At 64.5% G+C, this 55,581-nt stretch carries 56 protein-coding genes, 3 tRNA genes and 1 riboswitch (1 of these 60 only partly in view); of the genes, 30 read left to right on the top strand and 29 right to left on the bottom strand.

Translation table 11 applies throughout. The features are described 5' to 3' along the window. A protein-coding gene (locus tag E8F06_RS12920) for a fatty acid--CoA ligase (RefSeq protein WP_280367700.1) crosses the window boundary here: on the bottom strand, positions 1-1,395 show its 5' portion. Its footprint begins 288 nt before the window's first position; 1,395 of the gene's 1,683 nt are visible here — the first part of the coding sequence; it begins with the start codon at positions 1,393-1,395; its stop codon lies beyond the left edge, outside the window. A 180-nt stretch (positions 1,396-1,575) separates the two neighbouring features. On the opposite strand from E8F06_RS12920, the gene E8F06_RS12915 reads away from it, so the two are divergent. After that, complete coding sequence (locus E8F06_RS12915) at positions 1,576-2,751, top strand: acetyl-CoA C-acyltransferase (RefSeq protein WP_280367698.1); 1,176 nt, start codon at positions 1,576-1,578, stop codon at positions 2,749-2,751. 381 nt (positions 2,752-3,132) lie between these two features. Here E8F06_RS12915 and E8F06_RS12910 read toward each other — a convergent pair whose 3' ends face one another. After that, entirely contained in the window at positions 3,133-4,317 is a 1,185-nt protein-coding gene (locus E8F06_RS12910; protein WP_280367696.1) for an MFS transporter, read from the bottom strand. Positions 4,318-4,400: 83 nt separating this feature from the next. Here E8F06_RS12910 and E8F06_RS12905 point away from each other — a divergent pair, with 83 nt between their 5' ends. After that, positions 4,401-5,180, top strand: coding sequence for a helix-turn-helix transcriptional regulator (locus E8F06_RS12905; RefSeq protein ID WP_280367694.1), 780 nt, complete (start codon positions 4,401-4,403; stop codon positions 5,178-5,180). A gap of 134 nt (positions 5,181-5,314) precedes the next feature. Here E8F06_RS12905 and E8F06_RS12900 read toward each other — a convergent pair whose 3' ends face one another. Continuing rightward, positions 5,315-5,944: a LysE family transporter gene (locus E8F06_RS12900; protein WP_280367692.1), complete on the bottom strand. Its 630-nt coding sequence runs from the start codon at positions 5,942-5,944 to the stop codon at positions 5,315-5,317. An 81-nt stretch (positions 5,945-6,025) separates the two neighbouring features. On the opposite strand from E8F06_RS12900, the gene E8F06_RS12895 reads away from it, so the two are divergent. The 5 genes from E8F06_RS12895 to E8F06_RS12875 all read left to right on the top strand — a co-directional run bounded on the left by E8F06_RS12895 (position 6,026) and on the right by E8F06_RS12875 (position 11,056). Beyond that, positions 6,026-6,988 carry a 2-hydroxyacid dehydrogenase gene (locus tag E8F06_RS12895; RefSeq protein ID WP_280367690.1) on the top strand — a complete coding sequence of 321 codons (963 nt, stop codon included), beginning with the start codon at positions 6,026-6,028 and terminating at the stop codon, positions 6,986-6,988. A 51-nt stretch (positions 6,989-7,039) separates the two neighbouring features. After that, entirely contained in the window at positions 7,040-8,038 is a 999-nt protein-coding gene (locus E8F06_RS12890; protein WP_280367688.1) for a class I SAM-dependent methyltransferase, read from the top strand. Between the two features lie 97 nt (positions 8,039-8,135). Continuing rightward, a complete protein-coding gene (locus E8F06_RS12885; RefSeq protein WP_280368563.1) occupies positions 8,136-9,602 on the top strand; it encodes an amino acid permease in 1,467 nt (488 codons plus the stop codon). A 48-nt stretch (positions 9,603-9,650) separates the two neighbouring features. Then, a riboswitch (yybP-ykoY riboswitch) is annotated at positions 9,651-9,833 on the top strand. A gap of 31 nt (positions 9,834-9,864) precedes the next feature. Next, entirely contained in the window at positions 9,865-10,446 is a 582-nt protein-coding gene (locus E8F06_RS12880; RefSeq protein ID WP_280368561.1) for a TMEM165/GDT1 family protein, read from the top strand. A gap of 166 nt (positions 10,447-10,612) precedes the next feature. After that, a complete protein-coding gene (locus E8F06_RS12875; RefSeq protein WP_190830680.1) occupies positions 10,613-11,056 on the top strand; it encodes a ketosteroid isomerase-related protein in 444 nt (147 codons plus the stop codon). A 29-nt stretch (positions 11,057-11,085) separates the two neighbouring features. On the opposite strand, the gene E8F06_RS12870 is transcribed toward E8F06_RS12875, so the two are convergent. Together E8F06_RS12870 and E8F06_RS12865 are read right to left on the bottom strand one after the other, a co-directional pair. Next, entirely contained in the window at positions 11,086-12,069 is a 984-nt protein-coding gene (locus E8F06_RS12870) for an NAD-dependent epimerase/dehydratase family protein (RefSeq protein WP_280367685.1), read from the bottom strand. A 113-nt stretch (positions 12,070-12,182) separates the two neighbouring features. After that, entirely contained in the window at positions 12,183-13,001 is an 819-nt protein-coding gene (locus E8F06_RS12865; RefSeq protein WP_280367683.1) for a M48 family metallopeptidase, read from the bottom strand. Between the two features lie 173 nt (positions 13,002-13,174). Between E8F06_RS12865 and E8F06_RS12860 the strand changes: the two genes are divergently transcribed. Next, positions 13,175-15,310, top strand: a complete 2,136-nt coding sequence (locus tag E8F06_RS12860; RefSeq protein WP_280367681.1) for a methyl-accepting chemotaxis protein — start codon at positions 13,175-13,177, stop codon at positions 15,308-15,310. A gap of 135 nt (positions 15,311-15,445) precedes the next feature. On the opposite strand, the gene E8F06_RS12855 is transcribed toward E8F06_RS12860, so the two are convergent. The 3 genes from E8F06_RS12855 to E8F06_RS12845 are packed head-to-tail and all read right to left on the bottom strand — an operon-like array spanning position 15,446 to position 16,527. Next, on the bottom strand, positions 15,446-16,060 hold the full coding sequence (locus E8F06_RS12855; protein WP_280367679.1) for an SOS response-associated peptidase: 615 nt from the start codon (positions 16,058-16,060) through the stop codon (positions 15,446-15,448). A 24-nt stretch (positions 16,061-16,084) separates the two neighbouring features. Continuing rightward, positions 16,085-16,345 carry a DUF2007 domain-containing protein gene (locus tag E8F06_RS12850; protein ID WP_190830670.1) on the bottom strand — a complete coding sequence of 87 codons (261 nt, stop codon included), beginning with the start codon at positions 16,343-16,345 and terminating at the stop codon, positions 16,085-16,087. After that, complete coding sequence (locus tag E8F06_RS12845; RefSeq protein ID WP_280367676.1) at positions 16,345-16,527, bottom strand: CPXCG motif-containing cysteine-rich protein; 183 nt, start codon at positions 16,525-16,527, stop codon at positions 16,345-16,347. The genes E8F06_RS12850 and E8F06_RS12845 overlap by 1 nt, the downstream gene beginning before the upstream one ends. A 104-nt stretch (positions 16,528-16,631) precedes the next feature. On the opposite strand from E8F06_RS12845, the gene E8F06_RS12840 reads away from it, so the two are divergent. Then, entirely contained in the window at positions 16,632-17,795 is a 1,164-nt protein-coding gene (locus E8F06_RS12840; RefSeq protein WP_280367674.1) for a 1-acyl-sn-glycerol-3-phosphate acyltransferase, read from the top strand. Between the two features lie 64 nt (positions 17,796-17,859). Here E8F06_RS12840 and E8F06_RS12835 read toward each other — a convergent pair whose 3' ends face one another. Next, positions 17,860-18,144, bottom strand: coding sequence for a hypothetical protein (locus tag E8F06_RS12835; protein ID WP_280367671.1), 285 nt, complete (start codon positions 18,142-18,144; stop codon positions 17,860-17,862). A 205-nt stretch (positions 18,145-18,349) separates the two neighbouring features. Further along, positions 18,350-18,934, bottom strand: coding sequence for a YajG family lipoprotein (locus tag E8F06_RS12830; RefSeq protein ID WP_280367668.1), 585 nt, complete (start codon positions 18,932-18,934; stop codon positions 18,350-18,352). Between the two features lie 174 nt (positions 18,935-19,108). Between E8F06_RS12830 and E8F06_RS12825 the strand changes: the two genes are divergently transcribed. Continuing rightward, complete coding sequence (locus tag E8F06_RS12825) at positions 19,109-19,342, top strand: hypothetical protein (protein ID WP_280367667.1); 234 nt, start codon at positions 19,109-19,111, stop codon at positions 19,340-19,342. 352 nt (positions 19,343-19,694) lie between these two features. After that, complete coding sequence (mqo, locus tag E8F06_RS12820; RefSeq protein WP_280367666.1) at positions 19,695-21,212, top strand: malate dehydrogenase (quinone); 1,518 nt, start codon at positions 19,695-19,697, stop codon at positions 21,210-21,212. 330 nt (positions 21,213-21,542) lie between these two features. Here the strand turns inward: mqo and E8F06_RS12815 are convergent, their stop codons facing one another. Both E8F06_RS12815 and E8F06_RS12810 read right to left on the bottom strand, forming a co-directional pair. After that, positions 21,543-21,830 (bottom strand): PA4642 family protein, encoded by a 288-nt coding sequence (locus tag E8F06_RS12815; protein ID WP_280367665.1) that lies wholly within the window; start codon positions 21,828-21,830, stop codon positions 21,543-21,545. Positions 21,831-21,894: 64 nt separating this feature from the next. After that, complete coding sequence (locus tag E8F06_RS12810; protein WP_280367663.1) at positions 21,895-22,383, bottom strand: hypothetical protein; 489 nt, start codon at positions 22,381-22,383, stop codon at positions 21,895-21,897. A gap of 129 nt (positions 22,384-22,512) precedes the next feature. On the opposite strand from E8F06_RS12810, the gene dauA reads away from it, so the two are divergent. After that, on the top strand, positions 22,513-24,267 hold the full coding sequence (gene dauA, locus E8F06_RS12805; protein WP_280367661.1) for a C4-dicarboxylic acid transporter DauA: 1,755 nt from the start codon (positions 22,513-22,515) through the stop codon (positions 24,265-24,267). On the opposite strand, the gene E8F06_RS12800 is transcribed toward dauA, so the two are convergent. Both E8F06_RS12800 and E8F06_RS12795 read right to left on the bottom strand, forming a co-directional pair. Then, on the bottom strand, positions 24,234-24,707 hold the full coding sequence (locus E8F06_RS12800; RefSeq protein WP_280367660.1) for a WbuC family cupin fold metalloprotein: 474 nt from the start codon (positions 24,705-24,707) through the stop codon (positions 24,234-24,236). The two genes, dauA and E8F06_RS12800, sit on opposite strands and share 34 nt — an antisense overlap. A gap of 3 nt (positions 24,708-24,710) precedes the next feature. Beyond that, entirely contained in the window at positions 24,711-25,268 is a 558-nt protein-coding gene (locus tag E8F06_RS12795) for a hypoxanthine-guanine phosphoribosyltransferase (RefSeq protein ID WP_280367658.1), read from the bottom strand. A gap of 279 nt (positions 25,269-25,547) precedes the next feature. Between E8F06_RS12795 and upp the strand changes: the two genes are divergently transcribed. Beyond that, positions 25,548-26,186 (top strand): uracil phosphoribosyltransferase, encoded by a 639-nt coding sequence (gene upp, locus E8F06_RS12790; RefSeq protein ID WP_028629936.1) that lies wholly within the window; start codon positions 25,548-25,550, stop codon positions 26,184-26,186. Between the two features lie 3 nt (positions 26,187-26,189). After that, complete coding sequence (locus tag E8F06_RS12785; protein WP_280367656.1) at positions 26,190-27,467, top strand: uracil-xanthine permease family protein; 1,278 nt, start codon at positions 26,190-26,192, stop codon at positions 27,465-27,467. Positions 27,468-27,613: 146 nt separating this feature from the next. Here E8F06_RS12785 and E8F06_RS12780 read toward each other — a convergent pair whose 3' ends face one another. The 3 genes from E8F06_RS12780 to E8F06_RS12770 form a co-directional block, all read right to left on the bottom strand. Next, positions 27,614-28,981 (bottom strand): MFS transporter, encoded by a 1,368-nt coding sequence (locus E8F06_RS12780; RefSeq protein ID WP_280367653.1) that lies wholly within the window; start codon positions 28,979-28,981, stop codon positions 27,614-27,616. A gap of 211 nt (positions 28,982-29,192) precedes the next feature. Then, positions 29,193-30,221 (bottom strand): ferrochelatase, encoded by a 1,029-nt coding sequence (hemH, locus tag E8F06_RS12775; protein WP_280367650.1) that lies wholly within the window; start codon positions 30,219-30,221, stop codon positions 29,193-29,195. After that, the gene (locus E8F06_RS12770) at positions 30,221-31,129 is read right to left on the bottom strand and encodes a TIGR01777 family oxidoreductase (protein ID WP_280367649.1); all 909 of its coding nucleotides are present in this window, start codon (positions 31,127-31,129) and stop codon (positions 30,221-30,223) included. The genes hemH and E8F06_RS12770 overlap by 1 nt, the downstream gene beginning before the upstream one ends. 197 nt (positions 31,130-31,326) lie before the next feature. On the opposite strand from E8F06_RS12770, the gene E8F06_RS12765 reads away from it, so the two are divergent. The 4 genes from E8F06_RS12765 (at position 31,327) to phrB (ending at position 35,851) form a co-directional block, all read left to right on the top strand. Further along, the gene (locus E8F06_RS12765; protein WP_280367646.1) at positions 31,327-32,310 is read left to right on the top strand and encodes an NAD(P)/FAD-dependent oxidoreductase; all 984 of its coding nucleotides are present in this window, start codon (positions 31,327-31,329) and stop codon (positions 32,308-32,310) included. A gap of 207 nt (positions 32,311-32,517) precedes the next feature. Further along, positions 32,518-33,486, top strand: a complete 969-nt coding sequence (locus tag E8F06_RS12760; protein ID WP_280367644.1) for a DUF523 and DUF1722 domain-containing protein — start codon at positions 32,518-32,520, stop codon at positions 33,484-33,486. A gap of 2 nt (positions 33,487-33,488) precedes the next feature. Further along, positions 33,489-34,409, top strand: a complete 921-nt coding sequence (locus E8F06_RS12755; protein WP_280367642.1) for a MerR family transcriptional regulator — start codon at positions 33,489-33,491, stop codon at positions 34,407-34,409. An 11-nt stretch (positions 34,410-34,420) separates the two neighbouring features. Further along, positions 34,421-35,851 (top strand): deoxyribodipyrimidine photo-lyase, encoded by a 1,431-nt coding sequence (phrB, locus tag E8F06_RS12750; protein WP_280367639.1) that lies wholly within the window; start codon positions 34,421-34,423, stop codon positions 35,849-35,851. An 84-nt stretch (positions 35,852-35,935) separates the two neighbouring features. On the opposite strand, the gene E8F06_RS12745 is transcribed toward phrB, so the two are convergent. From E8F06_RS12745 to hemA, 6 genes are all read right to left on the bottom strand, one after another. Continuing rightward, positions 35,936-36,451, bottom strand: a complete 516-nt coding sequence (locus E8F06_RS12745) for an acyloxyacyl hydrolase (RefSeq protein WP_280367638.1) — start codon at positions 36,449-36,451, stop codon at positions 35,936-35,938. A gap of 102 nt (positions 36,452-36,553) precedes the next feature. Beyond that, complete coding sequence (gene murI, locus E8F06_RS12740; protein WP_280367636.1) at positions 36,554-37,348, bottom strand: glutamate racemase; 795 nt, start codon at positions 37,346-37,348, stop codon at positions 36,554-36,556. Further along, positions 37,341-38,096, bottom strand: coding sequence for a molybdopterin-synthase adenylyltransferase MoeB (locus E8F06_RS12735; protein ID WP_280367633.1), 756 nt, complete (start codon positions 38,094-38,096; stop codon positions 37,341-37,343). Before E8F06_RS12735 ends, murI begins: the two co-directional genes overlap by 8 nt. Further along, positions 38,090-38,920, bottom strand: coding sequence for a peptide chain release factor N(5)-glutamine methyltransferase (prmC, locus tag E8F06_RS12730; RefSeq protein WP_280367631.1), 831 nt, complete (start codon positions 38,918-38,920; stop codon positions 38,090-38,092). Before prmC ends, E8F06_RS12735 begins: the two co-directional genes overlap by 7 nt. Before the next feature lies 1 nt (position 38,921). Continuing rightward, the gene (gene prfA, locus E8F06_RS12725; RefSeq protein ID WP_151136852.1) at positions 38,922-40,004 is read right to left on the bottom strand and encodes a peptide chain release factor 1; all 1,083 of its coding nucleotides are present in this window, start codon (positions 40,002-40,004) and stop codon (positions 38,922-38,924) included. Next, positions 40,001-41,275 (bottom strand): glutamyl-tRNA reductase, encoded by a 1,275-nt coding sequence (gene hemA / locus E8F06_RS12720; protein WP_280367629.1) that lies wholly within the window; start codon positions 41,273-41,275, stop codon positions 40,001-40,003. Before hemA ends, prfA begins: the two co-directional genes overlap by 4 nt. 185 nt (positions 41,276-41,460) lie before the next feature. Between hemA and E8F06_RS12715 the strand changes: the two genes are divergently transcribed. The 12 genes from E8F06_RS12715 (at position 41,461) to E8F06_RS12660 (ending at position 49,665) form a co-directional block, all read left to right on the top strand. Beyond that, complete coding sequence (locus tag E8F06_RS12715; protein ID WP_280367627.1) at positions 41,461-43,191, top strand: tetratricopeptide repeat protein; 1,731 nt, start codon at positions 41,461-41,463, stop codon at positions 43,189-43,191. 3 nt (positions 43,192-43,194) lie between these two features. Beyond that, entirely contained in the window at positions 43,195-43,812 is a 618-nt protein-coding gene (lolB, locus tag E8F06_RS12710; RefSeq protein ID WP_280367625.1) for a lipoprotein insertase outer membrane protein LolB, read from the top strand. Position 43,813: 1 nt separating this feature from the next. Next, positions 43,814-44,665, top strand: coding sequence for a 4-(cytidine 5'-diphospho)-2-C-methyl-D-erythritol kinase (ispE, locus tag E8F06_RS12705; protein WP_280367622.1), 852 nt, complete (start codon positions 43,814-43,816; stop codon positions 44,663-44,665). A gap of 32 nt (positions 44,666-44,697) precedes the next feature. Next, positions 44,698-44,772 (top strand) — tRNA-Gln (locus E8F06_RS12700). 60 nt (positions 44,773-44,832) lie between these two features. After that, a tRNA-Gln gene (locus E8F06_RS12695) sits at positions 44,833-44,907 on the top strand. A gap of 86 nt (positions 44,908-44,993) precedes the next feature. Then, positions 44,994-45,935 carry a ribose-phosphate pyrophosphokinase gene (locus E8F06_RS12690; protein WP_028629917.1) on the top strand — a complete coding sequence of 314 codons (942 nt, stop codon included), beginning with the start codon at positions 44,994-44,996 and terminating at the stop codon, positions 45,933-45,935. A 108-nt stretch (positions 45,936-46,043) separates the two neighbouring features. Beyond that, positions 46,044-46,646: a 50S ribosomal protein L25/general stress protein Ctc gene (locus E8F06_RS12685; protein ID WP_280367619.1), complete on the top strand. Its 603-nt coding sequence runs from the start codon at positions 46,044-46,046 to the stop codon at positions 46,644-46,646. A 38-nt stretch (positions 46,647-46,684) separates the two neighbouring features. Further along, positions 46,685-47,269: an aminoacyl-tRNA hydrolase gene (gene pth, locus E8F06_RS12680; protein ID WP_077524268.1), complete on the top strand. Its 585-nt coding sequence runs from the start codon at positions 46,685-46,687 to the stop codon at positions 47,267-47,269. A 26-nt stretch (positions 47,270-47,295) separates the two neighbouring features. Further along, entirely contained in the window at positions 47,296-48,396 is a 1,101-nt protein-coding gene (gene ychF, locus E8F06_RS12675) for a redox-regulated ATPase YchF (RefSeq protein ID WP_280367617.1), read from the top strand. 213 nt (positions 48,397-48,609) lie between these two features. Next, positions 48,610-48,686, top strand: a tRNA-Met gene (locus tag E8F06_RS12670). Positions 48,687-49,103: 417 nt separating this feature from the next. After that, positions 49,104-49,307, top strand: coding sequence for a hypothetical protein (locus tag E8F06_RS12665; protein WP_190830608.1), 204 nt, complete (start codon positions 49,104-49,106; stop codon positions 49,305-49,307). 130 nt (positions 49,308-49,437) lie between these two features. Next, positions 49,438-49,665 carry a hypothetical protein gene (locus E8F06_RS12660; RefSeq protein ID WP_280367612.1) on the top strand — a complete coding sequence of 76 codons (228 nt, stop codon included), beginning with the start codon at positions 49,438-49,440 and terminating at the stop codon, positions 49,663-49,665. A 105-nt stretch (positions 49,666-49,770) separates the two neighbouring features. Here the strand turns inward: E8F06_RS12660 and E8F06_RS12655 are convergent, their stop codons facing one another. The 6 genes from E8F06_RS12655 to E8F06_RS12630 form a co-directional block, all read right to left on the bottom strand. Further along, complete coding sequence (locus E8F06_RS12655; RefSeq protein ID WP_280367610.1) at positions 49,771-50,769, bottom strand: isocitrate/isopropylmalate family dehydrogenase; 999 nt, start codon at positions 50,767-50,769, stop codon at positions 49,771-49,773. A gap of 4 nt (positions 50,770-50,773) precedes the next feature. After that, entirely contained in the window at positions 50,774-51,685 is a 912-nt protein-coding gene (locus tag E8F06_RS12650; RefSeq protein WP_280367607.1) for a DMT family transporter, read from the bottom strand. A gap of 3 nt (positions 51,686-51,688) precedes the next feature. Further along, complete coding sequence (gene can / locus E8F06_RS12645; RefSeq protein WP_280367605.1) at positions 51,689-52,333, bottom strand: carbonate dehydratase; 645 nt, start codon at positions 52,331-52,333, stop codon at positions 51,689-51,691. Positions 52,334-52,404: 71 nt separating this feature from the next. Next, positions 52,405-52,857, bottom strand: a complete 453-nt coding sequence (gene rimI, locus E8F06_RS12640) for a ribosomal protein S18-alanine N-acetyltransferase (RefSeq protein ID WP_280367603.1) — start codon at positions 52,855-52,857, stop codon at positions 52,405-52,407. Further along, complete coding sequence (locus tag E8F06_RS12635; protein ID WP_280367601.1) at positions 52,854-53,657, bottom strand: energy transducer TonB; 804 nt, start codon at positions 53,655-53,657, stop codon at positions 52,854-52,856. The genes rimI and E8F06_RS12635 overlap by 4 nt, the downstream gene beginning before the upstream one ends. After that, a complete protein-coding gene (locus E8F06_RS12630) occupies positions 53,654-55,204 on the bottom strand; it encodes a 2-isopropylmalate synthase (RefSeq protein ID WP_280367599.1) in 1,551 nt (516 codons plus the stop codon). The genes E8F06_RS12635 and E8F06_RS12630 overlap by 4 nt, the downstream gene beginning before the upstream one ends. Positions 55,205-55,581 lie beyond the last annotated feature (377 nt).

The raw sequence follows: 55,581 nt of genomic DNA, 5'->3' as shown, positions 1-55,581 counted from the left end.
CGGGTGACGGCTGATGAGGTCTTCCAGCTCCAGGGAGGAGATCCACTCGCCGCCGGTCTTGATCACGTCCTTGATGCGGTCGCGGATATCGATGTAGCCCATGCCGTCCAGCGTGGCCACGTCCCCGGTGTGCAGCCAGCCGTGCTCCCAGAGCTCCTCGCTCTTCTGCGCTTCGTTGAAATAGCCGTAGGTCAGCCAGGGGGCGCGCAGAACCAGCTCGCCCTGAGATTCGCCATCCACCGGCTGGAACTGGCCATCTGCGTCCATGATGGCCGCCTCCACCAGCGGCACCGGCACGCCGGCCTTGATGCGGTAGGTAATGCGCTCGTCCTCGCTGCCGGCCAGCAGCTCTTCATTGAGGTGCGCCACCGAGATCAGCGGGCAGGTCTCGGACATGCCGTAGGCGGCGGTGAGCTGGATGCCACGGGACTTGGCGGTTTCGTACAGGCTGCGATTCAGCGCGCTGCCACCGATGATCATCTTCAGGCCGCCGAAGTCGTGGCCCTGGGCGGTAGGCGCATTCATCACCATCTGCAGGATGGTGGGCACGCAGTGGGAGAAGGTCACCTTCTCCTCACGGATCAGCTTGCAGAGCATGTCCGGTTCGTAGCGGCCGGGGTAGACCTGCTTCACCCCGAGCATGGTGGCCACGTAGGGCACGCCCCAGGCATGCACGTGGAACATCGGCGTGATGGGCATGTAGACGTCATCGGTGCCCATCAGGCGGATGCTGTCCAGCGCGCCGATGGTGGAGGCCATGGACAGGGTGTGCAGCACCAGTTGGCGGTGGGTGAAGTAGACGCCCTTGGGATTGCCGGTGGTGCCGGTGGTGTAGAAGGTGGTGGCCACCGAGTTTTCGTCGAAGTCAGGGAAGTCGTACTTCGGGCTGGCGGCGGCCAGCAGGGTCTCGTACTCGCCCACCAGGTTCGGCAGGTCGGCGTCGTGGTCGGTGCCGTCGGTGAGCAGCAGCGTCTTCTCCACCGTGGTCAGTTGGCTGCCGATGGACTTGAAGATCGGCAGGAACTCGCTGTTGACCAGCACGAAGCGGTCGTCGGCGTGGTTCATGGTGTAGAGGATCTGGTCCGGCGAAAGGCGGATGTTGATGGTGTGCAGCACGGCGCCGATCATCGGGATGGCGAACATGCACTCCAGGTAGCGATGACTGTCCCAGTCCATCACGGCGACGGTGTCGCCGGCCTTCACCCCGGCCTCGGTGAGCACGTTGGCCAGGCGCGCGACACGTTCGTTGAAAGTGGCGTAGCTGTAGCGGATGCGGTCGCGGTAGACGATCTCGCGGGTCTTCTCATAGCGGCTGCCGGACATCAGCAGGCGCTTGATCAGCAGCGGGTAGACGTAGGCGTTGTCGGCGGGCTTGATGACGCGGGTCTGAAGCATGAGGCGCACCTGGTGAGGTTGGAGGACTTTTTTGTTGTTCCTGACTTTAGGCGCCCTCGTCCAGGCGCAAATCAGTCAAAAGAGTGATTTGATGAGTGACTCTTTTTAGCTTTTCGGTCACGAGATAGAATCGTTGGCTCCGGCCGGTCGCGGCCAGTTTTCCACATAGGTAGGTTCGAGATGTCCGATATCGTTATCGTCAGTGGCGCCCGTACACCCATGGGCGGCTTCCAGGGCAGCCTGTCCGGCGTTTCCGCCGTGGACCTGGGAGCGCTGGCCATACGCGAGGCCGTCAGCCGCGCCGGCATCCAGCCGGCCGACGTGCAGGAAGTGATCATGGGCAACGTGCTGCCCGCCGGCCTCAAGCAGGGCCCGGCCCGCCAGGCGGCCCTGAACGCCGGCCTGCCTGCCGCCACCGGCTGCACCACCATCAACAAGCTCTGCGGCTCCGGCATGAAGGCCGTGATGCTGGCCCACGACCTGCTCAAGGCCGGCACCAACTCGGTGATGGTGGCCGGCGGCATGGAAAGCATGTCCAACGCCCCCTACGTGCTGGAAAAGGCCCGCACCGGCCTGCGTATGGGCCACGGCGAGATCAAGGACCACATGTTCCTCGATGGCCTGGAAGATGCCCGCACCGGCCGCCTGATGGGCTCCTTCGCCCAGGAAACGTCTGACAAGTACGGTGTCACCCGTGAGGAGATGGACGCCTATGCCATCGAATCCCTAAAGCGCGCCCAGGCCGCCATCGCCGATGGCTCGCTGGCCGCCGAGATCGTCCCGGTCACCGTGACCACCCGTAAGGGTGAGGTGGTGGTGAAGGACGACGAGCAACCGCTGACCGCCAACCTGGACAAGATCCCGGGCCTGAAACCCGCCTTCCGCAAGGACGGCACCATCACCGCGGCCAACGCCAGCTCCATCTCCGACGGCGCCAGCGCGCTGGTCCTGATGACTGCCGAAGAAGCCCAACGCCGTGGCCTCAAGCCCCTGGCGAAGATCGTCGGCCACGCCACCCAGAGCCAGGACCCGGCCGAGTTCACCCTCGCCCCCATCGGCGCCATGACCAACCTGTTCAAGAAAACCGGTTGGAACAAGGACGACGTGGACCTGTTCGAGATCAACGAAGCCTTCGCCATGGTGACCATGCTGGCCATGCGCGAACACGGCCTGGACCACGCCAAGGTCAACGTCTACGGCGGCGCCTGCGCCCAGGGCCACCCGGTGGGCTCCACCGGCTCGCGCATCATCATCACCTTGATCAACGCCCTGCGTAACAAGGGCGGCAAGCGCGGCATCGCCTCGCTGTGCATCGGTGGCGGTGAAGCGACTGCGGTGGCGATCGAGCTGCTGTAAGGGCTGTTGCAGGAAGAAAAAAGCGCAGCTTTGGCTGCGCTTTTTTTATGGACCATCACCGCGCGATGGACACGCAAAGCAGCCATCTCCGGTAGATGCACCGAGCCGCGCAGCTACATCGCCCCCTCACCCCAACCCTCTCCCTCAGGGAGAGGGGGCCGACACTCCGAGCGCGCCTTGGTCCCGTCGCATATCCAGGCCATTGATGAACGGCAGAATCTCTCGAAGTTTCAGGCGCGAGTCACCCCTCTCCTCTTCTGGGGCGAAGAGACACGCTTTTGGAAGCACCGCTTCCTGTGTCGATGAGCGACTGAGCGCGAAGCGATCAGGCTGGGGAGCAGGGCGGGGGCCGGGACGGGCCGCGTTCGGAAGAGGCTAGCCTCAGGCCGCCACCACCTTCGGGATATGCGCCGGCGTTCTCGGAAACACCAGCGCCGCCGCGAAGGTCAGCACGGCAAACGCCGTCAGCACCAGGTACAACCCTGCCAGCCCCTGCCGCGGCTCGATGAACGCGATCATCGGGATCGCCGCCGCGCTGGCGCCAAAGGAAACGAAGTAGCGCAACGCAAATACCCGCGCCTGCCACTGCGGCGCGACGAAGTTGGCCACCATCGAATCGTTCACCGTCACCTGGCCGAACACCGCGAACATGAAGGCCGCGCCCAGCAGGATCACCACCCAGCCATCGGCCCAGGCCATCGACAGCAGCAACGGTGCCTGGAAGAAGGTCAGCAGCACGAACGGCACCTTCAGGCTGACGCGGTCGATCACCCGGCCGATCAGCAACTGCGCGATGGCGCCGAAGGCATAGGCCAGGCTGACCACCAGGCCGAGGGTTTCCGGTGCAGCGAAGAGGTCATGCAGACGCTCCTGGAACAGCTTGGGATAGGTCACGGTGGAGGCGTTGAACACCACGCCACCGGTAGCGGTGACCAGGGCCAGCACACCGAAGACCAGCGGCATCGACACGCGCATGCTGCTCCCGATGCGCTTGGCTCCAGCGGCCAGGGCCGGTGGGGCTTCATCCTTCACGCACCAGGCAAACCAGAGGCCCAGCAGTAAAGCCACGGCGCCCGGCAGGATGAACGCGGCGCGCCAGCCGAAACGTGCGGTGAGAAAACCGGTGAGCAAGGCGGCGAAGGCGACGCCCAGGTTGCCCCACATGCCATTGATGCCGATTTCCCGCCCCCGGTTCTCGGCGTGGGCTACCAACATGGCGGTCCCCACGGGGTGGTAGATGGCGGCGAACACGCCCACCAGGGTCAGGCCAGCCACGAGCGCCGGCACCGACGTACTGAGGCCGGTGAAGATGGCGGCAGCACCAATGCCGACGAAGAACAGCAGTAGCATCTGCCGCCGGCTCCAGCGATCCCCGAGCCAGCCGGCTGGCAGGGAACAGGCGCCGAAGGCGATGAATCCCCCCAGGGACAGACCGATCAGCTCGCCGTAGGACAGGCCGAAATCGCGCCCCATGCCGAGCACGGCGGCCGGGAAGATCAGCATGAACATGTGGTCGATCACATGGGCGGCGTTGATGAAGCGGATGACGGTTCGAGGTCGATTCATGGCAGCGTTGTTCTGGTTGTTGGAAGTGCCATGCTAGGTTGTCCAGAAAGATTCAACCTGCCATAGAAGTCATCGAAACGGACATGCTGATCAGACTCCACCAGCAAGGCCGCATGAGTGCAGTCGCCCGCGACTATCAGGACGGCGCCCATGTCGAACGCCACCGCCACGAGGAAGCGCAATTCCTCTATGCCGCACGCGGCCTGATGCGCCTGGTCACCTCAGCCGGCGCCTGGGTGATTCCGCCGACCCAGGCGGTCTGGATTCCGCCGGGTGTGGAGCATCAGATATTCATGGCCGGTCAGGTGCAGATGCGCACCCTGTTCATCGCCGCCGAGGCCGCCCCCGCGATACTGGACGACTGCTGTGTGCTGGCGGTGTCACCGCTGCTGCGGGAACTGATCTTGCGCGCCATTCAACTGGAAGACCTGGACACCGCGGAACACCGGACCTTGGTACAACGGCTGGTGCTCCTTGAAATTGCCGCCCTGGAACGCATGCCCCTGCACCTGCCATTGCCGGAGGACCGACGGCTGAGGGCCATCTGCCTGGCGCTACTGCAGGCTCCTGAACAGGACCGCACGTTGGAAGACTGGGGATTGGAGGTGGGCGCCAGCAGTCGCACCCTGGCCCGGCTGTTCGCCCGCGAACTGGAGATGAGCTTCAACGACTGGCGCCAACAATTGCGGCTCACCGAGGCCCTGCCCCGCCTGCTGTCCGGACAGAGCGTGCAACAGGTCGCCACCGAGCTTGGTTACGGCAGCGGCCGTGCCTTCAGCGCCATGTTCCGACGCCTGCTGGGGAAAAACCCGAAGGAGTACGTGGCCAGCCTGGGTCAGTTGGCCACGTTGGAGAAGGAATGAACGTCACCCTGGGGCGAATTCATTGGCTATGTCTGCAAGCCTTGTAGGAGCTAGCTTGCTAGCGAAAAGAGGCCATTCGCTGGCAAGCCAGCTCCTACAGGCAATGGCGGACCGGAGGTTCGCTCTGTGCGGAATCACTTCAGCTCGGTAAAAGCGAGCTTCACGCCCAGCCCCACCAGCACCGCGCCCATCAACCGGTCGAACCAGTGCCCCATGCGCGCGAACCCGGCGCGAACCCGGTGCTGGCTGAACAGCATCGCCACCAGGCTGAACCAGGCGGCGGTGGCGAAGGCCAGGTAGACGCCGTAACCAGCCTGGATGGCCAGCGGCGTATGTGGGTTGATGACCACGGTGAACAGCGACAGGAAGAACAAGGTCGCTTTGGGATTCAGGCCGTTGGTGACGAAACCGGTGACGAAGGCTCCGCGCGGGCTGCGCTCGCCGGCCATGAGTGCGGCCTCAGCGGCAACCGGGTCGGCAGGCTTGGCGCGCAGGGCCTTGATGCCGATGTATAGCAGGTAAGCCGCCGCCGCCCATTTCAGTGCGTTGAACAGCATGATCGACTGGGACACGATCAGGCCGATGCCCAGCAGCGAATAGGCCACATGCACGAAAATGCCCGTGCCCACGCCCAGCGCGGTCCAGGTGCCGGCGCGGCGCCCGTGGGCCACGCTCTCGCGCACGACGATGGCGAAGTCAGGTCCGGGACTGGCCACAGCCAGCAGGTGGATCAGGGCAACGGTGAGGAATTCCGTCCAGTACATGCGACCTCCGATGGATGTGACGGGACCTGTTAGGCTGGCAACCTTACGCCTTCCAACGCACCCGCAAAAGGTACAGCCCGCATGAACAGCCGTCGCGCCGTCTTCCTCGATCACGCTTCCCTCGACCTCGGCGATCTCGATCTGGCTCCCCTGCGGCAGGCCTTCGGCGAACTGGAGCTGCACGCGCAGACCGCTACCGACGAAGTCGCCGAACGCTTGCACGGCGCCCAGGTGGCGATCAGCAACAAGGTCCGCATCGACGCCGCCGCCATGGCCGCCAGCCCGGACCTCAAGCTGATCCTGGTAGCCGCCACCGGCGCCAACAACATCGACCTTGATGCGGCACGCGCCCATCGCATCACGGTCTGCAACTGTCAGGCCTACGGCACGCCCTCGGTGGCCCAGCACACCCTGGCGCTGCTGCTGGCCCTGACCACCAGCCTGCCGGACTACCAGGCGGCCGTACGCGCCGGCCGCTGGCAGCAGTCCAGCCAGTTCTGCCTGCTGGATTTCCCGATATTCGAACTGGAAGGCAAGACCCTCGGCCTGCTCGGTCACGGTGAACTGGGAGGAGCGGTGGCACGGCTGGCGGAAGCCTTCGGCATGCGTGTTCTGCTGGGCCAGCTACCGGGGCGCCCGCCTCGTGCGGACCGCCTGCCACTGCATGAACTGCTGCCCCAGGTGGATGCCCTTACCCTGCACTGCCCGCTCAATGAGCAGACCCGCGACATGCTCGGCGCCGCCGAACTGGCCCTGATGAAACCTGGCGCCCTGCTGGTGAACACCGCCCGTGGCGGCCTGGTGAACGAAGAGGCCCTGGCCGCCGCCCTGCGAAGCGGCCACTTGGGGGGCGCCGCCACTGACGTGCTGACTCAGGAACCGCCGCGCGACGGCAACCCGCTGCTGGCCGCCGATATCCCGCGTCTGATCGTCACCCCGCACAGCGCCTGGGGCAGCCGTGAGGCGCGGCAACGCATCGTCCTGCAGCTTGCCGAGAACGCCACGGCCTGGCTCAAGGAATCGCCCGTCAGAGTCATCGGATAATTCCCACAAGACCCTGATAAAATTCGCTGCTTTTATCAGGATCTTCTTCAGATGGACCCACGCAGCGAAGTCCTGCTTCGACAGGCCGAACTGTTCCAACGCCCGCTGTTGCTGGCCGGGCTGCCAGCGGACGACCTGCTCGGCACCCTGCCGCAGGCCAGCGGCTGGAGCTGGCACGCCGGCGACCAGGCCGCCCTCGAAAGCCGCTTCGCCGGGCGCAGCCAGTTCGGCACCACGCCGCCGGAGCGTGCCTTCGAGGCAGCCGTGCTGTTCCTGCCCAAGTCCCGTGAACTGACCGACTACCTGCTGGCCGCCCTCGCCGCCCGCCTACCCGGCGGCGAGCTTTTCCTCGTCGGCGAGAAACGCGGCGGCATCGAGCGTGCCGCCAAACAGCTGGCCGTATTCGGCAAGCCGCGCAAGCTGGACAGCGCCCGTCACTGCCAGCTCTGGCAAGTGACCATCGACCAGGCTCCCGCAGCCCCTGACCTGGAAGCCCTGGCCCAGCGCTACCGCCTGGACCTGGCCGATGGCCCGCTGGACGTGGTCAGCCTGCCCGGCGTGTTCAGCCACGGTCGCCTGGATCGGGGCAGCGCCCTGCTGCTGGCACAACTGGACGGCCTGCCCAGCGGCCACCTGCTGGACTTCGGCTGCGGCGCCGGGGTGCTCGGCGCAGTACTCAAGCGGCGTTATCCACAGAACCGGTTGAGCCTGCTGGACGTGGATGCCTTCGCCGTTGCCAGCAGCCGACTGACCCTGGCCGCAAACGGTCTTGAGGGCGATGTGATCGCCGCCGATGGTATTCACGGTGCTCCCGAAGGGCTTGCCGCTATCGTCAGCAATCCCCCGTTCCACCAGGGCGTGCACACCGACTACCAGGCCAGCGAGGACCTGCTGAGCGAGGCACGGAACCACCTGCTGCCCGGTGGCGAGCTGCGCATCGTGGCCAACAGCTTCCTCAAATACCCGCCGCTTATCGAGTACCATCTCGGCCCTTGCCAGACCCTCGCCGAGGGCGATGGCTTCCGCATCTACCGCGCCCGCCGGGCCTGACCTGGCGGGCCCCGGCCCTTTATCCATACTCAAGCGGCGCCCGATAGCCGCCCTCCCCCGGTTTCGACCGGGGGACCTGGAGATTTTTGTGACTGATCTGAACACTGCCAGCGCCACTCCCGCCAAGGATGGGCTGCACCGCTCCCTCAAACCCCGCCACCTGAACATGATCGCCATTGGCGGCTCCATCGGCACCGGTCTGTTCGTCGCCTCCGGCGCCACCGTGGCCACCGCGGGTCCCGGTGGAGCGCTGCTGGCCTACGCGCTGATCGGCCTGATGGTCTACTTCCTCATGACCAGCCTCGGCGAGATGGCCGCGCACATACCGGCTTCCGGCTCGTTCAGCACCTATGGCAGCCGATTCGTCGACGATGGCTTCGGTTTCGCCCTTGGCTGGAACTACTGGTACAACTGGGCGGTAACCATCGCCGCCGAGCTGGTGGCAGCCCAACTGATCATGAGTTTCTGGCTGCCGGACGTACCGGGCATTTACTGGAGCGCCCTGTTCCTCGGCCTGATGTTCCTGCTCAACTTCGTTTCGGTTAAGGGCTTCGGCGAGAGCGAGTTCTGGTTCGCGCTGATCAAGGTGGTGACGGTCGTGGTGTTCATCGGCATTGGCCTGGCCACCATCTTCGGCATCATGGGCGGCATCGAATCCCCGGGCTTCAGCAACTTCACCCAAGGTGATGCGCCCTTCGTCGGCGGCCTGCAGGCCATGGTCGGGGTGGCGATGATCGCCGGCTTCTCCTTCCAGGGCACCGAGCTGATCGGCATCGCCGCAGGCGAGTCGGAAAACCCGAAGAAGAACATCCCCATCGCCATCCGCCAGGTGTTCTGGCGCATCCTGATGTTCTACATCCTGGCGATCTTCGTGATCGGCATGCTGATCCCCTACACCGAACCGACCCTGCTGAAGAACGATGCCAGCGACATCAGCGTCTCGCCCTTCACCCTGCTCTTCGAGCGTGCCGGCTTCGCTGCTGCCGCCGGCGTGATGAACGCCGTGATCCTCACTGCCATCCTCTCGGCCGGCAACTCGGGCATGTATGCGTCCACCCGCATGCTTTACAACCTGGCACTGCAGGGCAAGGCACCCAAGCTGTTCGCCAGCCTGTCCGCCAACGGCGTGCCGCGCAATGCGCTCTACGCCACCACCCTGGTCGGTGCGCTGTGCTTCTTCACCTCCATCGTCGGGGACAGCACCCTCTATACCTGGCTGCTGAACACCTCAGGCATGTGCGGCTTCATCGCCTGGCTGGGCATCGCCATTTCCCATTACCGCTTCCGCAAGGGCTACCTGACCCAGGGCGGACGCCTGGCCGACCTGCCGTATCGCGCCAAGCTGTTCCCCTTCGGCCCGCTGTTCGCCTTCACCCTGTGCCTGCTGATCACCCTTGGCCAGAACTACCAGGCCTTCTTCGGCGAGAAGATCGACTGGGCTGGCCTCGCCGCCACCTACATCAGCCTGCCGCTGTTCCTCGTCATCTGGCTGGGCTACCGCCTGAAGAAGGGCAGCCGCCTGGTGAGTTACTCGGAGATGGACGTTCGCGGCGGCGACAACTGACCACCCGACAATTCGCGCTTGCCGGGGCAACCCGGCTTGTGCAAAATGCGCCCCGTCCTAGGGGAGTAGTCTCCCGCGAGCGCCCTGCTCGCCCGGCGTGCGTCAACACACTTGGTCCACAGACCATGGCGCATGCGACCCAGAACCTGCCTAGACAGGTCCGCGGTTTGACAAGACCTATGACACACACAACCTGACCCGGGGCGGGCAGATTGCGTGTGTCATGGTGATTAGTCGACCCGCCCCCGTAGGAACCCTGATGCTGGAATCCCTCTTCGTCCCGACCCTGATCGTTGCGCTCGCTGAAATCGGCGACAAGACGCAGCTGCTCGCGCTTCTCCTCGCCGCCCGCTTCCGCAAGCCCTGGCCGATCATCTGGGGCATCGTCGTCGCCACCCTGGCCAACCACTTCGCCGCCGGTGCCGTGGGTTCCTGGGTCGCCAGCTTCTTCTCCGCCGCCACCCTGAGCTGGATCCTCGCCGCCTGCTTCGCCGCCGTCGCCGCCTGGACCCTGGTCCCGGACAAGCTCGATGACGACGAAGAATCCGGCCTGAAGAAATACGGCCCCTTCGTCACCACCCTGATCGCCTTCTTCCTCGCCGAGATGGGCGACAAGACCCAGGTCGCCACGGTGATGTTGGCTGCCCAGTACCCGCATTTCGTCATGGTCGTCATGGGCACCACCCTCGGCATGCTGATTGCCAACGTACCGGTGGTACTGGCCGGTAACTTCGCGGCCGATCGCCTGCCGCTGGCACTGATCCGTCGCCTGGCCGCCGCTGCCTTCGCCGCCCTGGCCGTCTACGCCGTCTACGAAGCCCTGAAGCTCAGCGGAATGCTCTGAGTGATCGCGTGAAACGATGCCCGTCGCCGCATCCAGCGGGCGGGCATCGCAGCGCTCTCCCTTTTTCTGACCGCGAACATGCCGCCAACTGGCGGCATTTCGGCCAATGGCGGCACCGGCCGAATCGGTAAAGTGGCGCACTGGATCAAGCGCAGGGGAGCGCATCGTGTCATTGGACGATATGAAGCGGCTGGTTCGCCAGCACATCGAGCTGTCATGGAACAAGGGTCGCCTGGCCCTGGCCGAGCAGCTGCAAAGCAAGGACTTCCTCTACAAGAGCTCCTTCATCAGCCGTCCCTTCACCAGCAACGGCTATAGCCAGATGGTGGCGAACATTCGCGACGCCATGCCGGACCTGGAAGTGGTGGTCGAGGAATGCATCGCCGAAGGCAACAAGGTGGTGACCTGGTGCACCCTGATCGGCAGCATTCAGAAGCCCGCCCTGGGCTATCCGCCCAGCGACAAGGTGCTGAGCATCTCGGCCATGGCCTTCTGGACCTTCAACAGCCTGGGTGAAGTGCAGGAGATCTGCACCATGTTCGATATGGAAAGCTTCCGCGCCCAGCTCGGTCTTTCGACCCAGCACCTGGCCGAGAAAGCCCTGCCCTGATCAGCGCTCGACGGCTTCTCGCAAGGAACCTAGAGATAGCCGTTGCTGCGGAACCAGGCGATGGTGCGTTCCAGGGTCACCTCCAGCGGCGTTTCGGCGACGAAGCCCAACTCGTGGCGCGCCTTGCTGCCATCGAGGAACTGTCCGCCCGCCATGACCGCGATGGCGGTGTCATTCAGCTTGGGCAGTTCGCCCGACAACCGGAATCTCAAGCGCCCGAGCACCGCCATGCCCTTGGCCAGCGCCAGCGGCATGGGTTCCGGCGGCTGTACGCCGAGCAGGTTGGCAATGCGTTCGGTCAACTCGGCCATCTCGATGTTCCGCCCGGTGAGCAGATAGCGCTCGCCCACCCGCCCCTTCTCCAGCGCCAGCAACAGACCGCGCCCGGCATCAGCGGCATCCACCAGGTTGCGCCGGCCGGGTACGTAGTGGGTCATCCAGCCTTGCGCCATGGCAGTGACGATGCGTCCGGTACTGGGGCCGACGTCGAATTCCCCCAGGCACATGCCGGGAATACCGATGATCACCGGCAGACCGCTGCGCGCCTGTTCGCGGGCCTGTTCATCCAGGGCCCACTTGCTCAGCAGATAGGGGTTCTTCCAGCGTGGCATCCCTTCATAGAACAGCCCTTCGTGGCCGGGCAGGCCTTCGGGGTGGCGCGGCAGGGCAATGGCCGCGCCGGTGTAGAGGATGCGCGGTACGTGGGCGGCGAGGCAGGCGGCATAGAAGTGGTTGGTTTCGTCGAGGGCGCTGGCGACTTCTTCCTGCCAGCGTCGCGGACGCTTCGGGTAGCTGGCAGCGCAGAAGATCACACCGTCCAGCCCACTGAGTGCGCGGGTCAGGCCCGCATGATCGAGCAGTTCGGCGGCCCGGCATTCGGGCTCCAGGTAGGACAGCCTTTCAATCCGTGAGGACGGCCGGTGAATCAGCACCAACTGGTGCCCCGCGGCCTTCACCGCCCGTGCCGTGTGATGGCCGAGCAGCCCTGTTGCTCCAAGTACGGCGATTTTCACTGCAACTCCTCATCCGTTGGAGATTCGCCGCCCCGGAGTGCCCGGGGTGGCGGCAAGCAGTCTAGAACGCGGGTTGCCGGGATGCCAGGCAGGCGCATCCGGCAACCGTGGCCTCAGCGTTGGCCCTTGGCTTGCTGGTACAGCGGCATCACCTTCGGAATGGCCGCCTGCAAGGACGACATGCGCGAGCTGGAGGACGGGTGAGTGCTCATGAACTCCGGCGGCGCGCCGCCGCCTGCCTGCTCCATCTTCTGCCAGAGCGTGATGGCGGCGTTCGGGTCGTAGCCGGCGCGCGCGGACAGTTCCAGACCGATCAGGTCGGCCTCGTTCTCGTTGGAACGGCTGTTGGGCAGGGTCATCAGGTATTCCACGCCCGCATTGGCCATCCCCAGGCCGGCCTGGCCGACGCCCAGCACGGAGCCGATCTGGTTGGCCATCTGCACGCCATAGGCCTTGGACATGGCTTCGCGGCTGTGCTCGCGCAGGGCGTGGGCGATTTCGTGGCCCATCACCGCGGCCAGCTCGTCGTCGGTGAGCTTGAGCTTATCGATCAGGCCGCTGTAGACGATGATCTTGCCGCCCGGGCCGCAGTTGGCATTGAGCTCGTCGCTGTCGATGACGTTGGCTTCCCAGGCCCACTGCGCCGCGTCCGGGCGGAAGGCCGGGGTCTGGGCGATCAGACGCTTGGCGATGGCGTCGACACGGCGGGCGTCGCTGCTGTTCTTGTCCAGCACACCCTTCTGCTGGGCTTCGCTCAAGGTCTGCTGATAGGACTGGGCGTACATCTGGTTGAGCTCGCCGGTCGACAGCATGCTGAACATGTACTGCTTGCGTTCGACGCCAACCGCTCCGCCGCTGGTGGTGTTGACGGCCTGGCATCCTGCCAGGAGAAGGGCCGCAGTCAGCCCGGACAGGTAAAACAGCTTGGCCATGGTGGCTCTCCATCGTTTCGCAAGGTCGGTAATCCTACGGCTGGCCCATGACCCGGGCAACCGCGTCGCATGTAGACAAGCCGGCGACGCTTTTATCTGCATCGGCGACTTAGGAAATTTCACAGTGCGGCCGATATACAGATTCACGGTGAATTTGCTTTTTCGGAGCCCACATGAAGTTCAGGTCCATTCAGTTCTCCATCGCAGCCCTGGCAGGGGCCAGCGTGCTGGCGGTGGTTGCCGCCCTGGTGCTCTACGCGCTGTTTTCCGGCGCCCGCACCCAGGAACTGGTGCAGCAACGCACCCAGGCGCTGCTCGAACAGGGCATCAAGGAACGCCTCGTGGCGCTCGCGCACTCCCAGGTCAGCCAGATTCAGCGCGAACTGGAGTATCCGCTGACCGTGGTGAAGGGCCTTGCCAGCACCAACCGCCTGATGGGCCAGACCGGCGCCGACGGGCAACCGGAACTGGGCCTGGTGCGCGAAGAAATGTCGCAGTTGCTTCGTGCCACCGTGACGGACAACCCGAAACTGCTGGATGCCTTCGCCGCCTGGGAGCCCAACGCCTTCGCTGGAAGTGACAGCGAGTACGCCGGGCGCAACGCCGAAGGCTTCAGCCAGGATGGACGCTTCATGCCCTGGTGGTACCGCAAGGCCGACGGCAGCCTGACCGTCGAGCCCATGGGCGACACACTGGAAAGCGAGAAAAAACTGGCCACCGGCATCCGCGAGGGCGAGTACTACCTGTGCCCGAAGGAAACACGCCGCCCCTGCATCGTCGACCCGGCGCCCTACGAGATGGGCGGAAAGATGGTCATGATGTCCTCGTTCAACGCCCCCATCCTGGTCGATGGCCAGTTCCGCGGTTCGGTGGGCGCCGACTTGTCGCTGGACTTCATCCAGGACCTGCTGCGTAACGCCGACCGCCAGCTTTACGATGGCGCAGGCGAACTGGCGCTGATCTCCGCCAATGGCCGCCTGGTCGCTTTCACCAAGGATGCCAGCAAGCTGGGTGAACCGGCCGACACGGCCATTCCGGGCGAGGCAATCAGGCAACTGGCGAGCCTGTCCGATGGCAAGCCCGTCTTCAGCACCGACGGTGAGCAGATCCAACTGCTGATGCCCTTCACCATCGCCGACACCGGGGTGCGCTGGACACTGTTCCTGCAACTGCCGCAGACAGCCGTGTATGGCGAACTCAAACAGCTGCAGACGGATCTGGCCGCCCAGCGCGACGCCGACATCTTCGGCATGACCCTGGTGGGCCTGCTGATCGCCGGTCTCGGCCTGCTGGTGATCTGGTTCGTCGGCTACGGCATCGCCCGTCCGCTGCGTCAGATGGTCGGCATGCTCGACGACATCGCCAAGGGCGACGGCGACCTGACCCAGCGCCTGCACAACAACCGCGCTGACGAGATGGGCGCCATCGCCGGCGGCTTCAACACCTTCCTCAGCAAGCTCCAGTCGATGATCAGCCAGGTGGTGACCTCGGTGCAGAAGGTCAGCGACTCCTCCGAGCACACTGCCGACATCGCCATCCGCACCAACCAGGGCGTGCAGAGGCAGTTGGCCGAAATCGAACTGGTGGCCACCGCCGTCCACGAGATGACAGCCACAGCCCAGGACGTGGCGCGCAACGCCACCCACGCGGCGGAAGCGGCCAGCCACGCCGACCAGGCGGCCAACCACGGCAAGCGCATCGTCCACAGCACCGCCGAAGCCATCAGCGCCCTGGCCACCGAGATCGGCCGCGCCGTGGGCGTGGTGCAGACCCTGGCCAAGGACAGCGAGAACATCAACGCCATCCTGGTGGCCATTCGCGGTATCGCCGAACAGACCAACCTGCTGGCGCTGAACGCGGCCATCGAGGCGGCGCGCGCTGGCGAGCAGGGCCGCGGCTTCGCGGTGGTGGCGGACGAGGTGCGCAACCTGGCGCAGAAGACCCAGCAGGCCACCGAAGAAATCCAGACCATGATCCAGCAACTGCAGCACGGCACCCGCGAAGTGGTGAAGGTGATGCAGGACAGCCAGGACAAGACCGACACCAGCGTGCAGCACGCCAACGAGGCCGCCCATGCGCTGGAGTCCATCACCCAGGCGGTATCGGTGATCAACGACATGAACACCCAGATCGCCAGCGCCGCCGAGGAACAGAGCGCGGTGGCCGAGGACATCAACCGCAACGTGATCAACATCGGCCAGGTGGCCAACGAGGTCGCCGGCGGCGCCGACGAGGCCTCCCAGGCCAGTGCGGAACTGACCAAACTGGCCGAGCAACAGCGGCGGTTGATCAATCAGTTCAAGGTCTAAGAACAAGCCCCTCTCACGAGGGGCTTGTTCTTTTGTAGGGGCGATTTCAATCGCCAAGCAGGCCGAAGGTCTGCCCTGCTGGCTCCGTGGGGGGCAGCCGAGCTGCCCTTGGCGAATGAATTCGCCCCTACAGCCTCAGGCCGGCGTCAGACACTCGGGCCCGTCGAGCTTGGGATCGTTCACCAGGGTGGCCAGGGCGCGTTCGCGCAATTGAGGACCGGGATTGGTCAGCAGTTCGAGCAATTGCATCGGCGTCGAGTTGGCGGCGAGCCAGAGGCGCTGTGCCTCTTCGTCCAGCACCAGCGGGCGGCGCATGTCGGCGACCGGCCGGGTGACCATGGCCAGGCTGAGGTATTCCATATCCCCCACCGGGTAGGCTTCCCAGAGTCCGGCCATGTAGAGGGTCCCGCCCTCGGCGCTGATCCAGTAGGGCCGCTTGCGCACGCCGCGCCATTCATAGAAGCCGTTGGCCAGGATCAGGCAGCGCCGCGAACGGAAGGCTTCGCGGAACATAGGCTGGTCGGCCAGGGTTTCGGCACGGGCGTGAGCAGGAGTCTTTGACAGGTCAGTGAGCCAGGCCGGGGTAAGCCCCCAGCGGGCCAGGTCAGCGCGGCGCTGCCCGTCCAGCTCGCGCAGCATCAGCACCCGGCCGCCCGGCGCAAGGTTCCAGTGCGGCTGGTGATCGGCGGGGAATCCGGGAAGGGCCGCCAGCGTGGGCGTCCAGCGGAACAGGGCGAAGCGTCCAGACATTGGGCAGCCAGTTCGGGTCGGGGATCAGCAGAGCAGAGTGCCGGGGTAACTGTCGGGCTCCTCGCCCGCCAGGGGTTGCGCGGCATTGTACGCGGCGATCAGCCCTCTGGCGCGTTCGGCGTCCTCGTCTTCGACCAGCAGGCCGAGCAGTCCGAACACCGGCAGCTCCCCGATGCCGCCCAGCAGATGGCCGCCGGCCAGGTATGCCTCCACGCCTTCGCTGGCCAGCATGCCCATGAGCAATTCCGCTTCGATCAGGTCCCTGGGCTCATAGATGCGCCGCATCAGTCATCCTCCCGACGAACCTCCAGATTCCACGCCCGGCCATCGGTCCAGAGCAGGAACAGGATGGGCCGGCAACACACCGGGCAGTCTTCGATGTACTGCTGGTCGCCACCGGAAAGGTCAAGCACGGCCTCGGCCGGCTCGCCGCAGTAGGGGCATTGATAGCCCTCTGTTTCCAGCATCCCCGCCTCCCGTGTGACTTGCCTGTATAATCGCCGGTCTACTTCAGGCTCCGTGCTGCGGGGCCTCCACCTACACCCAGCCGATTCCAGAACAAGAGTGACCAATGGGCGAATTTGAAGCCATCCGACCCTATGACGATGCCGAGGTCTCGACGGTGCTTTCGCGCCTGTTCGCCGACGACGCTTTCCTCGGCACCCTCACCCGCTATCGTTTCCCGAAGCTGGCGGGGCCGCTGGGCTGGCTCCTCAAGCCTGTTATAGCTCATCGGCTGCGTCGCGAGTTCGCCAGCATCGATTCCGTCGCCGCGCTGCAGGACCGCATCGAGCCCTATGTGGACAACACCATCGAGCGCGCCACCGACGGCGTGACCTACTCGGGTGTGGAACGCCTGAAGCCGGGCACCGCCTACCTGTTCCTGGCCAATCACCGCGACATCGTGATGGACCCGGCCTTCGTCAACTACGCCGTGTACCACGCCGGCCTGCCGACACCGCGCATCGCCATCGGCGACAACCTGCTGCAGAAGCCCTTCGTCAGCGATCTGATGCGCCTGAACAAGAGTTTCATCGTGCACCGCAACCTGGCCGGCCGCCGCGAGAAGCTGGCGGCCTTCCAATTGCTGTCGGCCTATATCAACCACTCGATCTGCAAGGACGGCCAGTCGATCTGGATCGCCCAGGCCGAAGGCCGCGCCAAGGACGGTGACGATCGCACCGATTCGGCGATCCTCAAGATGTTCCACATGAGCCGCAAGGACGAACCTTTCCCACAGGTGATCCGCGACCTGCACCTGATCCCGGTGTCCATCAGCTACGAGTACGATCCCTGCGACCAGGCCAAGGCCCGCGAGCTGCAGGTCCGCGCCAGCACCGGCAGCTACGCCAAGGCGCCAGGTGAGGACGACGCGAGCATTGCCCTGGGCATCACCGGCTACAAGGGCCGTGTGCACATCGCCTTCGGCAGCGAGATCGGCAGCGCCAGCGAAGACGCCAAGCAGCTGGCCCAGGAAATCGACAAGCAGATCCTCGGTGGCTACCGGCTGTTCCCCGTGCATTACCTGGCTTACGCCATGTGGAGCGAACGCGATCCCGAACTGCGCGTGCCGACGGCGGCCGAGGTATTCGGCGAGGATGAACTGGCCCGCGCCCAGGCCGAGTGGCAGAAGCGCCTGGGCGCCTGCCCGGAGGTACAGCGCCCGTACCTGATCCAGCAGTACGCCACCCCGGTGCGCAACCAGTACCGGATCAAGGCCGGGCTGCCGCTCTGATTCGCATCAAGGCTCGGCACAAAAGAAAACGGCGACCCGAAGGTCGCCGTTTTTCATTGCGGGCTCAGACCTGGGTACTGGCCCAGGAGACGCCGAGGGCCACGGCCAGGCTGAAGTAGCCGAAGGCATAGAAGAAGCGATTCAGGCGCTGCGCCGACTCATCCTGGACGGTGGGGCCGCCCACCCCTTCCAGCTCGCTTTCGGCGGCCAGACGGGCGATGGAGCGCTGCTCGCGCCAACGGGTAGCCAGCAGCACCCAGGCACCAGCACATGCAAAGAACAGGGCCAGGCCATTCACGACCTGGGCGGGGTGGGCCAGAAACATGGCCCAAAGCGCCTGCAGCGACATCTCAAACTCCGCTTCAGGGGGTGCAGCCGTGCACGCAACCTGCAAGACAAGGAACAGTCCACCCTGATTCCGGGCGGTTCTCGGGATGGCGCAAAGTTTACCGAACCGGCGGCTTCGCTGATGGACGTTCCGACGAATGCCGCCGCTGTCCGGCCGGAAACGAAAAAGCCCGGCACATGGCCGGGCTTTCTCGCTTGGCGTCCGCTTACTGCTGGGACAGGACCTGACCGATGGTCGGATCCTTGAAGGCGCGGGTCAGGGCATCGCTCAGCACATCGCTCACCAGCTTGGTGTTGGTCTGCTGGTTCGGCGCGGTGCCGAAGCGCTGGTTCAGCGAAGCACCGTACTTGCCGCTGTAACGACGGGCGCTGTTCTGCACATCGACACGGAAGCTGGCGCTGATGTTGGCCTCGGTCACGTAGGTTTCCTTGGGCGACTGGTACTTCAGGTCGGCCAGGGTCAGGGTCAGCTGCGGCGCGTTGTAGGCGTTGGGCGACGGGGTGAAGCCCAGCAGGCGCACGGCGGCCTCGGCTTCAGCCTGCAGGCGCGGCAGGATGTCCTGGCCCTGGACGCTGATGGCGCTGGTATCGGCGTAGATGCCGCCACGGGTGCCGAGCACCGGAGACGGACGACCGTCGGCGACGCGCACCACCACCGGCTGGCCCTGGCCAACCGGAGTCAGCGGGCCGGTGAGTTTGGGTTGCGGGCTGAGTTGCTGCGGGCTGAGGGCACAGCCGACGAGGGTCAGGCTGAGGGCGGCCAGCAGGCCAAGCAACGAGCGAGTCAGCATGCTTTTTCTCTCCAGGAATGAAAGCAAAACGGCCGGCAGTATAACCAGCCGACCCGGGTACTGACAGTGCGCCAGCCCCATGCAATATCAGACCGCCATCCGCATGCGCGGTTCCTGTCATGCCCCTGTCACGCCCCCATGGGATAAAGGCTTTGCCCTATTGGAGTAGCCCCGATGATCCTCTTCTGGTCCCTGTTCGCCCGCCGCCCGCAACGCCGCAGCTTCGCGCTGGTGGATCAAACCGGGATCTGCCGTGGCCTGCACCAGGGAATCGACCGTCCGGCCAGCGGCAATTGGGTCGAAGTCAGCGAAGCCAGCCTTGCCTGGCTCGACCAGCCCCTCCCCGCCAGCGCTCGCGTCGCACCGGTCGTCGGACAATCTTCGCGCCGCCGCGCGTTGGCAGCCTGACCGGCGGAAGAAGAAAAGTCACACCAAGCGCCCTATTCGCCCCATTTCATCGTTATAATCGCCCCCCGATTATAAGGTCGTCTCCTGATCGGGCCTCGCAACACCGCACCTCGCGCCAGCTTGGGCATCCGCACAGCCCCACAGAGAGCCGTCCACTTTTCGCGCTGCCACTCGTTGGCTTGCCGCATCCTTCCGCCCGTATTGCAAACGTTTGTTGCAGGGACGCACGCGTGGCAACGCGCGTGCAGACGGAAGCGGCTTGTCCGGGAGCAGGCGAATCTTTTGAGGTTCACGTCTCCAAAAGAGCGTGAGATGACGGTTTTTCACTACTTCACGAGAGAGTGGCGAGCAAATGGCGCAAAACGATTACGAAGCAGTGGACGTGTTGCTGGTCGGGGCCGGCATCATGAGCGCTACGCTAGCGGTACTGCTTAAAGAGCTCGATCCCGGCATCAAGCTGGAGATCGCAGAACTCCGGGAGTCGGGGGCGATCGAAAGCTCCAACCCCTGGAACAACGCAGGTACCGGTCATGCGGGCCTCTGCGAACTGAACTACACGCCCCAGGCGGCCGATGGCTCCATCGACATCAAGAAGGCCGTCAACATCAACGCCCAGTTCGAGGTTTCCAAGCAGTTCTGGGCCTACATGAGCGGCAAGAGCGCGTTCGGCTCGCCCAAGACCTTCATCAATGCTGTCCCGCACCTCTCCTTCGTGCGCGGCGACAAGGACACCGCCTTCCTCAAGAAGCGCTTCGAGCTGCTCAGTCAGCACCACGCCTTCAGCGAGATGGAATACACCGAAGACCGCGCCACCATGGCCAAATGGACGCCGCTGATGATGAAAGGACGCGATGCGTCCGAGAAGATCGCCGCGACCCGCGCCATGAACGGCACCGACGTCAACTTCGGCGCGGTCACCAATCAGCTGCTGCAGTATCTCGAAAGCCTGCAGGGCACTCGCGTCAGCTACTTCCAGAAGGTCACCGACCTCAACCGCACCGACAGCGGCTGGAAAGTCAGCATCAAGAACACCCAGAGCGGCGCCAGTCGCGAAGTATCCGCACGCTTCGTGTTCCTCGGCGCTGGCGGCGGCGCGCTGCCGCTGCTGCAGCTTTCCGGCATTGACGAGGGCAAGGGCTTCGGCGGCTTCCCGGTCAGCGGCCAGTGGCTGCGCTGCGACAACCCCGAAGTGGTCAAGCAGCACCAGGCCAAGGTCTACAGCCAGGCTGAAGTCGGTGCCCCGCCGATGTCCGTGCCGCACCTGGACACCCGCGTGGTCGATGGCAAGAAGTCCCTGCTGTTCGGACCCTATGCCGGTTTCACCACCAAGTTCCTGAAGCACGGTTCCTTCATGGACCTGCCGCTTTCGGTCCGCCCGAGCAACCTCCTGCCGATGCTCTCCGTGGCTCGCGACAACATGGACCTGACTCGCTACCTGATCAAGGAAGTGATGCAGTCCCAGGATCAGCGCCTGGATGCCCTGCGCAAGTTCTACCCGGACCTCGACCCGGCCGACTGGCGCCTGGAAGTGGCCGGCCAGCGCGTGCAGATCATCAAGAAGGACAACAAAAAGGGCGGCGTCCTGCAGTTCGGCACCGAACTGGTCTCCTCCGAAGACGGCAGCATCGCCGCACTGCTGGGTGCTTCCCCGGGTGCTTCGGTGACCGTCTCCATCATGCTCAACCTGATCGAGCGCTGCTTCGCCGAGCAGGCCCGTTCCGAGCAGTGGACGACCAAGCTGAAGGAAATCTTCCCGGCCCGCGAAAAGGCCCTGGAAAGCGACGCGGCCCTGTACCGCGACATCAGCGCCCGTTCCGACGCGGCCCTGGGCCTGACCAGCGTCAACACTGCGACCCAGAGCATCGCCTGAGTCCCAGCGTTGAGCTGAAAGAAACCGCCCTTCGGGGCGGTTTTTTATTGCCTGAGGCAGCGCTTTTTGTGGGAGCGAGCTCTGCTCGCGAACGCTCGTGTCCGTGAATTTTGTCCGCGCCAATGAAAAAGCCCGCTCTACGGAGGGTTTTTGTCAGCGACGTAGAGTGGGGCGGGCGGCGTTCCGCGAGCTTGCGATACCCATCAGCCTTGTCCGCATGGGTATCGCTCCGCTCCACCCATCCTACGGCTCTAGGGCCACCCCTGTGAATTGTGTCCGCGCCCATGAAAAAGCCCGCTCAATGGCGGGCTTTTTCAACAGCGGAAGGGATCAGCCGCGCGCGGCCTTGATCACTTCGATATAGGGCTCGGCCATGCGCTGATCCTGGATCAGGGCGATGAAGTCGTTGCCGTTTTCATCCTTGGCGTTGAGGTCGAAACCGGCCTCGATGAAGAAGCCGACGAAGCGCTCGAAATCGTCGATACGCAGGCCGCGATAGGCCTTGATCAGCTTGTGCAGCGAAGGCGGCGTGGAGTCGGCCGGCTCGACCGAGAGGAACAGCTTGATCGAGTCATCGGAGATTTCTTCGCCAATCACCTGCTTCTTGTCTTTACGCATCGCTCACATCTCTCGGGCCGGGTATCTCGGGGGCGGGCAGTTTACCCCCGCCCGGCCCCCACGCTCAACGCGGGCGTACCGCACCGCTGTGCAGGTCGGCCCAGACATGGCCATTGGGATAGCTGAGGAACTGGCAGTAGACCGGCCCATTGCGCAGCAAGTCGAGTACCGCCGCGTACTGCGCCATCGGGTAGTTCAGGCTGAGGATACGGGTCTGCGGGTCGTAGCTGGGCTTCTTCAGGCTCTTGCCTTCGCCGTCGAACTGGATCACCACCTGTCGCACGTCGGCGCCCTTGCTCAGCGGTTTGCCCTTCAGCCGCACCACAGCGGGCGAGGTGATGGGAATCGGTTGCTGGTTGGACTGGCGCTGGCTACCCAGCACTACCGCGTACTCGGTGATCTGGATCAGCTGTTGCAGCTCAGGCTGTTCCTGGCGCAGCGACAGGTCGTCCGGTGGCAGGAACTGCGCATGCATGGGGGTGTTTTCAGCGGCGCCTGCGGGCAGGCAGAGGATCAGCAGGAGAGCAGCGCCAAAGCGCAGGGGGGCGGACATCGAAAGCTCCAACAGCGAGGGAGCGCAGCACTCTAGCACGGCCCCGGGGCGCTCTGGCATACGACTCAGGTCAGTCCTGCGCGCCGCCGTCCCGCCCTATACTCGGCGGGTTGCCGCGAAGGAGCCGCCATGTCCGCATACCTCCCCCCTGTTTTCGCCGCCCTGCGCCAATCCCTGCGCGAGGGCTACAGCCTGGCGAACCTGCGTGGCGACCTGGCCGCCGGGGTGACCGTCGGCATCATCGCCATCCCCCTGGCCATGGCGCTTGCCATCGCCGTCGGCGTGGCGCCGCAGCATGGTCTCTACACGGTGCTGCTGGCGGCGCCGCTAATCGCCCTCACCGGCGGTTCGCGCTTCAACATTTCCGGCCCCACTGCGGCCTTCGTGGTGATCCTGCTACCCATCACCCAGCAGTTCGGCCTCGGCGGCCTGCTGCTCTGCACGCTGATGGCGGGGCTGATCCTCATTGCCATGGGCCTCGCGCGGCTAGGGCGGCTGATCCAGTTCATCCCCTATCCGGTGACGCTCGGCTTCACCGCCGGCATCGGCATCGTCATCGCCACCCTGCAAATCAAGGATCTGCTCGGCCTGCAGTTGGCCCATACGCCGCAGAACTACGTGGACCAGTTGTACCTGCTGGCCCAGGCGCTGCCGACCACACACCTGGGCGATACCCTGGTGGCCATTGCCTGCTTCGCGGTGCTGGTGATCTGGCCGCGCCTGGTACCCAAGGTACCGGGCCACCTGGTGGCGCTGGCCCTCGGCGCACTGCTCGGCCTGATGCTGGAGGTGCTGGGCCTGCCCGTGGCCACGCTGGGCGAGCGCTTCAGTTATGTGGTCGACGGCGTCAGCCATCCCGGTATCCCACCCTTCCTGCCCACCTTCGCCTGGCCCTGGCAGCTACCGGGGCCGGACGGCCAGCCACTGGGCCTGTCGTTCGAGCTGATCCGCCAGCTGCTGGCACCGGCCTTCGCCATCGCCATGCTCGGCGCCATCGAGTCGCTGCTCTGCGCCGTGGTGGCCGACGGCATGGCAGGCACCCGACACGACCCCAATGCCGAACTGCTCGGGCAGGGCCTGGGCAACCTGGTCGCCCCGCTGTTCGGCGGCATCACCGCCACCGCCGCCATTGCCCGTAGTGCCGCCAACGTACGCGCCGGGGCCCGTTCGCCCATCGCCGCCATCATCCACGCCGGCGTAGTGCTGCTGGCGATGCTGCTGCTCGCACCGCTGTTCAGCTACCTGCCGATGGCGGCCCTGGCGGCGCTGCTGCTGATGGTGGCCTGGAACATGAGCGAGGCACGGCACGTGGTGCACACCCTGCGCATCGCACCGCGCAACGATGTGCTGGTCCTGCTCACCTGCCTGGTGCTGACCGTGCTGTTCGACATGGTGCTGGCGGTGGGGGTCGGCCTGTTGCTGGCGGCCGGCCTGTTCATCAAGCGCATGAGCGACCTGACCGACGCCGCGCCCCTGCCCCGCCACTTCCATGAGGCGCTGAGCGAGCTGCCCGAACAGGTGCTGGCCTACGCCATTCGCGGGCCGCTGTTCTTCGGTGCGGCAGAGAAGGCCCTGAGCGTACTGCGCCGCTTCAACCCGGAAGTGAAGGTGGTGATCGTCGAGATGAGTGCCGTGCCCATGCTGGACATGACGGCGCTGGCGGCACTGGAAAACCTGCTGCACGACTACGGCCGACAGGGCGTCGGCCTGGTGCTGGTGGGTACGTCACCCAGGGTGCGGCTGAAGCTGCGCCGCGCCGGCGTGCATCGGGAGACGGGCCGATTGGCCTACGTAAAAACCCTGGAACAGGCCCGCGCCAAGGCGTTGCGATGGCTGGAGCCTGACGAGTCTCAGTTGAACAGCGAGGTCATCCAGGCCAGGTAATCCGCCACGCCTGCTTCACCCTCGCGGGGTGACCAGGCGGGCAATTCACCTTCGCCCACCGGACGATAAGGGCCCGCCTTGCATTCGAACAGGATGGTGTCCGGTTCCAGCACCACCAGCGCGTGGAAAACCCCCGGTGGCACGTCGACGCCAACGCAGTCACCAGCTGCCACGAGTTCACGCTGGTCGATCACCTTGCCGTCTTCGTCGAAGATCAACAGGCCCAGGCGTCCCTTGATCACCAGCAGGCTTTCCGCCTTGTCGGCGGACAGGTGACGGTGCGGCGGGATGTAGGTTCCGGGTTGCAGCCCCACCGCCATGCGATGGCAGGGCTCTTCCATGGCGTGGAAGTTGTGGTGCTGGCGTTTGCGCGGGCTCGCCGCTGACTTCTCGGCCAGTTCAGCGAACAAGGCCTGATCGAGGAAACGCGGCGAGCTCATGGCTTAGAGTCCCTTGACCGCGAAGATGCCCGCGGCGTTGCGCCAGTAGCCCTTGTAGTCCATGCCGTAGCCGAAGATGTAGCGGTCTTCGCAGGGCAGGCCCACGTAGTTGGCCTTCAGGTCCGGGCGGGCCTTGCGGTCGTGGGTCTTGTCGATCAGCACGGCGGTGTGCACGTTGGCGGCGCCCGCGTGTTTGCAGAAGTCGATGATGGCAGCCAGGGTGTGCCCCTCGTCGAGGATGTCGTCGATGATCAGGACATCGCGGTCGATGAAGGAAATTTCCGGCTTGGCCTTCCAGAACAGCTCGCCGCCGCTGGTTTCATTGCGGTAGCGGGTGGCGTGCAGGTAGGACAGCTCCAGCGGGAAGTCCAGCTTGGGCAGCAGCTTGCCGGCGAAGATCAGGCCGCCGTTCATGACGCAGAAAACCACCGGGTTGCGCTCGGCCAGTTCGCCGTTGATGGCTTCGGCAACCTGGGAAATGGCGGCCTCGACCTGGGCGTCGGTGTACAGGCAATCGGCTTCGGCCCTTACCTGGCGGATGTGTGCGAGATCGGCGGACATGGCAATTCCTCTGGATTCAGCGGGGAACATGCGCAGTTCCCGGTTAAAACTTGAGCAGGTCGTCAAGATAAAAGTCGGCAAAGGTACTCATCCGCCTGCCCCTGAGCAAGCCCCGACGGACGAGCGTCGACCATACTGCAGCAGGCTGCCGCCGCGTGTGACAGTTCCTTGCGTGACCGCGACATCAGTGCCGCGGACCCACCAGTCAGTGCAGCACAGCCTGTAATCAATGGATTAAGCTAACGCAATTTTTTTGCCAGCCCGCCGGAGAACCTTCCCATGCCCATCCGTGAGATCCGCCATCCGCTGATCCGCCACAAGCTCGGCCTGATGCGTCGCGCCGACATCAGCACCAAGAACTTCCGCGAACTGGCACAGGAAGTCGGCGCCCTGCTGACTTACGAAGCGACCAATGACCTGCCCCTGGAAAACTACGAAATCCAGGGCTGGGCCGGCACCGTGCAGGTCGAGAAGATCGCCGGCAAGAAGATCACCGTGGTGCCCATCCTCCGTGCTGGCATCGGCATGCTCGACGGCGTCCTCAGCCTGATCCCCGGCGCCAAGGTCAGCGCCGTGGGCGTAGCCCGCAACGAAGAAACCCTGGAAGCCCACACCTACCTGGAAAAACTGGCGCCGGAGATCGACGAGCGCCTGGCGCTGATCATCGACCCGATGCTCGCCACCGGCGGTTCCATGGTTGCCACCATCGACCTGCTCAAGCGCGCCGGCTGCAAGGAAATCCGCGCCATGGTGCTGGTCGCCGCGCCGGAAGGCATCAAGGTGGTCAACGATGCCCACCCGGACGTGATGATCTTCACTGCGTCCATCGATCAGAAGCTCAACGAGCACGGCTACATCATTCCGGGCCTCGGGGATGCCGGCGACAAGATCTTCGGCACCAAGCAGAAGGAAAACTGATCGATGAGCGACGAATTCAAGGACCCGCTCTGGCGCCAGGTCATCTCCGGCGCGCAGATGCTCTTCGTGGCTTTCGGCGCGCTGGTGCTGATGCCGCTGATCACCGGACTGGACCCGAACGTAGCGCTCTTCACCGCAGGTCTCGGCACCCTGCTTTTCCAACTGGTCACCGGCCGCCAGGTGCCGGTGTTCCTGGCGTCCAGCTTCGCCTTCATCACCCCGATTATCCTCGCCAAGGGCCAGTTCGGCCTGGCCGCGACCATGGGCGGGGTGGTGGCGGCGGGCTTCGTCTACACCTTCCTTGGTCTGGCCGTGAAGATCAAAGGCACCGGCTTCATCGACCGCCTGCTGCCGCCGGTGGTGATCGGCCCGGTGGTGATCTCCATCGGCCTGGCCATGGCCCCCATCGCTGCCAACATGGCCATGGGCAAGGGCGGTGACGGTGCCGAGCTGATCCCCTACGCCACCGCCATGTGGATCTCCATGCCGGCGCTGCTGACCACCTTGGTCGTCGCCGTATTCGGCAAGGGCATCTTCCGCCTGGTGCCGATCATCTCCGGCGTACTCGTCGGCTTTGCCCTGTCGTTCTGGTTCGGCGTGGTGGATACCGCGAAGATCGCCGCCGCCCCCTGGTTGGAACTGCCGAACTTCACCGCCCCCGAGTTCAACCTGCAGGCCATCCTGTTCATCGTCCCGGTGGCGCTGGCTCCGGCCATCGAACACATCGGCGGTGTAATTGCCGTGGGCAGCGTGACCGGCCGCAATTACCTGAAAACGCCCGGCCTGCACCGCACCCTGCTGGGCGACGGCCTGGCCACTTCGGCCGCCGGTCTGTTCGGCGGCCCGCCGAACACCACCTATGCCGAAGTGACCGGCGCGGTAATGCTGACCAAGAACTACAACCCGAAGATCATGACCTGGGCCGCCGCCTTCGCCATCGGCCTGGCCTTCATCGGCAAGTTCGGCGCCATCCTGCAGAGCATCCCGGTTCCGGTCATGGGCGGCATCCTCTGCCTGCTGTTCGGCTCCATCGCCGCGGTCGGCCTGAACACCATGATCCGCCACCAGGTGGACCTGGCCGAAGCCCGCAACCTGGTGATGGTTTCCGTGACCCTGGTATTTGGCATCGGCGGCATGCTGGTGGGCACCGGCACCGGCCAGGACGACTTCGGCCTGAAAGGCATCGCCCTTTGCGCCATCGTCGCGATCGCGCTGAACCTGATCCTTCCGGGGCACCAGACCTGGAAGCATCAAAGCGCGGACGACGCGCCGCATATCTGAGGCCGATCCCCAAAAAGCCCCGCAAATGCGGGCTTTTACATAGCGCTTTGCCGTTCAGGGATTCCCGTAGGATGGGTAGAGCGGAGCGAAACCCATCAAGTCGGAGTGATGGGTTTCGTTCCTCGCGGAACGCCGCCCGACCCATCCTACGTGGAGGGTTGTGCCTCGCGGAGCAGGCTGTCGTCCTGTGACTCCATCCCCCACTGCTGCAACCGCTTGAGGCTTTCACGATAGGGTTTGAGCCCGGCCCACAGCAGCAGCACCGAGCTGGCCACCGCAATGGTGGTAACGATCACCAGCGAATAGCGCAGGGCCTTGTCGTCAGCGAATACATAGTCGGTCACCAAGGCGACTGCGGTGGGACCGAAGCCCAGGCCGATCAGGGTGATGACGAACAGGTAGATGGCCGAAGCCTGGCCGCGCATGGCGTTGGGCATGATCTCCTGGATCGCAGCCGGCGCCACACCGAAGGGCATACTCAGGCAGAACACCGTGGGCGCCATCAGTACCGTGACCCAGAACGAATCGTCCAGCAGCGGAAACAGCACCACCAGCGGCAGCGCGCCCAAAGCGGCGAACAGGCCGACACGCATGTTGGCATCGGTCCGGCCGTGCTTGGCCATCCAGTCCGCCAGGCGCCCGCCGAAGACAATGCCTAGGCAACCGAACACCGCCACCAGGCTGCCGTAGATCACGCCGACCTGACCGGCATCCCAGCCATGTGTGCGGATATAGAAGGTAGGAATCCAGGCTGCACTGCCGTAGCCGGCGAAGGCCAGACCGGCGAAGCCGAAGTTATGGCAGACCACGGTGCGCCGATTGCTGTGCAGGTAACGGCCAACCTCCGCGAGGGGCACCACCACGCCAGCGCCGACGCCGCGTCGTTGCGGCTCCCGCACCGCCAGCATCAGCAGGGTGAAGAGCGCACCAGCGGCGCCGAGGGCCAGGAAGATCAGTTGCCAGGGTCGTACCTCGCCCAGCAACGGCAGATGCACATCGCCCTGCGCCGAGGCGAATTTGATCACCAGTCCGCCCAGCAGGAAGGCCAGCCCGGAGCCGAGATAAACACCCATGGAATAGACGCTGATGGCTGTGGCGCGACGTTCCTTGGGAAAGCTGTCGGCGATCAACGAATAGGCTGCCGGCGACAGCGCCGCCTCGCCCACGCCGACACCGATGCGGCAGAGCAGGAATTGCCAGTAGAGCCTGGCCATGCCACAGGCGGCGGTGGCGGCGCTCCAGAACAGCACCCCCACGGCGATCAGCCCACGCCGGCTACGGGTATCGGCCAGGCGCCCGAGCGGAATGCCGCAGACCGTATAGAAAAGCGCGAAGGAGAGGCCCATCAGCAGGCTCATCTGCGTATCGCTGATGACCAGGTCGCGGCGGATGGGCTCCACCAGCAAGTTGAGAATCTGCCTGTCGATGAAGGACAGCACGTACGCCACCATCAGGATGGCGACGGTGGTCCAGGCACTCAGACTCGAGGGATAGCCGTTGTTCTTGTTCTGCACTGGGCTCTCCTCGGCGCCGCCGGTGCGGCGCACGACGGTGGAAGGGAGATTCCAGCTTAGGTGGCCATGGACAGCCTGAATACCGAGGAAGGCGCCATATAGGCGGGCTGAATGCGATCCGTGCCCTTCGGCTAATGACTACCTCAGGAGGAGATCGTAGGAGCGAGCTCTGCTCGCGATGGAGCACCGGCTCACTCCTACATGGAAGGGCTCAGAGAGGCCGCACCGCGGTTTCGCACAGTTTCACCAGGGCCGACACCCACTGCGGATGGCTGTTCATGCAGGGCACCAGCACCAGCTCCTGGCCACCGGCTTCCTGGAACTGTTCGCTGCCGCGCTGGCCGATCTCCTCCAGGGTCTCGATGCAGTCGGCAACGAAGGCCGGGCACATCACCAGCAGCTTCTTCACGCCCTGCTTCGCCAGTTCATCCAGACGGGTTTCGGTATAGGGCTCGATCCACTTGTCCTTGCCCAGGCGCGACTGGAAGGACACCGACCATTGGCCAGGCTGCAGGCCCGCGCGCTCGGCGAAGGCTTCCGCAGTGCGCTGGCACTGGCTGCGGTAGCAGACCGCAAGGACCTCGTCGCTGACGCCACTGCTGTCCGGAGCACGCAGGTCGTGCTGCGGATCGATGTCCTTCACCAGCTTGCGGATGTGCCGCTCGGGCAGGCCGTGGAAGCTCAGCAGCAGGTGGTCGAAGCCCTGGTCCAGGTAAGGCTTGGCGCTGGCCACCAGGGCTTCCAGGTAATCCGCTTCGGCGAAGAAAGGGGGCAGCACCGATACCTCCAGCTTCAAGCCTTGCTCGCGGATCACCCGGCGAGCTTCTTCGATAGCCGTGGTGGTGGTGCTGTCGGCGAACTGTGGATAAAGCGGCGCCAGGGTCACGCGTTTGACGCCCTGCGCAGCCAACTTGCGCAACGCGCTTTCGATAGAGGGTTGGCCGTAGCGCATCGCCAGCTCCACCGGACCATGGGGCCAATGGGGAGCGATGGCGTCCTGCAACTCACGGCTGAGCACGATCAGCGGCGAGCCCTTCGGCCACCAGATGGACGAATAGGCGTGGGCCGACTGCGCCGGGCGCTTGATCAGGATCAGCGAGACCAGCAGGCGCCGAAGCGGCCAGGGCAGGTCGACCACATAAGGGTCCATGAGGAACTGGTCGAGATAGCTCCGCACATCCTCCACCTTGGTGGAAGCAGGGGAACCCAGGTTGACCAGCAACAGCGCGTGATCAGTCATCAAACATCCTTAGGCTTCAGCAGGTCGCCGAGCGCCATGTCCAGATCGGTGAATGCAAAGGTGAAACCCGCCGCCCTCAGGCGGGACGGCACCGCGCGCTGGCCCCCCAGCAACAGGCCGGACAGCTCGCCCAGCAGCAGACGCAGGACGAAGGCCGGCGCCGGCATGAAGGCCGGTCGCCCCAGCGCGCGCCCAAGGCTGTGGGCGAAGTCGCGGTTGCGGACCGGTTGCGGCGAGCACGCATTATAGGGACCCCGCGCATCGGTCCGCCGCAAGAGAAAATCCATCAGGGCGATTTGATCGTGCAGGTGCACCCAGGGCATCCACTGGCGGCCATTGCCGAGCGGGCCGCCCAGCCCCAGGCGGAAAGGCGGCACCAGGCGTTTGAGGAAACCACCATCGTGCGCCAGCACCAGACCGGTGCGTACCAGCACCACGCGGATGCCAAGGGCTTCGGCACGTTGCGCGGTCTCTTCCCAGGCTACGCAGAGCTGGCTGGCAAAGTCATCGGTGATGGGCGAGGAGTCTTCGGTCAGCTCCCGCTCGCCCCCATCGCCATACCAGCCAACCGCCGAGCCGTTGAGCAGCACCTGCGGCATCTGGTCGCGCTTTCCCAGCCATTCCAGGAGCTGCTCCGTGAGCGTGATGCGACTGCCCCAGAGTTGTGCTTTGCGCTTGTTGCTCCAGGGCCGTTCGGCAATGGGTTCGCCGGCCAGATTGATGACGGCGTCCAGCGGTTCTTCGCCATAGTCGGAAAACTGTCCGATACCACGCACCGTACGACCGCACAGGCTGGCCACGCTCTGCGGCCGGCGACTCAGCACGGTAAGCTGATGCCCATCCGCCAGCCAGCGTTGGCAGAGTGCCCGACCGATCAGACCAGTACCGCCGGTCAGCAATATGTGCATGGCATCCTCCTCGCATGGCGCTAAGTGCGGATATCGCCCTAGTCTGGTTTATGACGTTCCGACGTGCCCCGGATCGGGCCACGCACCGTCAGAAATTCAGAAGTCCGCGATTGGAACCGATCAACCTGTACAGCGCTTGAAAGTTGTACAGGTCTTGTCTAAAGCGTAGCCTGAAGCCATAGGTAACGAGGTAGACCATGACTGCACCTATCGCCATCATCGGTACCGGTATTGCCGGCCTCTCCGCGGCCCAGGCGCTACATGCGGCTGGGCAGAACGTAGAGCTCTTCGACAAGAGCCGCGGCAGTGGCGGACGCATGGCCAGCAAGCGCAGCGACGCCGGTTCCCTGGACCTTGGCGCGCAATACTTCACTGCCCGCGACCGCCGCTTCGCCGAAGTGGTGCAGCAATGGCGCGATCGGGGCTGGGTGGCCGAGTGGTCGCCAAGCCTCTACAACTTCAGCGAAGGTCGCCTGCTGCCCTCCCCTGACGAGCAGATCCGCTGGGTCGGCACGCCCCGCATGAGCGCCATCACCCGCGCCCTGCTCGGCGCCCTGCCGGTGAACTTCGGCTGCCGCATCACTGAAGTCTTCCGTGGCGAGCGCCACTGGGGCCTGCAGGATGCCGAGGGCCTCAGCCACGGTCCGTTCAGCCATGTGATAGTCGCCACCCCGGCGCCCCAGGCCACCGCCCTGCTGGCTGCCGCGCCCAAGCTGGCCGGCGCTGCCGCAAGCGTCGCCATGGACCCCACCTGGGCCGTGGCCATGGGCTTCAGCGAACCGCTGGATACTCGCGTCGAAGGTTGCTTCCTGCAGGACAGCCCGCTGGAGTGGGTCGCTCGCAATCGCTCCAAGCCCGGCCGCGAATCCAGCCTGGATACCTGGGTCCTGCATGCCACCAACGCCTGGAGCAAGCAGCACCTGGACCTGCCCAAGGAGACCGTGATCGAACACCTCCACGGTGCCTTCGCCGAAACCATCGGCTGCGCCGTGCCGGCCCCGAACTTCAGCCTGGCCCATCGCTGGCTCTACGCCCGGCCCAGCCAGGCGCACCAGTGGGGCGCCCTCGCCGATGCCGACCTCGGCCTCTATGCCTGTGGCGATTGGTGCCTGTCCGGTCGGGTGGAAGGTGCCTGGCTCAGTGGCCAGGAGGCTGCCCGTCGCCTGCTGGAGCACCTGTAACCGCTATCCGCCTGGCACGAAATCCCGCTCTCGAAATGGACGGCCCTTTGGCCGTCCATTTGCGTTTAACGCCTCCACTCCAACCTCAGCCGCCCCTCCTGTCCAGAACTTGTACAAGTCATTTGACTTGTACAAGTTTGCCTCTATGATTTCCATAAACCTATACACGAATCGATCGCTGTATAACTCCTGTCCAGGCATCCCTCCATGTTCATGCCGTTCGAGCTGCAGCAGCGCCCCAAACTGGGCATCAGCGCCTGCCTTCTCGGCGACCCTGTGCGCTACAACGGCGGACACAAGGAGTCGCGGCTGTGCAGCCATAGCCTGGCGAATCACTTCGATTTCGTTCCCCTTTGCCCGGAACTGGCCATCGGTCTGGGCGTCCCCCGCGAGCCCATCCGCCTGGTAGGCGAACCGGCCGCCCCACGTGCGATGGGCGGCCCCCAACGCAAGCAGGACCACACAGAGGCATTGGCCGAGCTCGGCGAGATCATGGCCGGGCAGCTCGCCGATATCAGCGGCTACATCTTCATGCAGAAGTCGCCTTCCTGCGGATTGGAACGGGTCAGGGTCTATCAGGCCGACGGCCACGGCATCGACAGTGGCGGCCGGGGTATTTTCGCCCGTGCGTTCTGCGCCCGGCGCCCGGACCTTCCGGTCGAAGAAGACGGCCGTCTCCACGACCCGGTGCTGCGGGAGAACTTCCTCACTCGTGTCTACGCCCATGCGCAGTGGCAGCAGCTGTGCAGCGAGGGCCTGACGTACAAGGCGATCATCGCCTTCCACTCCCGCTACAAGTACCAGCTGATGGCCCACGATCCGCTGCAGTACAAGTCCCTCGGCCGCTTGCTCGGCAGCCTCGGCGAATACCCTGCAGAGGAGATCGGTCCGCGCTACTTCTCGATGCTGATGGCAGCCCTGAAGAAGTGCGCCACCCGCGGCACCCACAGCAATGTGCTGCAGCACCTCAGCGGCTACCTCAAGGCTCACTTAAGCCGCGCCGAGAAGGCAGAACTCCAGCGCCTGATCGAGCAGTACCGCACGGGCGTGATTCCGCTGGTGGTGCCGATCACCCTGCTCAAGCATCACTTCAACGGCCACCCGGATCGCTACATCGCCCAGCAGGCCTACCTGCAGCCACATCCGGAAGAACTCAGTCTGCGCAACGCCCTCTAGCCATGGACACGCCGAACGACACCCCACGGACGAACGACTATCAGGCCGCCATGGGTCGGGGCCTGTTACCTATCCGCGAGGTAGCGCGCCAGACCGGCGTCAATCCGGTGACCCTGCGCGCGTGGGAACGTCGTTACGCTCTGGTGGTGCCACTGCGCACCGGCAAGGGTCACCGCCTTTACAGTCGGGAGGATGTGGCGCGCATCCGCCTGATCCTCGCCTGGCTGGACCGCGGTGTCGCCGTCAGCCAGGTCAAGGCCCTGCTCAAGGACCAGGCAGTGCCCGCCGCTCTCGACGCGTCCCCCTGGGAAGAACAGCGCCAGCACCTCCAGGAAGCCATCGGCAACCTCGCCGAACGTCAGCTCGACGAGCGCTTCAACGCCGCCGTGGCGCTCTATCCACCGCAAACCGTCTACCTCCAGTTGCTGCGCCCCCTGCTGGAAGCCCTGGAGCAGCGCTGGCGTGGTCAATTCGGCGGCCAACTGGAGCGCGTGTTTCTGCACTCCTGGCTACGCACCAAGCTCGGCGCACGGCTCTACCACAACAACCGCCAGCACAGCGGGGCACCGATACTGTTGATCAACCTCTCGGAGCTGCCCATGGAGCCTGGCCTCTGGCTCACCGCCTGGCTTGCCAGCAGTGCCGACTGTGCAGTGGAAGTCTTCGATTGGCCGATCCCGGCCAGCGAACTAACCCTTGCCGTGGCACGCATCCAGCCACGCGCCCTGCTGCTCTATTCCAGCCAGCCACTCGGCTCCGGCCAGTTACCCCGACTGCTGGCCGGCCACCCCTGCCCTTGCCTGCTGGGCGGCCCCGCCGCGGCCATCCACCAGGCCGAACTCGACTCCGACGCCATCGCGGCCGAAGGCCCGTTGGACGTCCTGCAAGCCCTTTCCGACCTGGGCTTGCTGCACAACGACTGAAGGAACACGCCATGCGCCAACTCATGTGGTTCCGTACCGACCTGCGCGTTCAGGACAACACTGCCCTGCACGCTGCTCTCACCACCGGTCCGACCATCGCCCTCTACCTCATCAGCCCCGGCCAGTGGCGAGCCCATGACGATGCGCCGGCCAAGGTGGACTTCTGGCTACGCAACCTGGCGGAGCTGGCCTGGGCGCTGGATCGGCTGAACGTGCCGTTGCTGATCCGCCAGGCCGATACCTGGGCCGATGCTGCAGAGGTGGTGCGCAATCTCTGCCATGAATTCGATGTCGGTGCGGTGCAGGTCAACGAGGAATATGGCGTCAACGAAACCCGACGCGATCGAGCAGTGGCCGAACGTCTGGCAGCGGACGGCATCGTCCTGCGCAGCCACCTCGACCAGTTGTTCTTCCGCCCCGGCAGCGTGCTGACCCAGTCCGGGAGCTATTTCCAGGTCTACAGCCAGTTCCGCAAGGTCTGCTACCAGCGCCTGCACACCGCCCTGCCAAGCTGCCTGCCGCCGCCCAAGGCGCAGGAGGAGCTGGACATCCCCAGCGACGGACTGCCCGTCGCAGTGGATGGTTTTTCCGTTCCGCCGGAAAGCCTGCGCCAGCTCTGGCCGGCTGGCGAAGAGGCGGCCCTGGAGCGATTGGAGACCTTCGCCCTCGAAGAACTCTGGTGCTATGAAGAACGCCGCGACTTCCCGGCCCAGCCCGGCACCAGCCAGCTCTCGCCCTACCTCGCCGCTGGCGTGCTCTCCCCCCGCCAGTGCCTGCACGCGGCGCTTCGCAACAACCAGGGAGAATTCGATAGCGGCAGCCCGGGCGTTGTCTGCTGGATCAACGAATTGCTCTGGCGCGAGTTCTACAAGCACATCCTGGTCGGATTTCCCCGCGTCTCGCAGCACCGCCCCTTCCGCCGGGAAACGGAAGCCCTGGCCTGGCGCAAGGCCCCGGAGGAACTGGAAGCCTGGCAGCAGGGGCGCACCGGCATCCCCATCGTCGACGCCGCCATGCGCCAGTTGCTGGCCACCGGCTGGATGCATAACCGCCTGCGCATGGTGGTGGCCATGTTCCTCACCAAGAACCTGCTGATCGACTGGCGCGAGGGCGAGCGCTGGTTCATGCGCCACCTCATCGACGGCGACCTCGCGGCGAACAACGGCGGCTGGCAATGGAGTGCGTCCACCGGCACCGATGCGACGCCCTACTTCCGCATCTTCAACCCCATCAGCCAATCGCAGAAGTTCGACCCGGAGGGTCACTTCCTGCGCCACTGGCTGCCGGAACTGGCACATCTGGACCAGCGGGATATCCACAACCCGGCGGGCCTCGGCGGACTGTTCGGTGTGGAGGGCTACCCGGCGCCGCTGGTGGACCTCTCCGCCAGCCGTGAGCGGGCATTGGCGGCCTTCAGGAATCTGGCGGAACGGGAAGTGTGACGAGCCCGCGCGCGTCGATGAGCCTCAATCTGTGGGCAATAAAAAACCGGGCACCTGGCCCGGTTTTCTTGCTGCGGTTTCGCCTCAGAAGGACAGGCGATAGTGCAGGCTGTAGGTCTCGACGCCGTCGTTCGGCTGTTTGATGCCGGCGTTGGAGTAGTGCAGAGCGCGCAGACCGACTTCCTGGTTGGCGAAGCGCAGGCCCAGGCCCAGGCGGTCCTCGAACTGGAAGGAGGTGCTCAGGTCGTTTTCTTCCAGGTCGGTGTCGGAGAACAGCGCCACGCCGATACCGGCTTCGATGTAGGGCTTCACGGTTTCGCCGGCGAATTCGTAAACGAATACCGGGGAGAAGGAAACGCTGTGGTTGCTGGCCGTTTCGTCGCCGTCCCAGTAGCTATAAGCGGCGTCCCAGTAGCCAGTCAGGCGACCCACGTCGCTCTGGAACCAACTGCTGGAGAAATCGAATTGGGTGCCCAGGCGATACACCATGGTGGATTCGCCGGTCTGGCCAATATCCAGGGAAACGTCCGCAGCCTGCGCGGAAACGATCTGACCCAGAGAAATGGCTGCTGCTGCGGCCCAGCAGAAAAGCTTCTTCATGAAAACAATCCTTTTTCTGAAGTGCTGACAGAATTCGTTAATACCTAGCAGCGATTATAGAGAGCTTTTTAATCGGGGAAAGATATCCAGCGGAGCTTTCCGTCAGTTTGGGAACTTGTCCACCCGAGCGGACTCACCCCACAGTACTGGCAGGATTTCCTGCGTCGCCGCCGGATCACCGCTGGACCAGAAACGGCAGGGCTCTGCCGGTCCCTCTGCCAGCAACTCGCCGGCCTCCAGCAAGCGCTGCACTTGGCGCGCTACCGCGGCGCCCGTATCGATCAGGCTGATCGAGTCCGGCACCATCTGGTGCAACAGCGGACGCAGGAAGGGGTAATGGGTGCAGCCAAGGATCAAGGTATCGCAGCCCTCAGCCAGCAAGGGCTGGACATAACCCGAGAGCAGGGAATGCGTCTCCGGCCCCATCAGGTCGCCTGCCTCGATGCGCTCCACCAGGCCCGGGCAGGGCTGGGTGATCACTCGCACATCCCCGGCAAAGCGATCCAGCAACGCTGCGAACTTGGCGCTCTTCAGCGTGCCGGTGGTTGCCAGCACACCCACCACGCCACTGCGGGTGGCGGCGGCAGCAGGCTTGACCGCTGGCTCCATGCCGACGATGGGCAGCTGTGGATAACACTCGCGCAGGTCAGCCACCGCAGCGACCGTAGCGGTGTTGCAGGCCAGCACCAGAGCCTTGGCGCCCCGCTCGAGCAGAAACTCTGCAATGCGGTGGCTGCGTTCGCGGATGAAATCCGCGCTCTTCTCGCCATAGGGAACGTGGCCGCTGTCAGCGACGTAGAGCAGCGACTCGCCGGGCAGCAGGGAGCGGATTTCCCGCAGGACGGAAAGACCGCCGACGCCCGAGTCGAAGACCCCGATCGCGGCGGCTTCAGGCATGCCGCGCTCCGCAGACTTCGCAGGCCGGGTCGCGCTTGACCCGCAGCTCGCGGAAACGACTGCCCAGGGCGTCCACCAGCAGCAGACGGCCCACCATGGGCTCACCAAAGCCGGCGATCAGCTTCAGGGCTTCCAGGGCCTGCAGGCTGCCTACCAAGCCCACCAGCGGGCCGACCACGCCGGCTTCGCTGCAGGTCAGTTCGGCTTCGCTGCCGTGGCCATAGAGGCAGTGGTAGCAGGGGCTGTCGTCACGGCGCGGGTCGAACACGGAAAGCTGGCCTTCGAGGCGGATGGCCGCGCCGGATACCAGCGGCTTGCCAGCTGCCACGCAAGCCGCGTTGACTGCCTCGCGGGTACCGAAGTTGTCGGTGCAATCCAGCACCAGGTCGACCGCTGCTACGGCGGCTGCCAGGGAGTCTTCGTCCAGCGCGCGGGCGTGCGGCACCAGGCGCACGTCAGGGTTCAGTGCCGAAAGGCGCGCCATGGCCGAATCGACCTTGCTCTGCCCGACGCTGTTGCTGTCGTGGACGATCTGCCGCTGCAGGTTGGTCAGGTCGACGGTGTCGAAGTCCGCCAGGTGCAGCTCACCGACGCCGGCTGCGGCCAGATAGAGAGAAACCGGCGAGCCGAGGCCGCCGAGGCCGACGATCAGGACGCGACCCTGCTTCAGGCGCAGCTGGCCGTCGACATCGATCTGCGGCAGCAGGATCTGCCGGCTGTAGCGAAGGAGTTCCTGATCACTCAGCATGGCCATTGCCCCAGGGAGATACGTTCATGACCGCCCAGGTCACAGCGGCTTTCCACCTGCTGGAAGCCCTGGCGTTCCAGCAGATCACGTACGGCCGGGGCCTGGTCGTAGCCATGCTCCAGCAACAGCCAGCCGCCGGGCAACAGATGCCGTGGCGCGTTCTGGATGATCTGCCGGATGTCGTCCAGGCCATCGGCGCCAGCCACCAGCGCACTGGTGGGCTCGAAGCGCACATCGCCCTCGACCAGGTGCGGGTCCTGGGCGCGAATGTACGGGGGATTGCTGACGATCATCGCAAAGCGTTGCCCGCCCAGCGCGGAGAACCAGTGGCTTTCCACGAACCGGGCATTGTTCAGTTTCAGTCGCGCGCGGTTGCGCTCGGCCAATTCCACGGCAGCAGCAATGCGATCGACACCGGTGATCTTCCAGCCCAGGCGCTCACAGGCTAGGGCCAGGGCAATGGCGCCGGTGCCGGTACCCAGGTCGAGCACCTCGGCCGGATTGGCGGGCAGCAGCGCCAAGGCGGTTTCCACCAGCAGTTCGGTGTCCGGGCGCGGGATCAGGGTGTCCGGCGCCACCTCCAGGTCCAGGCTCCAGAAACCCTGGTGACCGAGGATATAAGCCACGGGCTCGCCACTGCGGCGACGATCCAGGTAGCTGGCATAACGCTCGGCCGCTTCGCTGGAAACCACGCGTTCCGGCCAGGTATGCAGGAAGCTGCGCGGCTTGCCTAGGGCGGCGGAGAGCAGTAGTTCGGCGTCCAGGCGCGGGGTGGGCGAGTCCGGCAGGCGGGCTTCGCCGAGGAGGCTGGCGATGATGGTCACGTCAGTCTCCCAGGGCCGCCAGTTGGTCCGCCTGGTATTCGGCGAGCAGCGGCTCGATCACCGCTTCCACGCCACCGGCCATGATGTCGTCCAGCGCGTAGAGGGTGAGGTTGATGCGATGGTCGGTGACCCTGCCCTGCGGATAGTTGTAGGTGCGGATACGCTCGGAGCGGTCGCCGGAGCCCACCAGTAAACGGCGGGTGTCAGACATTTCCTTGTGGGCGGCGGCTTCCTGTTGGTCGTTCAGCTTCGCGGCCAGCCAGGCCAGCGCCTTGGCTCGGTTCTTGTGCTGGGAACGCTCTTCCTGGCACTCGACCACGATGCCCGACGGGATGTGGGTGATACGCACCGCCGAGTCGGTCTTGTTGACGTGCTGGCCGCCAGCGCCGGAAGCGCGGTAGGTATCGACGCGCAGGTCGGCCGGGTTGATCTCGATGGCGGCCTGCTCATCCGGCTCCGGCAGCACGGCAACGGTGCAGGCGGAGGTATGGATGCGGCCCTGGGATTCGGTTTCCGGAACCCGCTGAACCCGGTGCGCGCCGGACTCGAACTTGAGCTTGGCGTAGACGTTATCGCCTTCGACGCGGGCGATCACTTCCTTGTAGCCGCCGTGTTCACCCTCGTTTTCGGAGAGGATCTCGACACGCCAGCCCTGGCGCTCGGCATAACGGGAATACATGCGGAACAGGTCGCCGGAGAAGATTGCCGCCTCGTCGCCACCGGTGCCGGCACGGACTTCCAGGAACACGTTGCGGCCGTCGTTGGGGTCCTTGGGCAGCAACATGCGCTGCAGGCGGTCTTCTAGATCCACCAGTTGTTCGCGGGCCTGGGCCACTTCTTCCTCGGCCATTTCGCGCAGGTCGGGGTCGCTGTCCTTGAGCAGCGCCTGGGCGCCTTCGAGGTCACCCTGGACCTTGCGGAACTCGCGGAACGCGAGGATCACCGGCTCGACCTCGGCGAACTCCTTCGAGTAAGCACGGAACTTGCCCTGGTCACTGATGACTTCGGCGTCGCCGAGCAGGGCGGTAAGTTCCTCGTAGCGGTCCTGGAGGAGGTCGAGCTTGTTCAGCAGGGAAGCTTTCATTGCGAACTTTTATCCGAGCCCTCGTCGAGGGCGAACAGTTCCTGGGCCACGGCAAGCGCGTCGAAGCGGCCGTCGGCGGAGAGTTTCTTCAACTGCACGCTGGGAGCGTGCAGCAGCTTGTTGGTCAGGCCACGGGCCAATTGGGCCAGCACTTCGTCGGCCGAGGTACCGTTCTGCAGCATGCGCTGGGCCTTGGCGACCTCTTCATCACGCAGACGCTCGGCCTGCTGGCGATAGGCACGCAGCACGTCGACTGCCGCCAGTTCGCGCAGGCGCTGCATGAAGTCCTCGACGCCGGCGCCCACCAGCTCTTCGGCGGCCTGGGCCGCGCCCTGGCGGCTCTTGAGGTTTTCCGCGACCACCTCGTGTAGGTCGTCCACGGTATAGAGGTAGACGTCGTCCAACTCGCCCACTTCGGGCTCGATGTCACGCGGGACGGCGATGTCGACCATGAAGATCGGCTTGTGCCGGCGCTGCTTCAGCGCGCGTTCCACCGCACCCTTGCCGAGGATCGGCAGCTGGCTGGCGGTGGAGCTGATCACGATATCGCTGTTGACCAGTTCCTGAGGCATGTCGGCCAGCAGCACGGCGTGGGCACCGAACTCTTCGGCCAGCAGGCTGGCGCGCTCCAGGGTGCGGTTGGCAACCACGATGCGCTTCACGCCCTGCTCATGCAGGTGGCGGGCGACCAGGGTGATGGTTTCGCCGGCGCCGATCAGCAGTGCCTGGCTACGGTGCAAGTCGGAGAAGATCTGCCGGGCCAGGCTGACAGCGGCGAAGGCCACGGAAACCGGGTTCTCGCCGATGGCGGTGTCGGTGCGCACGGTCTTGGCGGTGCTGAAGGTGGCCTGGAACAGGCGACCGAGCAGCGGGCCGACGGTACCGGCCTCGCGAGCCACGGCGTAGGCGGACTTCATCTGACCGAGTATCTGCGGCTCGCCAAGGACCATGGAATCCAGCCCGGAGGCCACCCGCATCATGTGGCGAACGGCGTCATCGTCCTGGTGCACGTACGCGCAGGCGCGCAACTCTTCCAGGCTGAGGTTGTGATAGCCGGCCAGCCAGGCAAGCACTTCATCTGCGCTGGGATGATCCTGCTCCAGATACAACTCGCTGCGGTTGCAGGTGGAGAGGATGGCCGCCTCGCGACTGGGCGTGATGCGACACAGCTGCTGCAAGGCCTCCACCAACTGCTCGGGAGTGAAGGCCACACGTTCGCGGACGTCCACCGAAGCGGTCTTGTGGTTGATACCAAGAGCAATGAAGGCCATGCAGGGTCGCTAATAGAAACGGGAGGGCGCGCAATTGTCCTACTTCACCCGAACGACGACAACCACCGATGATAATTGTCTGGCCGAACAGGTTTTCCCCAGCCGCAGGTTAGGCCCCGCCCCATGTGCTAGCCTGACGGCTTGTGTCATGATGAACCACTCGCTGGTTAGTCGCCTTCCTTCCTATGAATAGATCCCTCGCGTTGCTGACCGCCCTCCTGTTCCTCGGCGGCTGTCAGAGCTTGACCCACAAGTCCCCGGACGGCACCCCGCCGATCGAGGAAGGCAACCAGGCCTCCACGCCCGCCAAGCCTGAGGTCTATGGCTCGTTCAACCGCGAAACCCTCTATGCCCTGCTCGCCGCCGAACTGGCCGGGCAGCGCAACCGCTTCGACATCGCCCTCGGCAACTATGTGCAGCAGGCCAATGCCACTCAGGACCCGGCCGTAGCCGAGCGCGCCTTCCGCATCGCCGAGTACCTGGGCGCCGACCAGGCAGCCCTGGATACCGCGCTGATCTGGGCGAAGAACGCCCCCGACAACCTCGATGCCCAGCGCGCAGCCGCCGTGCAGCTGGCCCGCGCCGGCCGCTATGACGAAGCCATGGCCTATATGGAGAAGGTGCTCCAGGGCCAGGGCGACACCCATTTCGACTTCCTTGCCCTTTCCGCTGCCGAAACCGACGCAGACACCCGCGCCGGCCTGCTGCAGAGTTTCGACCGCCTGCTGGCCAAGCACCCCGACAACAGCCAGCTGGTGTTCGGCAAGGCCGTGCTGTTGCAGCAGGATGGCCGCACCGAAGAAGCCCTCAAGCTGCTCGAAGGGGTGCCCGCCGATGACAAGGAAATTGCTCCGATCCTGCTCCGCGCCCGCCTGCTGCAGGCGCTCAAGCGTGGCGACGAAGCCCTGCCGCTGCTGCAGAAATCCATCAAGCAGCATCCGGACGACAAGCGCCTGCGCCTGACCTACGCCCGCATGCTGGTGGAGCAAGGCCGCCTGGATGAGGCCAAGTCCGAGTTTTCCGGGCTGGTCCAGCAGTTCCCCGATGACGACGATCTGCGCTACTCCCTGGCGCTGGTATGCCTGGAAGGCGAAGCCTGGGACGAAGCCCAGGTCTACCTGGAAGAACTGGTGGACCGTGGAAGCCACGTCGACTCCGCCCACTTCAATCTCGGCCACGTCTACGAAAAGCGCGGCGACAAGGAAAGCGCGCTGATCGAGTACGCCCTGGTCAGCCCCGGCAACGACTACCTGCCGGCGCAGATGCGCCAGGTGGACATCCTCCTGGACAGCGGCCGCGCCGACGAGGCTGAAGCCCGACTGGCCAAGGCCCGCGAAACCCAGCCCGACTATGCCATCCAGCTTTATCTGATCGAAGCCGAGAGCCTGGCCGAGCGTCAGCAGCCGGAACGCGCCTGGAAGGTCGTGCACCAGGGCCTGCAACAGTTCCCGGACGACCTCAACCTGCTATACACCCGCGCCATGTTGGCGGAGAAGCGCAACGACCTGGCCCAACTGGAGAAGGACCTGCGCTTCATCATCGAGCGCGAGCCGGAAAACGCCATGGCGCTGAACGCCCTCGGCTACACCCTGGCCGACCGCACCACGCGCTACGACGAAGCCAAGAAGCTGGTGGAACAGGCCCACAAGCTGAACCCGGATGACCCGGCGATTCTCGACAGCCTCGGCTGGGTCAACTACCGCATGGGTAACCTGCCGGAGGCCGAACGCCTGCTGCGCCAGGCCCTGCAGGAGTTCCCCGACCACGAAGTAGCCGCACACCTGGGCGAAGTGCTGTGGGCCCAGGGCAAGCAGGTCGAAGCCCGCAAGGTCTGGGCCGATGCCCTGCAGAAGCAGCCCGACAGCGCCATCCTCCGAGACACCCTGCAACGCCTGACCGGCTCCGGAAACATCTGATCCATGCGTTTACGTAACTTCCTGGCCGCCGGTGCGCTCGTCCTGCTCACCGGTTGCGCCGCCCTAGCCCCCCACGAAACCCTCGAAGGCCAAGGTAACCAGGCCAGTTGGAACGCCCACAAGACCCAGATCAGCGCCCTCGATGGCTGGCAGATCAGCGGCAAGGTGGGCATCCGGGCCCCCAAGGATTCCGGCAGCGGCACCCTGTTCTGGCTGCAGCGCCAGGACTATTACGACATTCGCCTGTCCGGCCCGCTGGGGCGCGGCGCGGCTCGCCTGACCGGTCGCCCAGGCAAGATCGAACTCGAAGTGGCCAATCAGGGCCGCTATCAGGCCGAAACCCCTGAAGCTCTGCTGGAAGAACAACTCGGCTGGCGCCTGCCGGTTTCCCACCTGCTCTGGTGGGTACGCGGCCTGCCCGCACCGGACAGCCGCAGCCGGCTGACCCTCGACGGCGACAGTCGCCTGGCCCGTCTCGAGCAGGATGGCTGGCAGGTGCAGTACCTGAGCTACGTGGAACAGAACGGCTATGCCCTGCCCGAGCGCATCAAGCTCAGCGGCGAAAACCTTGACGTCACCCTGGTGATCAAGGACTGGCAGCCGCGCCAGCTCGGCCAGTGACATGCAGGACGCGCAACTCATCCTGCCGGCTCCGGCCAAGCTCAACCTGATGCTGCATATCCTCGGCCGTCGCGCCGATGGCTATCACGAGCTGCAAACGCTCTTCCAGTTCCTCGACCACGGCGATGAGCTGGGCTTTTCCGTGCGCCAGGATGGTGAAATCCACCTGCGAACCGACGTGCCGGGCGTTCCCCATGACAGCAACCTGATCGTCCGCGCCGCCCGCAAGCTACAGGCCGAATCCGGTTGCCACCTGGGCGCCGACATCTGGCTCGACAAGCGCCTACCCATGGGCGGCGGCATCGGTGGCGGCAGCTCTGATGCGGCCACCACCCTCCTTGCCCTGGACCATCTGTGGAACCTGGATTGGAGCGAGGATCGCCTGGCCGCGCTGGGCCTCACCCTGGGCGCCGACGTGCCGGTATTCGTGCGCGGTCGTGCGGCCTTCGCGGAAGGGGTGGGCGAGCAGCTGACCCCGGTGGAACTGCCGGAACCCTGGTTCCTCGTCGCAGCGCCGCAAGTCTTTGTCAGCACAGCAGAAGTTTTCTCCGATCCCGAGTTGACACGGGATACTCCGCCCATTAAAGTTCGCAGCCTTCTTGAGGGGGGCGGTCGTAATGACTGCCAGCCGGTGGTCGAGAAGCGTTACCCGGATGTACGTAACGCGCTGATCTTGTTGAATAAATTCACTTCAGCTAGATTGACCGGCACTGGAGCTTGTGTGTTTGGGAGCTTCCCAAACAAAGGCGATGCTGATAAAGTTCGCCGCCAACTTCCGGCCACTCTGCCGAGCTTCGTAGCCCAGGGCCGCAACATCTCCATGTTGCACCGCAAGCTTCAAAGTCTGGCTTGAGAAGGAATGCAAGACTGTCGGTTGTCCGATACAGGGGCGTCGCCAAGCGGTAAGGCAGCAGGTTTTGATCCTGCCATGCGTTGGTTCGAATCCAGCCGCCCCTGCCATTAACCCAACGGGTTATACGCACAACGAAACGAAAGTCCTGCATAGCGAGTTACACACATAGGGGCGTCGCCAAGCGGTAAGGCAGCAGGTTTTGATCCTGCCATGCGTTGGTTCGAATCCAGCCGCCCCTGCCATACACTTGAAAAGCTGTTCAAAAGCCCACGGCCTTTGAACGGCTTTTTGATTCATCAGGTCTACCCTCAGCCGGCAGGTACTGCGCGTGTCCAAGATGATGGTCTTCACGGGGAATGCCAACCCCGATCTGGCGCGTCGCGTCGTACGTCAACTGCATATTCCCCTCGGTGATGCCTCCGTAGGCAAATTCTCCGACGGCGAAATCAGTGCTGAAATCAATGAAAACGTCCGCGGCAAGGACGTCTTCCTGATCCAGCCGACTTGCGCACCGACCAACGATAACCTGATGGAACTGGTGGTGATGGCTGACGCCTTCCGCCGTTCCTCGGCCTCCCGCATCACTGCGGTCATCCCCTACTTCGGCTATGCCCGCCAGGACCGCCGTCCGCGTTCCGCCCGCGTGGCCATCAGCGCCAAGGTAGTGGCTGACATGCTGACCGTCGTCGGCATCGACCGTGTACTCACCGTCGACCTGCACGCCGACCAGATCCAGGGCTTCTTCGACATTCCGGTGGACAACATCTACGGTTCCCCGGTCCTGGTCGACGACATCGAAGACCAGCGCTTCGAAAACCTGATGATCGTTTCCCCGGACATCGGCGGCGTGGTTCGCGCCCGTGCCGTGGCCAAGTCCCTCGGCGTTGACCTTGCGATCATCGACAAGCGTCGTCCGAAGGCCAACCAGTCCGAAGTCATGCACATCATCGGCGATGTCGAAGGCCGCACCTGCGTGCTGGTCGACGACATGGTCGACACCGCTGGCACCCTGGGCCACGCAGCCAAGGCCCTGAAGGACCACGGCGCCGCCAAGGTCTACGCCTACTGCACCCACCCGGTGCTGTCCGGTCGTGCCATCGAGAACATTGAAAACTCCGTGCTGGACGAGCTGGTGGTGACCAACACCATCCCCCTGTCCGCCGCGGCACAAGCCTGCTCGCGTATCCGTCAGCTGGATATCGCGCCGGTTGTGGCTGAAGCGGTTCGCCGCATCAGTAATGAGGAATCGATCAGCGCGATGTTCCGCTAAGCGGCCATCCCTGACGAAACGCGCCCCGCTCAGGCGGGGCTTTTTGCCCAACCGCCCGGATGCTGGTCGCAAGCATTACGGGCGTTTTGGTTATTTTGGAGAACTGTAATGACTGATTTCGCCCTGAATGCCGAAGCGCGTTCCGACCTGGGGAAAGGTGCGAGCCGCCGCCTGCGTCGTAATGCCGACCTGGTTCCCGCCGTTATCTACGGCGGCGAGAAAGCCCCGGTATCCGTAAGCCTGCTGGCCAAAGAGCTGGCCAAGCTGCTGGAAAACGAAGCTGCTTTCAGCCACGTGATCGCCCTGAACGTTGCCGGTGCTACCGAATCCGTTCTGATCAAGGCCCTGCAGCGTCACCCGGCCAAAGGCTTCGTACTGCACGCTGACTTCCAGCGCGTAGTTGCCGGCCAGAAACTGACCGCCCACGTACCCCTGCACTTCATCAACGAAGCTACCTCCGTTGGCGTGAAGCAAGGCGGCGGTGAAGTTTCCCACACCATCGCTGAAGTCGAAGTCTCCTGCCTGCCGAAAGACCTGCCGGAGTTCATCGAAGTCGACCTGGCCAAGGTCGAAGTAGGTCAGACCATTCACCTGTCCGACCTGAACCTGCCGAAAGGCGTCGAGCTGGTGGCCCTGGCCCACGGCAACGACCTGGCAGTTGCCAACATCCATGCTTCCCGCGTGGTGAAGGAAGAAGGCGAAGCCGAGTAATTTCTTACTCTGTATCAGCCTGATAAAGGGCCCCTGTAGTGACTGCCATTCAACTGATCGTCGGCCTGGGTAATCCAGGCCCCGAATACGACCAGACCCGGCATAACGCAGGGGCCCTTTTCGTTGAGCGCCTGGCCGACCGCGAACGCGTCAACCTGAGCCTCGACAAGAAATATTTCGGCCTGGTCGGAAAGTTCTCCCACCAAGGTCGCGACGTTCGTCTGCTGATCCCCACCACCTACATGAACCGCAGCGGCCAGTCCGTAGCGGCGCTGGCTGGGTTCTTCCGCATTCCGCCCGAAGCCATCCTCGTGGCCCACGACGAACTCGACATGCCCCCCGGCGTCGCCAAGCTCAAGACCGGCGGCGGCCACGGCGGCCACAACGGGTTGCGCGACATCATCGCCCAGCTCGGCAACCAGAATTCGTTCCATCGCCTGCGGCTTGGCATCGGCCATCCGGGGCACAGCAGCCTGGTATCCGGTTTCGTACTCAGCCGCGCCCCGCGCAGCGAACAGGAACTGCTCGACACCAGCATTGATTTCGCCCTCGACGTGATGCCTGAACTGCTCGCCGGTGACCTCACCCGCGCCATGCAGAAGCTGCACAGTCGCAAGGCCTGAACCCACTCCGCGCAGAGGCACATACCATGGGATTCAATTGCGGCATCGTCGGCCTGCCCAACGTCGGCAAGTCCACCCTGTTCAACGCCCTGACCAAGTCCGGCATCGCAGCGGAGAACTTCCCCTTCTGCACCATCGAGCCGAACAGCGGCATCGTGCCGATGCCCGACATGCGTCTCAACGCGCTGGCCGAGATCGTCAAACCCGAGCGCGTGATCCCCACCACCATGGAATTCGTCGACATCGCCGGCCTGGTTGCGGGCGCGTCGAAAGGTGAAGGCCTGGGCAACAAATTCCTCGCCAACATCCGCGAAACCGACGCTATCGCCCACGTGGTGCGCTGCTTCGAAGACGAGAACGTCATCCACGTCTCCAACAGCGTCGACCCGAAGCGCGACATCGAGATCATCGACCTCGAACTGATCTTCGCTGACCTCGACAGCTGCGAGAAGCAACTGCAGAAAGTTGCCCGTAACGCCAAGGGCGGCGACAAGGACGCCCTGGCGCAGAAGGCCCTGCTGGAAAAACTCATCCCCCACTTCAGCGAAGGCAAGCCGGCGCGCTCCCTACTGAAGAACCTGGGCGACGACGAAAAGCGCCTGGTTCGCGGCTTCCACCTGCTCACCAGCAAACCGGTGATGTACATCGCCAACGTTGCCGAAGACGGCTTCGACAACAACCCGCACCTGGACGTGGTCCGTGCCATCGCCGAGGAAGAAGGCGCCATCGTGGTTCCGGTGTGCAACAAGATCGAAGCCGAGATCGCCGAACTCGACGACGGCGAAGAGAAGGACATGTTCCTCGAAGCCCTCGGCCTCGAAGAGCCCGGCCTGAACCGCGTGATCCGCGCCGGTTACGACCTGCTCAACCTGCAGACCTACTTCACCGCTGGCGTGAAAGAAGTCCGCGCCTGGACCGTCCGCGTCGGCGCCACCGCCCCACAGGCAGCCGCCGTTATCCACACCGACTTCGAAAAGGGCTTCATCCGCGCCGAAGTGGTCGCCTACGACGACTTCATCCAGTTCAAGGGTGAAAACGGTGCGAAAGAAGCCGGCAAATGGCGCCTGGAAGGCAAGGAATACATCGTCAAGGACGGCGACGTGATGCACTTCCGCTTCAACGTCTGATCCACAAGAAAGCCCCGGACCTCCGGGGCTTTTTCTTTCGTAGGATGGTGTAGAGCGCAGTGAACCCCATCACCTCCCCCTCCCCTATCCCACCGAATACCAACGCGCCCTCCTGAAAAGCCCTCTCACCGCCTAAACGCTTGAAAGATCACAAAATTATCTAAGGAAAGGGGTTGACAGCTCTCCTAGAGATACGGAAAATGCGCGCCACTCGGCTACATAGCTCAGTCGGTTAGAGCGCAGCATTCATAATGCTGATGTCCCAGGTTCAAGTCCCGGTGTAGCCACCATACAAAACAAAGGGTTAGCGAAAGCTAGCCCTTTGTGCTTTCTGGGGTAGTGACTACGAGGTTACTGCTCCCTGCCTACCTCTCCCCCAACCGCCCTACTGGTGCTCGTGGGGAACGCCATCGCTATTCGCTAGTCATCACCACAAGCCCAACTCGCGCAATGCTTCGTCATGGCCATCGACGAGTGGACAAGGATCCGCTGCGGACCAAGACGATGAAGTAAATTGCTTGCTGGCAGTCGCCTATCCTCACTATTCCCTCTGGCTGATTTCAGGAAGAATCGCCCCTGAACAGGCATCGAAACTTCGACCTTTGCCGGTCGGACCCTGCTTCATACAGTGGCGCAGGTGATAGCAACCAGTAATGCATGCACCGGTTCCTGAGCCTCACAATTCGCCCATACGGACAGATGAGAAAGTGAAAGACGACTTCGAAAGCATTCGAGCAGAACGCGAAACTCCGCCTCACCGCGTGGCCCCCACCAGAAACTACGCGGGACTCTGGAAGCAGATCGCGCTGGGTATCATCGTCGGTTACACCGTGCTTGGCATCGTGAGCACGATTGGCTGGTTTATCTTCCTCAAGCTCAGCATGGGCAGTTTGCAGATCGCTATTCCCTGAGTGGGAGATGTAGACCGCTCTACCGAAAGTCCGAACCCTCCGTACGAAACCGCTGAACTCCACCTTCTCCCGTAGCACACCTTTCCGCTCCGTGGTCCCCTTCCCCGGTCATCCATGCGAGGCAATCCACATGCAGATTCATGTTGGCGAACGCAGGGAAGGTGACGTGCTTACGCTGAGGGTGCTGGAAGGAGTCTGCGAATCAGTGTTGATGGAGATGTTGAAGGCGGAGGGGATCGAGATCGTGGTTGGGCCGATTGTGAATGGCTCGGCGCGGCTCGAGGTTCGGGCGCCCAAAAGGATGTTGTTCCTGGTGGAGAAGGCTCTACCGGGGCCGCCGGAGATTGATTCCGGGTGAATGTGGAAACCCCGCTTTGGCGGGGTTTTCTTTTTATGGGGGGCGGGAGATCGGTGCCTGGGGTGGAACTCCCCCTCCCTGAAGACGAGAGGGGGAGCAAAAGCCCTAAAGCGCAGCCAGGATGCCCTGCCCCACTACCTGGGTTGTCTCGAAGCCGAAGTCGGCCTTGCCTTCTTCCCGCAGGAAGTTTTCCACAGCGGTTTCCAGGCGTTTAGCGAGCGCGGGCTTCTGCCAGTGGTAGCGCAGCAGCAGGGCCACGCTGAGGATCGCGGCAATGGGGTTGGCGCGGCCGCTGCCGGCGATGTCGGGGGCGCTGCCGTGGACGGGTTCGGCCAGGGCCATGTGGTTGCCCCAGTTGAGGGAAGGCGCCAGGCCGAGGCCACCGCTCCAGTGGCAGGCGAGGTCGGAAAGGATGTCGCCGAAGAGGTTGGTAGTCACGATCAGGTCGAAAGCTTCGGGTTGTTCCACCAGTTGCAGGGCAGCGAGATCCACCAGGCGTTCGTCGATTACGGCGGCCCAGCCTTCCCCTTCCAGCACTTCGCGGCAGGTGTCGCGGAACAGGCCGCAGGTCACGGGTAGGACGTTGGCCTTGTGGACCAGGGTGATGCGCCGAGCCTTGCGTGCCTTGGCCACTTCCAGCGTGCGGCGGGCAAGGGCCTCGCAGGCATCACGACTGATGACCCGTTCGGCAATGGCGACGCCTTCGGATTCCCAGTGCTCGCGGCCGCTGTAGAGGCCTTCGCTGTTCTCACGCAGGATCATCAGATCCACCCCGGACCGGTGCGACACGCAAGGCCAGCTGCGCACCGGGCGCAGGTTGGTGTTGAGCTGGAGAACCTGGCGCAGTTGCAGGATAGCGCTGCGATAGCCGGGCACACGCTGGCCGGTGGGAGAGGAAACGGCGCCGAAGATGCCCGCCCCGCTGTCGCGCAGGGCCTGGAAGGTGGTTTCGGGCACGGCACTGCCGGTGCGCTGGAAACAGTCCCAGCCAGCCTCGGCTTCCACCGTTTTCAGGTCGGGCAGGAGTTTCTCCAGGGCCTCGACTGCCACCGGCACTACTTCGCGGCCGATGCCGTCCCCGGGGATGACAACTAGCGTGTGCATGGGCTCACCTCAATGAGGGGCGCGTCGCCAACAGCAGGCCGGCGAAGATCATCGCCCCACCCAACCAATGGTAGGCCTGCAATCCCTCGCCCAACAGCAGATAACCGAGCAGCGCGGTGAACACCGGCATCAGGTAGTTGGTGAGCACGGCCTTGGCCACACCCAGCACGCGGATGCCCTGGTTCCACAACAGGTAGGCCAGGAGAGAGGCGCAAAGCCCGGTGTAGCCGATGGCAGCAAAGTTCTCAGTGGACAGCTCGAAGCGCTGCCCACTGGCCAGTTCCAGCAGATAGAACGGCAGCAGCATGGGCACGCCGCACGCCACCAGCGCGCCCAGCAGCACCAGCGGCGGCAGCTTGAAGTAGCTATTCCAGCGACGCAGCAGCAGGGTGTAGAGCGCCCAGTCGACCACGGCAAGCAGCATGATCAGGTCACCCGGGTTGAACGACAGCGCGGCCAGTTGCGCCAACTGCCCCTGGGCGATCAGCACCAGCAGGCCGCAGGTCGCTACCGCCATGCCAAGCCAGGCGCGCCGGGGCGGCCACTCATTGAGCAGTACGCCGGCCCCAATGAAGGTGGCCAGCGGCAGACAGGTGTTGAGCAGGGTGAGGTTGATGGCCACCGTGGTACGCGCGGCGAAGTAGAGCAGCACGCTGTAGGTACTGATCCCCAGGGCAGCCACCACCAACAGGCGCCAGCCGGCGTAACGCAGCGCACTGCGATGTTCCCACATGGGACGGGCAACGAAGGGCAGGAGGATGACCAGCGCCAGGGTCCAGCGCCAGAACGCTAGCGTGAAGGGTGGAATGGCATCGTGGAAGGCGCGGGCCACAAGGGCGTTTCCGGCCCAGAAAACGCTGGCCACAAGCAGGCCTAGCCAGGCCAGGGTAACGGCCCGGCTGTTGGGATTTGACATGGTTCAGCTCTGTCCGAGTGGGCGCAGGCGGTACTGCGGCGGCAATTGTTCCATGCCGCTGACGGTGACGTTGAGGTTCTTCCAGATGCCGTCCTTGATGCCGTAGATGCAGCCGTGGACGGACAGTTCCTGGCCACGGTGCCAGGCGTTCTGGACGATGGTGGTGTGGCTGACATTGGCCACCTGCTGGATAACGTTCAGCTCGCACAGGCGATCGACGCGCTCTTCGTCGGTGGCGAAGGTAGCCAGGTGCTCGCGCTGGTCGTAGTAGAGGTCGCGGATGGTCCGCAGCCAGCCGTCGATCAGGCCGTACTGGGTGTCGCGCATGGCAGCGCGGACGCCGCCGCAGCCGTAATGGCCGGTGACGAGGATGTGGCGCACCTTGAGCACATCCACCGCGTACTGGATGACCGACAGGCAATTGAGGTCGGTGTGCAGCACCACGTTAGCCACGTTGCGGTGGACGAAGAGGTCACCGGGCAGCATGCCGACGATTTCGTTGGCCGGCACGCGAGCGTCGGAGCAGCCGATCCAGAGGTATTCCGGCACCTGCTGCTTGGCCAGCTTGGCGAAGAAGTCCGGGTCTTGCTGCTTGATCTTCTCGGCCCAGCGGGCGTTGTTGTCGATCAACTGTTGCAGGTCGCTCATGCGTCTTCTCCTCTCGTGGCTGGCGGCACCTTACGGAGCGCCGGGAGCTTTGGCAATGGCCTGCGCGGGGTTCAGTCGATCAGCGTGCAGGCCATGACCAGGGCGTCTTCGCGGCCACCCACGGCGGGGTAGTAATCGCGGCGACGGCCGATTTCGTTGAAGCCGTAACGCTCGTACAGGCGGTAGGCGGACTGGTTGCTGGCGCGCACTTCAAGGAAGCATTCACCTGCTTTCAGCTCCATGGCGCGTTCCATCAAATGCTCCAGTAGGCGCAGACCCAGGCCTCGGCCCTGGCTTTCCGGCTTGACGGTGATGTTCAGCAGGTGCGCCTCGTCGATGATGACGTTGATCACGCCATGGCCGACCTGCTGGTCGCCTTCGAACATCAGCCAGCAATCGTAGGACTTGAGGCTGTCGGTGAAGATGCCGCGCGTCCAGGGGTGGCTGAAGGCGGCATATTCGATTTTCAGGACGGCATCGAGGTCCGCCTCGGTCATCGGGCGGAAGGAAACGGCATCGGTCATTCAGTGTGCTTCCAGCGGCGCATCACTCGGCGCATGGCTTGCCAGAGTTCGCTCTTGCGCTCGGGCTCGTCCATCAGCAGTTCAAGGCCCGGCAGGGCCCAGGCGGCGCCGAGGCCTTCGACCTGGAGTTCGCGATTGAAAGCGGCGGCATCGGCTTCACCGGCGAAGCGCACCGCCGGCAGGCCCACGAGCCAGAGGCAGGCGCAGTCGCGCTGCTCTTCCATTCGCATACCGACGAAGCCCTGGACGAAGTCGCGGGCGGCGTCGGGGCCCTGGTCCATATTGCCGCGGCTGAGCAGCGGCCAGCGCACCGGCTCGCCGAGTATCTGCGGGCTGTCCGGCAGGCCGGCGGCGCGCAGCAAATCCTTCAGCAGCAGGTAGGCCGGGTCGCGGCTCTGAAAGGGTTCTCCGGTGGGCAGTTCCACCAGCAGCAGGCAGTTGCCGGCACGCAGCAGCTGCAGGGAGAAGCGCGGCGGGGGCAGCACTTCCACCTTGGCCGGGGCGGTTTCGGGCTCGGCTGCAGCTTCGGGTTCGGGTTGCACGGCCGGGCGCGGGGTGCTGCCAGGGCGCGGAATCTCGATCCTGGCGCGCACCGACGTCGCCGCCGGACGGGCCTCGGCGGCTGGCGCTTCGGGGGTTACGTCGGCGACTGGCGCGGGGGCATCCTCAAGGAGGACTTCCGGGGCCAGCGCCAGCAATTCGGGGTTGGAGGGCGCGGCAAAGGGCAATGCCGTGCGAGGTAGCCAGGTGGCTACCTGCATGGCATCGAGATACGCGCGACGACGGTGTTCTGTGATCAAACGTCAGCAACCTGTGGATGAGCCTTGCGCACGCCTGCCTGCATCAGGTTCAGCGCGTTGAGGTAGGCCTTTGCGGAGGCGACAACTATATCGGTATCCGCACCGTTTCCGTTGACGATTCGTCCGGCTTTTTCCAGGCGGACGGTAACTTCACCCTGGGAATCGGTGCCCTGGGTGATGGCGTTGACCGAGTAGAGCTGCAGGCTCGACTCGGACGTGGCCAGGCTTTCGATGGCCTTGAAGGTGGCGTCCACCGGGCCGGAGCCTTCGGCACTGGAGCCCTGCTCCACGCCGTCGATGGACAGCACGAGCTTGGCATGGGGCACTTCGCCGGTCTTGGACGCGACCTCCAGGTAGACCAGCTTGAAGTGTTCCGGGGCTTCCTCGCCCAGGGTGTCGGAGACCAGCGCCTGCAGGTCTTCATCGAAGATCTCGTGCTTCTTGTCCGCCAGCTCCTTGAAGCGAGCGAAGGCGGCATTCAGGTCGGCCTCACTGCCCAGCGCAATGCCCAGCTCCTCCAGACGGGTGCGGAAGGCATTACGCCCCGAGTGCTTGCCCAGCACCATCTTGTTGGTGTGCCAACCGACGGACTGGGCGGACATGATCTCGTAGGTCTCGCGGTGCTTGAGCACGCCGTCCTGGTGGATACCCGATTCATGGGCGAAGGCGTTGGCGCCGACGATGGCCTTGTTCGGCTGCACCGGGAAGCCGGTGATGCCGGAGACCATGCGCGACGTGCTGAGGATGTGCGGGGTGTCGATGTTGGTGTAGACGCCGAGCACGTCCTGGCGGGTCTTGATGGCCATGACGATCTCTTCCAGCGCAGCGTTGCCGGCACGCTCGCCCAGGCCGTTGATGGTGCATTCCACCTGGCGCGCGCCGACGGCGACCGCCGCCAGGGAGTTGGCCACCGCCAGCCCCAGGTCGTTGTGGCAGTGCACCGAAAACACCGCCTTGTCGGCATTGGGGATGCGCTGCAGCAGCTGGCGCATGGTGTCCGCGTACTGGTGCGGAATGGCGTAGCCAACGGTGTCAGGGATGTTGATGGTGCGGGCACCAGCATCGATGGCGGCTTCGATGATGCGGCAGAGGAAGTCGATCTCGGAGCGGCCGGCATCTTCGCAGGAGAACTCCACGTCAGCGCAGAGGTTGCGCGCACGCTTCACCGCGCGAATGGCCTGTTCCACCACCTGGTCGGGCTCCATGCGCAGCTTGTACTGCATGTGGATGGGGCTGGTGGCGATGAAGGTGTGGATGCGTCCGGAGTTGGCCCCAGCCAGCGCCTCGGCGGCGCGGTCGATGTCAGCGTCCACCGCGCGGGACAGGCTGCATACGGTGCTGTCCTTGATGCTGTCAGCAATGGCCCTAACCGCCTCGAAGTCACCGGGGCTGGCAATGGCGAAGCCTGCCTCGATCACATCCACCCGCATCCGTTCCAGGGCCTTGGCGATGCGCAGCTTCTCTTCCTTGGTCATGGAAGCGCCGGGGCTCTGCTCGCCGTCCCGCAGGGTGGTATCGAAGATGATGACGCGATCTTGGCTGCTCATGGCTCGCTCCTCACGGCCCCACCGTGCGTGCGGCCGGGGCTCTGGCTGATGGTGCCGGACTGCTTGTGGCGACGGCTCCAGATCAGGGAATTGTGGCGTGAAAAGCGGTGGGCGGAAAGGTCGGTGGGCGGGTGGTAGATAGGGGCCAGAGAAACACTGTAGGGGCGAATTCATTCGCCAAGGGCGGCGCAGCTGCCCCAACCGACCATGCTGGGCAGCCCTTCGGCCTGCTTCGCGAATGAATTCGCCCCCACAAGAAAAGATCCGCTCCCGGAAATCCTGGTGGGGGCGACTTTAGTCGCTGAGGGGCCGTAGCGGCCCCACGACAGCCACAGGCCGAACCTTCGGTCCGGTCAGCGAATGAATTCGCCCCCACA

The sequence above is a fragment of the Pseudomonas sp. BN411 genome, assembly GCF_029871235.1.
GTDB lineage: Bacteria > Pseudomonadota > Gammaproteobacteria > Pseudomonadales > Pseudomonadaceae > Metapseudomonas.
The sequence above is the reverse complement of the archived record's forward strand: the minus strand, read 5'-3'. Positions and strand labels throughout refer to the sequence as shown.

Coding starts and splice junctions, on each gene's coding strand:
- E8F06_RS12915 (WP_280367698.1), top strand. CDS start 1,576: ATGTCCGATATCGTTATCGTCAGTGGCGCCCGTACACCCATGGGCGGC.
- E8F06_RS12910 (WP_280367696.1), bottom strand. CDS start 4,317: ATGAATCGACCTCGAACCGTCATCCGCTTCATCAACGCCGCCCATGTG.
- E8F06_RS12905 (WP_280367694.1), top strand. CDS start 4,401: ATGCTGATCAGACTCCACCAGCAAGGCCGCATGAGTGCAGTCGCCCGC.
- E8F06_RS12900 (WP_280367692.1), bottom strand. CDS start 5,944: ATGTACTGGACGGAATTCCTCACCGTTGCCCTGATCCACCTGCTGGCT.
- E8F06_RS12895 (WP_280367690.1), top strand. CDS start 6,026: ATGAACAGCCGTCGCGCCGTCTTCCTCGATCACGCTTCCCTCGACCTC.
- E8F06_RS12890 (WP_280367688.1), top strand. CDS start 7,040: ATGGACCCACGCAGCGAAGTCCTGCTTCGACAGGCCGAACTGTTCCAA.
- E8F06_RS12865 (WP_280367683.1), bottom strand. CDS start 13,001: ATGGCCAAGCTGTTTTACCTGTCCGGGCTGACTGCGGCCCTTCTCCTG.
- E8F06_RS12860 (WP_280367681.1), top strand. CDS start 13,175: ATGAAGTTCAGGTCCATTCAGTTCTCCATCGCAGCCCTGGCAGGGGCC.
- E8F06_RS12855 (WP_280367679.1), bottom strand. CDS start 16,060: ATGTCTGGACGCTTCGCCCTGTTCCGCTGGACGCCCACGCTGGCGGCC.
- E8F06_RS12850 (WP_190830670.1), bottom strand. CDS start 16,345: ATGCGGCGCATCTATGAGCCCAGGGACCTGATCGAAGCGGAATTGCTC.
- E8F06_RS12845 (WP_280367676.1), bottom strand. CDS start 16,527: ATGCTGGAAACAGAGGGCTATCAATGCCCCTACTGCGGCGAGCCGGCC.
- E8F06_RS12840 (WP_280367674.1), top strand. CDS start 16,632: ATGGGCGAATTTGAAGCCATCCGACCCTATGACGATGCCGAGGTCTCG.
- E8F06_RS12835 (WP_280367671.1), bottom strand. CDS start 18,144: ATGTCGCTGCAGGCGCTTTGGGCCATGTTTCTGGCCCACCCCGCCCAG.
- E8F06_RS12830 (WP_280367668.1), bottom strand. CDS start 18,934: ATGCTGACTCGCTCGTTGCTTGGCCTGCTGGCCGCCCTCAGCCTGACC.
- E8F06_RS12825 (WP_280367667.1), top strand. CDS start 19,109: ATGATCCTCTTCTGGTCCCTGTTCGCCCGCCGCCCGCAACGCCGCAGC.
- mqo (WP_280367666.1), top strand. CDS start 19,695: ATGGCGCAAAACGATTACGAAGCAGTGGACGTGTTGCTGGTCGGGGCC.
- E8F06_RS12815 (WP_280367665.1), bottom strand. CDS start 21,830: ATGCGTAAAGACAAGAAGCAGGTGATTGGCGAAGAAATCTCCGATGAC.
- E8F06_RS12810 (WP_280367663.1), bottom strand. CDS start 22,383: ATGTCCGCCCCCCTGCGCTTTGGCGCTGCTCTCCTGCTGATCCTCTGC.
- dauA (WP_280367661.1), top strand. CDS start 22,513: ATGTCCGCATACCTCCCCCCTGTTTTCGCCGCCCTGCGCCAATCCCTG.
- E8F06_RS12800 (WP_280367660.1), bottom strand. CDS start 24,707: ATGAGCTCGCCGCGTTTCCTCGATCAGGCCTTGTTCGCTGAACTGGCC.
- E8F06_RS12795 (WP_280367658.1), bottom strand. CDS start 25,268: ATGTCCGCCGATCTCGCACACATCCGCCAGGTAAGGGCCGAAGCCGAT.
- upp (WP_028629936.1), top strand. CDS start 25,548: ATGCCCATCCGTGAGATCCGCCATCCGCTGATCCGCCACAAGCTCGGC.
- E8F06_RS12785 (WP_280367656.1), top strand. CDS start 26,190: ATGAGCGACGAATTCAAGGACCCGCTCTGGCGCCAGGTCATCTCCGGC.
- hemH (WP_280367650.1), bottom strand. CDS start 30,221: ATGACTGATCACGCGCTGTTGCTGGTCAACCTGGGTTCCCCTGCTTCC.
- E8F06_RS12770 (WP_280367649.1), bottom strand. CDS start 31,129: ATGCACATATTGCTGACCGGCGGTACTGGTCTGATCGGTCGGGCACTC.
- E8F06_RS12765 (WP_280367646.1), top strand. CDS start 31,327: ATGACTGCACCTATCGCCATCATCGGTACCGGTATTGCCGGCCTCTCC.
- E8F06_RS12760 (WP_280367644.1), top strand. CDS start 32,518: ATGTTCATGCCGTTCGAGCTGCAGCAGCGCCCCAAACTGGGCATCAGC.
- E8F06_RS12755 (WP_280367642.1), top strand. CDS start 33,489: ATGGACACGCCGAACGACACCCCACGGACGAACGACTATCAGGCCGCC.
- phrB (WP_280367639.1), top strand. CDS start 34,421: ATGCGCCAACTCATGTGGTTCCGTACCGACCTGCGCGTTCAGGACAAC.
- E8F06_RS12745 (WP_280367638.1), bottom strand. CDS start 36,451: ATGAAGAAGCTTTTCTGCTGGGCCGCAGCAGCAGCCATTTCTCTGGGT.
- murI (WP_280367636.1), bottom strand. CDS start 37,348: ATGCCTGAAGCCGCCGCGATCGGGGTCTTCGACTCGGGCGTCGGCGGT.
- E8F06_RS12735 (WP_280367633.1), bottom strand. CDS start 38,096: ATGCTGAGTGATCAGGAACTCCTTCGCTACAGCCGGCAGATCCTGCTG.
- prfA (WP_151136852.1), bottom strand. CDS start 40,004: ATGAAAGCTTCCCTGCTGAACAAGCTCGACCTCCTCCAGGACCGCTAC.
- hemA (WP_280367629.1), bottom strand. CDS start 41,275: ATGGCCTTCATTGCTCTTGGTATCAACCACAAGACCGCTTCGGTGGAC.
- E8F06_RS12715 (WP_280367627.1), top strand. CDS start 41,461: ATGAATAGATCCCTCGCGTTGCTGACCGCCCTCCTGTTCCTCGGCGGC.
- lolB (WP_280367625.1), top strand. CDS start 43,195: ATGCGTTTACGTAACTTCCTGGCCGCCGGTGCGCTCGTCCTGCTCACC.
- ispE (WP_280367622.1), top strand. CDS start 43,814: ATGCAGGACGCGCAACTCATCCTGCCGGCTCCGGCCAAGCTCAACCTG.
- E8F06_RS12685 (WP_280367619.1), top strand. CDS start 46,044: ATGACTGATTTCGCCCTGAATGCCGAAGCGCGTTCCGACCTGGGGAAA.
- ychF (WP_280367617.1), top strand. CDS start 47,296: ATGGGATTCAATTGCGGCATCGTCGGCCTGCCCAACGTCGGCAAGTCC.
- E8F06_RS12660 (WP_280367612.1), top strand. CDS start 49,438: ATGCAGATTCATGTTGGCGAACGCAGGGAAGGTGACGTGCTTACGCTG.
- E8F06_RS12655 (WP_280367610.1), bottom strand. CDS start 50,769: ATGCACACGCTAGTTGTCATCCCCGGGGACGGCATCGGCCGCGAAGTA.
- E8F06_RS12650 (WP_280367607.1), bottom strand. CDS start 51,685: ATGTCAAATCCCAACAGCCGGGCCGTTACCCTGGCCTGGCTAGGCCTG.
- can (WP_280367605.1), bottom strand. CDS start 52,333: ATGAGCGACCTGCAACAGTTGATCGACAACAACGCCCGCTGGGCCGAG.
- rimI (WP_280367603.1), bottom strand. CDS start 52,857: ATGACCGATGCCGTTTCCTTCCGCCCGATGACCGAGGCGGACCTCGAT.
- E8F06_RS12630 (WP_280367599.1), bottom strand. CDS start 55,204: ATGAGCAGCCAAGATCGCGTCATCATCTTCGATACCACCCTGCGGGAC.